The sequence below is a fragment of the Mesorhizobium sp. M0058 genome, from assembly GCF_040323095.1.
GTDB lineage: Bacteria > Pseudomonadota > Alphaproteobacteria > Rhizobiales > Rhizobiaceae > Mesorhizobium.
In genome coordinates, this window is sequence record NZ_JAMYUQ010000001.1 from 164,662 (window position 1) to 221,275 (window position 56,614).

Consider the following 56,614-nt stretch of genomic DNA (forward strand, 5'->3'; position numbering starts at 1 on the left):
GTGCGAAAAACATGCCGGATGCGATCCTGCTCGCCATCGGCACCGGTATCGGTTCGGCGGTGCTGGCCAATGGCCGCATCGTTGCCGGCGCGCATGGCGGCGCCTGCTCGTTCGGCTGGGCCTGCGCCGACGTGAGGGATCATGGTGAAGAGCGCAGCGGCTGGCTGGAGCGCGTTGCGTCGGGCCGGGCGCTCGATGCCCTTGCCGGCCAGATCGGCCTTGCCGACGGCCGCCAACTGATCGCCGCTGCCCAGGCCGGCGAGCTGGCTGCACTCACCTTGCTTGAACTGCCGGCGCGACAGCTCGGCACCGCGCTGGCAGGCGCTGTCGCGCTGCTCGATCCGCAAGCGGTGCTGATTTCGGGTGGTTTGGCGGAGGCGCTGGATGTGATCCGGCCGCCGCTGCTTGCGGCGCTGCGACGTCAACTGCCGCCACATCTGCGCGGCATCGACGTCAAGGCTGGAAAGTTCGGTCCCCGCGCCGGTCTGGTCGGCGCGGCGCTGGCCGGCGCCGTTGGGCAAGGGTGGAGGCAGGTGCGATGAGCGAAGCAAGCTTTCAGCAACCGGACCGCAGACGGCCGGAGCCGCTCTGGTACCAGGTCGAAGAGGCGATCCGAGCCATCGTCAAGAGCGGCGAATGGGCAACGGGCGACCAGATCCCGGCGGAGGACAGGCTGTGCGCCCTGTTCGGCGTCAGCCGCATCACGCTGCGCCACGCCTTGCGCAATCTCGAGGAGGCAGGACTGCTCAGGCGCGAACATGGCCGCGGCACGTTCGTGCGCTCGACCACGCTGGTCGCCGGCACGCGCGAGCTGACCAGCTTTACCCAGGAGATGGGCAATATGGGCGTGGTCGCGGGCTCGCGCCTGCTCGACTGCAGCCTGACCACCGCCAATGCGGCGGCTGCCGGCGCGCTGGAGATCGAGGAGGGCGATCCGGTGGTGCGCATTCGCAGGCTGCGGCTCGGCAACAACGAGCCGATCGGCATCCAGACGGCGCAGCTGTCGGCGGTGCGCGTGCCGGGCTTCCTCGATGCCGGCCTGCTGCAGGGCTCGCTCTACGAGGCGCTGGAGCGCCATTACGGCATCGTGCCGGTGGCCGCGCGGGAGAACTACCGGGTCGGCGCGGTCGGCGCGGCGGACGCCGAACTGCTCGACCTCGCTGTCGGCAGCCCGGCCTTCGTCGTCGAACGCATCACCACCGACGAGCGCGGCCCGTTCGAATTCACCGTCTCGATCATGCGCGGCGACCGCTACGAAATCCGCTCGACGCTGCGCGCCGGACGCGTGCCGCTGAACCCGAGAAGCTGATCCATTCCAGACCGACACAGCAAACAGGAGTACCCACGTGTCCGATCTCTACATCCACCGTCTCGCCGCCCTCATCGACCAGGCTGCGAAAGCCAATGAAGAGGCCTTTGGCCAGGCCGCCAGCCGCTTTGCCGACTCCCTCGAGGGCGGCGGGCTGGTGCATCTCTATGGCTCCGGCCATTCGGTGCTGCCGGTGCAGGAAGTGTTTCCGCGCTATGGCAGCTATGTCGGTTTCAACCCGCTGACCGACCCGCGCGTGATGTGGCACAATGTGCTCGGCGCCGGCGGCGTGCGCGAGCTTTTGTGGCTGGAGCGAACTGAAAAATACGCCGAAAAATTCCTCGACCACCAGCCGCTCAACAAGGGCGATTCGATCATCATCTTCGGCCATAGCGGCCGCAACTCGTCGGGCATCGACACCGCGCTCTACGCCAGGAAGCGCGGCATCTTCGTCGTCGCTGTCACCAGCAAGAACAATCTGGACAAACCGGCGACGCACTCGTCCGGCAAGCGGCTGGCGGATGCCGCCGACCTCGTCATCGACACCTGCTCGCCGATCGAGGACGCCATCGTGCCGGTCGAGGGCTGGAGCCGGCCGGTGTCGGGCTCATCGACGGTGCTTGCCATGATCCTGGCGCATGAGCTGATCGCGCGCACGGCCGAGCAGCTCGCCAAGCGCGGCATCGAACTGCCGGTCTTCGCCTCGCCGACCATTGCCGGCGTGACGCTGCACGACACCGACGTCATCTACGGCGTCTACCGCGAGCGCATGCTGGAGGCGCAGCAGAAGCACCTGCCGACCTTCCAGGCGACGATGCGGGGAGAGTGAAAGCACGGAGGCCCGGCACATGGCCAGGCCTCCAATTTCTCTCGCTGGAATTTTCCGGATGTTCAACGCCGCTTCGGGCGGCTCGCGGGAGATTTGTTGCCGCGCGGGCCGCTCTGAACCGGCGTGTTGCCCTGGTTTTCCTCCGACAGCTTGCGCCAGCGGGCAAGGCGCTCAGGGTCGAGCGTACCCGCCTTCAACGCAGCCTGCACCGCGCAGCCCGGTTCGTGGACATGGGTGCAGTCGCGGAATTTGCACAGCGGTGCGAGCTCGGTGATTTCGGCAAACAGCGTGTCGATGCCGGAGGCGACGTCGCTGACATGCAGCGTGCGCATGCCCGGCGTGTCGATTACCCAGCCGCCACCGGCAATGGGGTGCAGCGACCGCGCCGTGGTGGTGTGGCGACCCTTGGCATCGTGTTCGCGGATGCCCGCCGTCTGTTGCGGCGATTGCTGCGCCGATCCGGCCAGCGTGTTGACCAGCGTCGATTTGCCGACCCCGGAGGAGCCGACCAGCGCCACCGTCTGCCCTGCGCCACACCAGGGAGCAAGCGCCGCTGCGGCATCGGCGACGCGCGGGTTCAGCATCACCACGGCCAGTCCACGCTGCAGGGCGGCGGCCTGGCTTTGGTAAGCCTCGGCATCGTCAGCGGTGTCGGCCTTGGTCAGCAGGATCACCGGCGTCGTTCCGGCCTCGTTGGCCAGCGCCAGATAGCGCTCGAGCCGGGCGATGTTGAAATCGGCATTGCAGGACGTCACGATAAACAGCGTGTCGACATTGGCCGCGGCCAGCTGCGGCACCCTGCCGCCCTGTGTGCGGCGCTCCAGCACCGTCTTGCGGGTCAGGCGGCGGCGCAGCAGATGCGTATGCGGCTCGACCAGCACCCAGTCGCCGACGGCATAGTCGCCGGTGTTGGCATTGGCCGGCAGCGTCAGATCCACTGGCCCTGCCCGGGACAGGCCGGCCAGGCGGTCGCGGTGCACCGAGGCGATGCGCGTCGGCACGAGGTCTGCCTCATCGGCTTCAAGCTGGTCGCCGAAGAAATCCGTCCAGCCCAGGCTTGCGAGGGAGGCCGTCACGGCTTTGACCAGGGGGACGGCGTCACAGACATCGGAGAGTATCCTTTGGCAAAATGGGCGCGGACCCTCGGGGCGGTTGTTCAAGCCGTGTATGGGCGGCATGGCGGCATTTGACAAGCCGAACCGCGCCGATGGCCGAGCCGTTTCGCGCACCACGTTGGAACGCATCGCGGCGGTGGTTCGCTGATGCGCTTACGCGTCGTTACTCTCAATGTCTGCAACACGGAAGGCGAACCGGAGCGCCTGGCGGCCATCAACCGGGAGCTGAGGCGGCTCGACCCCGATCTGTCGCTCTCCAGGACGTCGTCCAGACAGCCGATGTGAAATCCCTCGATACGCTGCCGATGGTCTTGATTTGCATGCCACGCATCAGGCCTCGTCGTCGACCTCGAAGTTGGCAGCGACGGCTGAGGATGGCAGGTCGAGAAGCCTGCCAAAAGGGGGAGGGGGATGGCCGGTACCGCAGGGGGCGGGGGGTTGGGATGGGGTTGCCTGAAGCACCGGCCAAAGCGGGACAAGTCCCACGCCCACAAGCTAGCAGAGCTTGGATCGGTTCATATGGTGTGATCGCGGAACTGGCGCAAAAGCGCTTTCACATCCCCGCGCAGGCGTCGGCAACGAGCCCGCAACCGGGGGTTTCCGGTCGGTTGGTGGATTGCGCAAGCGTCGGTTGAAGGCGCTGCGTGAGGCTGTCGTTTTTAGTGCGGTTCGAGTGCTATGCGCTCAGCGACAGGTGCTCAAGGCAGGGCAATCGCGTGGCGCCACCACATGCGATTGTCCTGCTTACGCCACCGGCAGCGTTCGCCCCGCAATCAGATCCGCAGCCTTCTCCGCAATCATGACCACGGCGGCGTTGGTGTTCGACGACACGATGCTTGGCATGACCGAGCTGTCGCAGACACGCAGGCCTTGCAGACCGCGCACGCGCAGCTCGGGATCGACGACGCTGTCGGCATCGCCGCCCATCCGGCAGGTGCCGACTGGGTGATAGGCGCTGCGGCCATGTTCTCGGGCGAAGGCTTCGAGTGCTGAGCGCCCCTGCATCGCCTTGCCGGGCAGATGCTCGCGGCTGATGTATCTGGCGAAGGCTGGCTGCGACAGGATTTCGCGGCTGATCTCGATGCCGTCGATGGCGCGTTCGAGATCATAGCGCTCGGCGAACGGGTTGGGGTCGATGATGGGCGCATCGCGCAGGTCCGCGGACTTGAGCGTGACGCTGCCGCGCGAACGCGGGCGCACATGGTAGGAGTTCAGCGTGCAGCCATTGCCGCCGGGAACCGAGCCGATGCCTTCCTCGACGCCGGCGCCGGGCAGGAAATGGAACTGGATGTCCGGCGTCTTCTCCGCGCGGTCGCCCCACCAGAAGCCGCCGGCCTCGACGATGTTGGAGGCCACCGGCCCCTTGCCGAACAGCGCATATTCAAGACCGGCGACCGCTTGCCAGCGCTTCTTCTTGTAACGGTCGATGCCGTGCGGTCCGTTGAGCTCGGCGACGACATCGACGTCCATGTGATCGTGCAGATTCTGGCCGACGTTTTTGGAATCGTGGACCACCTCGATGCCGTGATGGCCGAGATGCACGGCCGGGCCGATGCCGGACAGCATCAGCAATTTCGGCGAGCCGATGGCGCCGGCGGCGACGATGACTTCGCGCTCGGCGCGGAGCAGTTCGGTGCGGCCATTGACGATGATCTCGACACCGATGGCGCGGCCGTTCTCGACCACGATGCGGCTGACGGAGGCGTCGGTGCGTAGCGTCAGATTCTTGCGGCCGAGCGCCGGCTTCAGATAGGCGACCGCCGTGCTCGAGCGTTTCCCCCGACGCGTCGTCGTCTGGTAGAAGCCGGCGCCCGCCTGCTCACCGGCGTTGAAGTCGGCGCGGAAAGGAAGGCCCGCCTGCTGCGCCGCCTTGACGAAGATGCGGGTCAGCGGATGCGGCGCGCCGCTGGAGACGCCGAGCGGGCCGTCAATGCCATGCTGCGCATCGGCAAAAGTGTCGTTGCCCTCGGAGCGGACGAAGTAGGGCAGCACGTCGGCATAGCTCCAGCCGGCACAGCCGGCGTCAGCCGCCCAGCCGTCATAATCCTGCGGGCAACCGCGGGTGAACACCTGGGCGTTGATCGAGGAGCCCCCGCCCAGCACGCGGGCCTGCGGATAGACCATGGTGCGGCCGTCGATTTCCTTGCCGGGCGCGGTGTCATAGCCCCAGATCAGCGGCCCCGACGTCATCTTGAAGAAGCCGACCGGCAGATGGATGTAGCGATCGGTGTCGGGCGGACCGGCCTCGAGCAGCACGACGGACACGTCCGGGTCCTCGCTCAGCCGGGCGGCCAGAATGCAGCCAGCCGAACCGCCGCCGACAATGATGTAATCCGTCATTTCCACTCCCGGGTTCTCTTTGTTGGAGCATGATCTCCCGGACAAAACGGTTTCCCGATTTGTCCGAGAAAACCGGTTCCCACTTCTAGGGATCATGCTCCGGCGGGCGATGAAAATCACCGCCCTCCTCTTGCGCGCGACGATCTCAAGTCGCTTGTGCCGCGTCAAGAGAAAGGGTATGGTTATCGTGTTGAAGGGTTGTCGTACAAGTGGAGGAGCTCGACGATCCTCACCAGGAGGTCCCGGCCGCGCTCCCTGCGCAAGATGCCGGGCGGAACAGAATTCAATCGGGAGGTTTCGAGGTATGAACGACACGAAGAATTTTGCGGTCAACCGGCGCACGCTGATGATGGGCGCCACCGCCGGCGTGGCGGCACTCGCCATGCCGAGCGTGCTGCGCGCGCAGGACAAGCCGACTCTGGTGACGTCGATCCGCTCGCTGTCCAACCCCTATCACGCGGTGTGGAAGACCGGCGCCGAAGCGTATGCCAAATGGGCCGGGCTGGAACACGTCACGCTGGTTTCGGAAGGCAACAGCGAGAAGGGCATTGCCGACATCAAGGCGATGCTGGCCAAGACCGGCGGCAACATGGTGCTGAATTCCGATCCCAACGACACGCCCGATGCGCGCCCGATCGTCGAGGCCTGCGCCAAGGCCGGCGCCTATGTGGTGACGCAGTGGAACAAGCCTGGGGATCTGCACCCGAAGGATTTCAACCCGAACTATGTCTCGCATATCGAGTTCGACGGCATCGACAGCGGCAAGACCATCGCCGAGATCCTGTTCAAGACCATTGGCGGCAAGGGCGGCATCGTCGCACTCGGCGGCCTGATCTCGACCACGGCGGCGATCGAACGCAAGAAGGGCCTCGATGCGGCGCTCGCCGCCAACCCGGACATCAAGCTGCTCGACTTTCAGGTCGCCAACTGGAAGTCGACCGAAGCCTTCGACCTGATGGGCAATCTGCTCACCCGCTTCGGCGACGACATCAAGGGCATCTGGGCGGCCAATGACGATATGGGCTCCGGCGCACTGGAAGCGCTGCGTGCCGAAAATCTCGCCGGCAAGGTGCCGATCGTCGGCGTCGACGGCATCAAGACGGCGGTCGATGCGGTGCGCACCGGCGAGTTCGCCTGCACGGTCACTTCGGATCCGTTCTGGCAGGGCGGCATGGGTCTAGCCATCGGCTACAACGCCAAGATCGGCAAGTTCGACCCGACCAAGGAGCCCCCGGAGCACCGCGAGTTCTACGGCAAGGCGGTGCTGATCTCGCACGACAATGTCGAGGAATATTACAAGACCAATGTCGATGCGAAGCCCGAGATCGACTGGAACGATCTGTGGGGCCGGGTCACCGGAGCAATCCGCACCTGATCCATCGGAGTGGGCTGCAACTCCCTGGCGGCCCGCTTCCTCCCGCAGCCGTCGCGATCCCCTTGTCGCGACGGCTGTCACCAGCAGACGGGAAGCGGTTTCTTGACAATCCATACAGAACCCCTGAAGTCCGTTTCGGACATCGAGCGGACGACGCCCATGACACCGTTCCCCGGCCGCATCGCGACATTCCTGGGCGGCAGGCGCTGGCGCAGCCTGGCGCCGCTGGCGGTGCTGATTGTACTCTGCGTACTCATCGCCATTGCCAATCCCAATTTCATCGAGCTGCGCAATCTGGTGCGGCTTGCGAATTCCGCCGCCGTGCCGCTGACGCTGGCCATGGGGCTGACCTTCATCATCCTGATGGGCAGCATCGACCTCGCAGTCGAAGGCACGCTTTCGGTGGCGGCGATGGTGCTTGTGCTGCTCGCCGCCAATGACGGCAACGGCAACGACTATGGCTGGTGGGCGGTGCTCGCTGCCATCGCCGCCGGCACCGCCATGGGCTTCGTCAGCGGTCTCGTCCAGACCATGCTGCGCATCCCGTCCTTCATGGGCACGCTCGGCATGTGGTTCATCGGCCTCGGCCTGTCGGTCTATATGCTGGGCGGCACGGCCATCAAGCTGAACGACGCCTCGATCCGCGACCTGGCCTTGCACCGTTTCCTCGGCCTGCCGGTGGCGGTCTGGGTCGCGTTCGGCGCCTTCCTGCTCGCCACTGTCATCCAGTATCACACCAAGCTCGGCCGCCACATATTGGCGATCGGCGGCGACGAGGATGTCGCCAAGCTCTCCGGCGTCAATGTCGTGCGCGTGCGCATCACCGCTTTTGCGCTGGCAGGGTTCTTCTTCGGCATTGCCGGCGTGCTGGCCGCGGCACAGCTCGGCCAGTCGCACGCCGTCATCGGCGACGGCAGGCTGTTTGCAGCGGTCACCGCAGTGGTCGTCGGCGGCACCGCTTTGACCGGCGGCGAGGGCGGCGTCGTCAACACGCTGATCGGTGTGCTGATCGTCACCGTGCTTGCCAATGGCATGATCCTGCTCGGCATCTCGCCCTACATCCAGCAGACGGTGCAGGGTCTGATGATCATCGCCGCGGTGGCGCTGTCGCTCGACCGTGTCCGCCTGAAAATCGTCAAGTGAACGCCATGCTGCAGGCGTCCAACATCATCAAGAATTTCCCCGGCGTCCAGGCGCTGCGCGACGTCTCCATCGAGGTGCGGCCCAATGAAGTTGTCGGGCTGATCGGCGAGAACGGCGCCGGCAAGTCGACGCTGATGCGGGTGCTGGCCGGCGGCTACCGGCCGGATGGCGGCTCGCTCACGCTGGATGGCGAACAGCTGCGCATGCGCAACGCCCGTGATGCGGCCAGGCATGGCATCGGCATGGTGTTCCAGGAGCAGTCGCTGGTGCTGAACCTGACGGTTGCCGAAAACATCTATCTCGGCGAAGAGGACCGCTTCACCCGCTTCGGCCTCGTCAATTGGCGCGCCATGAACGCGGCGGCGCGGCGGCAACTGGCCAAGATCGGCATCGACATCGACGTCACCGCGCGCACCTCCGAACTCACCTTCGCCGCGCGCCAGATGGTCGAGCTCGCCAAGGCGCTGACCCTGGAAGAAGTGGTCGAGCGGCAGTTGCTCATCCTGCTCGACGAGCCGACCTCGGTGCTCAACGCCGCCGACATCGAGGTGCTGTTCGCGCGGGTGCGCTCGCTTAAATCCCGCGCCAGTTTTGTGTTCGTCTCGCACCGGCTCGACGAGGTGCTCAATATTTCCGATCGCGTCTACACGATGAAGGACGGCGCCGTCGTTGCCGAACATCGTGCAGCCGAAGTCACCGCGCCGGAGCTGCACGAGATCATGGTCGGGCGCGGCCTGCAGGCCGAATATTTCCGCGAGGCCCGCCAGCTGGCGCCGCGCGATATCGTGATGGTCGAGGCCAAGGGGCTTGGCGCCAACGGTTTCTATCACGGCGTCGATCTCTCGATCCGGGCGGGCGAGATCGTCGGCATTGCCGGCGTCGTCGGCTCCGGCCGCGAGGAGGTGACGCGCACCGTTGGCGGCTTCGTCCAGCATGATGCGGGCGAGATGAAAATCGCCGGCGATGTCGTGCGCTTCTCCTCGCCGGAACCGGCGGTGCGCAAGGGCATCGGCTATGTCCCGCGCGAGCGCCGGCTCGAAGGGCTGGTGATGTTCCTGTCGATCGCGGAGAACATTTCGCTGGCCGATCTCTCCAGCGTCATGCGCCATGGCGCCATCGACTATGGCAAGGAGCGCCGGCTTGCCGCCGACTGGATCAAGCGGCTGCGCATCAAGGCGCCCGGCCCCGATGCCGCCTGCCGCAAACTCAGCGGCGGCAACCAGCAGAAGGTGGTGCTGGCGCGCTGGATGACGGCGGGCTCGCGCATCCTGGTGCTCGACCATCCCACACGCGGGCTCGATGTCGGCGCCAAGGAAGAGGTCTACGAGCTGGTGCGCGATCTCTCCGCGCAAGGCGTGGCGATTCTTTTGATTTCCGACACGCTGGAGGAAACGATCGGCCTGTCGCACCAGGTGCTGGTGATGCGCGATGGCGAGATCACCGCGCGCTTCGATGCCAGCCCGGGCAACAAGCCGAACCAGGTCGATCTTCTCAGGGCAATGGTGTGAGCCGATGAATGAAGCGTTCTCCATCAGGCGGGTTTTCGAGGGCAAGTGGACGCAAGGCGCCATTCCGCTGGTGCTGCTGGTCGGCCTGCTTTTGATCATCGAGATCGCCGCGCCCGGCTTCCTGACCGGCGAGACCGTGGCGCTTTTGTTTGCCAACACTGCCGTGCTGTTCATCCTGGCGACCGGCGTCACCTTCGCCATCCTGCTTGGCGGCATCGATTTGTCGATCCAGGCGGTGGCATCGCTGGCCAGCGTCATCCTGGCGCAATTGCTGCCTTCGCTCGGCCTTGCCGCCTTTCCGGTGGCGATCCTGTCGGGGCTTGCCTTCGGCATCCTGAGCGGCGTCGTCCACGTCAAGCTGCGCGTGCCGTCCTTCGTCGCGACACTCGCAACCGGCGGCGTCGTCACCGGCTTGGCGCTATGGGTCTCCAATGGCCGCGCCATCACCATCGAGGAGGCTGGTCGCGAAAACACCGCCTGGATCAACGCCACTGTCGCCGGCATTCCCGTGGTGGTGCTGATTTCGGCGGTGATCGGCATCGCCGCCTTTCTGGCGCTGCGCTACACACGCTTCGGCCGCCAGGCGATTGCGGTCGGCGCCGGCGAGCCGGCGGCGTGGGCGGCGGGCATCAATGTCGACCGCACCAAGATCATCGCCTTTGCCGCGTCGGGTATGCTCGCGGCCATCGCCGGCGTCGTGCTGGCGGCCAGGCTGTCGAGCGGCTCGCCGGTGCTGGCCAACCAGCTGCTGCTGCCGGCCATCGCCGCCGTCATTGTCGGCGGCACGGCGATCACCGGCGGGCTCGGCGGCGTTGCCCGCACGGCGGTCGGCGCGCTGATCATCTCGATCGTGCGCATCGGCATGACCTTTGTCGGCGTCAACATTTTCCTGGAAAATATGGTGTTCGGCGCGGTGCTGATCGCTGCCGTCGCCATTACCATCGACCGCAGCAAGATCGCGGTCATCAAGTGATCCCGCCTCCCAGGCAAGCGCGGACAGGACGGGACCGCATCGGCGCGAGGCCGATGCGGTCCGGCCCGATCGGATCACATTGTGTCGAGGCCGATCAGCTCGATCTTGTAGCCGTCGGGGTCTTCGACGAAAGCGATGTGGGTGGTGCCGTGCTGCATCGGGCCGGGCTTGCGCGGGATCTTGGCGCCGCGCTTTTCCAGTTCGGCGCAGACGGCGTAGATGTCGTTGACGCCGAGCGCCAGATGGCCGAAGCCGGTGCCGATCTCGTAGGGTTCCTCGCGGCCCCAGTTCAGCGTCAGCTCGACGACGGCTTCCTTGTCCTCGGGGCCATAGCCGACAAAGGCGTTGGTGAACTTGCCGCCGGGGTAGTCGTCGCGGCGCAGCAGGGTCATGCCGAGCACCTCGGTGTAGAAGGCGATCGACTTGTCGAGGTCGAGCACCCTGATCATGGTGTGCATATAGCGAAAGCCCGGGGCGTCGCTCATTGGGGAAGTCCTCCGAATTCTGTGATTTGCGAGTCTGATCATCCACATCGAACGCTTGGCGGCAAGATGGCCTCGCTTGATGTTCTCAATCAGGGTTGTATGATAACACGACAACGCCGGTATTTGTCCAACCGTTTTGCCGAGGGGCCCAGAGCCAATCCATGAATGCCGTGCCGCCACCCTCCGGATCGCAGATCGCAGCCCTGGCCGGCCTGCTGCCGAATGGCGGGCTGCTGACCGAGGAAGAGGATCTGGCGCGCTACAGCCGCGATTGGTCGGGCGATCATTTCGGCCGGCCGCTGGCCGTGGCGCGGCCCTCTTCGGTGGAGGAAATGTCGGCGCTGATGCGGTTCTGCCATGCCGAGCGCATTCCGGTCGTGCCGCAAGGCGGGTTGACCGGGCTCGTCGGCGCCGCAGTGGCGGCGGATGGCGGCGAGATCGTCATCTCGCTGGAGCGCATGAACCGTATCCGTTCGATCAGCCCGATCGACTTTGCCATGGTGGTCGAGGCTGGCTGCATCCTCGAGGATGCCAAGCGCGAGGCTGAAGCGAGCGACTGCCTGCTGCCGATCACCTTCGGCGCGCAGGGCAGCTGCCGCATCGGCGGCAATGTCGCCACCAATGCCGGCGGCTTCAACGTGCTGCGCTACGGCATGACGCGGGACCTGGTGCTTGGCCTCGAAGTGGTGCTGGCCGACGGCCGCATCTGGAACGGGCTGAAAGTGCTGCGCAAGGACAATCGCGGCTATGATCTGAAGCAGATCTTCATCGGCTCGGAGGGCACGCTGGGCATCGTCACCGCGGCGGCGCTGAAACTATTCCCCAAGCCGACGCAGATCGAAACCGCGCTGGTCGGCTTGCGCACCGTCGAGGACGCGATGGCACTCTATGCAAGGGCGCGGCGCGATTGCAGCGATTTGCTCACCGCCTTCGAGCTGATCCTGCGCGGCGGCATCGAGATCACCATGCGCGAGGGCAAGGATTTTCTCGATCCGCTCAGCCAGCCCTATCCCGTCTACGTGCTGATCGAGGTGTCGTCGGGCGGGCTGATCGACCTCTCCAATATGCTTCTGGATTTTCTCGGCAGCGTCGAGGACATCGTCGAGGACGGCGTCATCGCTTCGACCAGGGCGCAGGGCGAGCGGCTGTGGCTTTATCGCGAGATCATGGTCGAGCGGCAGGGCAGGGGAGGCCGCTACCTGCGCACCGATGTGTCGGTGCCGATCTCCAGGCTTGCCGATTTCGTCACCGATGCGCTGGCCGCCTTGGAGAAAGCCCGGCCCGACGCCCTGGCTGTCACCTACGGCCATGTCGGCGACGGCAACATCCACCTCAACGTCGTGCCGCCGGAAGGCATGGGCACCGAGGCGATGGAACATCTGTTCGAGCAGGCGGAAGCCGAGATCTTCACTGTCGTCGACCGCTATGGCGGCTCGATCAGCGCCGAGCACGGCATTGGCCGGGTCAAGCAGAAGGCATTCCTCGACCGCATCGATCCGGTGACGCTCGACCTCGCCGCCGGCATCAAGGACGCATTCGACCCGCGCCACATTCTCAGCAACGGCCGCATTCTGGCGCCGGCACCCGCCGTCGACTATAGGTGAGCGATGACGCTGAAACTCGACAAGGTCAATCGCGGCCCACACCTCTCCACTCTGGTGGCCAGTTCCATCTCGCGCGAGATCGCGCAAGGGCGGCTGAAGCCGGGTGACCAGCTGCCGACCGAGGCGGCGCTGGCAACCACTTTCGGGGTCAGCCGCAACGTGGTGCGCGAGGCGATCGCGCGGCTGCGCTCGGAAGGCCGAATCTGGTCGCAGCAGGGGCGCGGCGCCTTCGTGGTCGAGAGCAACAACCCGACGGTGCTGACCATCGACCATGAGACGCTGCAGCGCGCCGACTCGTTTCGCAATCTGTTCGAACTGCGTGGCATCCTCGAAGTGCAGGCGGCGGCCCTTGCCGCAAAACGGCGCAGCGACGCCGATCTCAAAGCCATGGGCGATGCGCTGTCCGGCATGCGCGCCGCCCCCTATGGCAGCGTCGCCTGGCTGCGCAGCGACCTCGAATTCCACCGCACCGTCGCCGAGGCGACGCGCAATTCCTACATGGGCCAATTCCTGGTCTTCGTGTCCGAGCGGGTGCGCGAAAGCATTCTCGCCGCCGGCAACCAGCAAAAGTCGGACGACATGGCCCGCATCACGCTCGGCGAACATGAGCGCATCCTGAGAGCGATCCGTGCCGGCGACGCCGAAGGGGCGCAAGCCGCGATGCGCGACCATCTGGCGGGCGCGGCGCTGCGGGTGGGGTTGCATGAGGGGGAAGCTGCGGAGATAGCGCCGGGGCCTGAGGCAGCGTCTCCGGTACGGCATTCGCGGTTGCGGAAGGCTGTGCGCGGGCAGGCTTAGGGATAGCCTTGCCTTGTCCGCGCGCTGGGCCAATCGCCTATGGCGGCGCTGACCCCCACTCCGTCTCGGCTTCGCCGAGCCACCTTGCCGGGGCGAGCCACGGGTCTCTCGGACCCCCCATTTCATGGGGGATGAGGAAATGCCAATCTCCGAGATCGCAGCCCTTCAAAAGCTTTGGTTTCCTCTCCCCCACGAATGTGGGGGTAGAGGTGGCTCGGCGAAGCCGAGACGGAGTGGGGGAGCGCCATATCAGATTTCACACGGTCGTCGGCTCAACCAGCTCAGGGCCGGAGATAGGCCGCCACCCCACCGCGCTATTTCAGCGGCAGAAACAGCTCAAGCACCACTTCGCGCACCGGTCCGTTCGACGAAAAGTGCCGCTGGCAATAGATCGGAAAGTCGCGCGCCTCCTCGCCGCTGGCCGGAAGCCATTCGCGGTAGAGGTAGAGCGCTGCGGGCTCGAGATTGTTGGTGTTGCCGGGATAGCGCAGCACCGCGCAGCGTCCGCCGGGGATCACGCCGGCCTTCATCTGCGCGGCCTCGATCGGCCCGCCTTCTACCGGCAGGTCGGTTCCGGCACAAATATCCATGCTGTAATCGGCCGGGTTCGCCGGCTCCCTTTCGGAACGGAAGATGTTGAAGGTCGGGCTTGTCTCGGGCGAGAGCCCGGCCGCCTTGCGCCAGGCGATGAAGCGCTGGATGGTGTCCTGGAGCGTCGCCCGGTCGCCGCGATGCTCCATGATCGCCACCGGCGTCGGCGGCACATCGCGGATCATCACGTCGGCGGGTTCGAAGATTATCTGCATGAGCGTGGTCCTTGCTTTGTCGAGCGGCCCGAAGGCCATGAGCCACGCCCCCCAGTCGGGAGACTTCCGGAACGACGAAGGCGATTGTCCGAACCGTTGCCGAAAGGCGCGGGCGAAGGCATCCGGTGCGTCGTAACCGGCATCCATCGCTATGTCGGTGACGCTTTGGGCGTCGCTCTCGGCAAGCCGGTACGAAGCGCGCTTCAGGCGGGCGAGCTGGACATAGCGATGCACGGACAAGCCGAAGGTTGACGTGAACTGCCGGTGGAAATGGTATTTCGAGAACGCCGCGACGCCGCTCAACGCTTCCAGGCCCAGATCGCCGTCCAGATGCTGGTCGATGTGGTCCAGCACCCGCTGCATCCGGGCATGGTAGTTTTCAAGTGCCGTCTTCATCGTCTCGTCCTGCGTGGCGACACCAGATAGGCGCTCTTGGAGATGTCGCGCTCGACCGATCTTGCGGTTTGGCATGGATGGAGGGGTGCGGCCAGCGGTGGCGAGAGGCGCGCCCGATCTGCCGAGGGGGCCGGCGCCGCCGGTGCCATGAAGGAGTCGGTGTACGGTCTCATTGAGCCGTTTCGTCGGAATCCTTGGCCGGTTTTCCACCGATCAGGCCCGTTATCCCCAGAAAGCCTTGAAACGAATCGGTTTTTCGGCCGGGACTCTTGTCACCGAGTCATGAAATCAGGATCAATTGACATTCCAGCGCGATGGAGGGGTGAGTCGGCCCGCAAAAGCGCTCACACCCCGCCCCACCGGGCGTCGCTGGATGGCGCACCCCTGCTACGGGTGCCTTCTTCCCCGAGCCATCCGGGGAAGTCGTATCAAAGCGGAAGAATCCGCTCAGCCACTATGAATATGCGCAAACGCATAATTTTCCAGCGCCAAATAGGCGTTTTCGCATTTTTCCACTTCCATTGAGAAAACTAGCCTGCTGGCGCGTCAGACTATCGCATCTCACGCATGGGCGCCTCCGCCAGCGACACCCCGTTCAACTCGCGGCAAAAACCGAAAACGCCAGCACAATTTCTCCGCTAGTCGCCGGCATGCTCTCACGGCAGAGTGTGGCCATTTGCAATCTCTACAATCTCACCACGTCTCAAGAGCCATCCGCCAGTGGACGCGGACGTTCGGGACATTCTGGGCAACCTTGAGCCATCAGTTGATATCCCAACATGCCTGGGCCCGTGGTCCGCAGTGCCTCGGACGGGCAGCGCGAGATGGCGAAGTTGCTCTGGGGTATGCCGACGCCGGCCGAGCGGGTGAAGGGCAAGGCGGACTATGGCACCACCAACATCCGCAACCCGCAATATGGCCATTGGCAGCAGTATGTCGGTGTCGAGAACCGCTGCGTGGTGCCGGTTACGACCTTCGCAGAACCCAGCCCAACGCCCGGCGACAAAGACCCCGAGACAGGCGTCCAGCGGAACTATTGGTTCGCGCTCAATGAGGAGCGCCCGCTGTTCTTCTTCGCTGGCCTCTGGACGGCGTGGCATGGGGTGCGAAAGGTCAAGGACGGCCCCAGCGACTTCGAGCTCTACGGATTCATGACCACCGAGCCCAATGCTCTCATCAAGCCGATCCACGAAAAGGCGATGCCGGTGATCCTGAGGACGCAAGAGGAGACGGAGACGTGGCTGACCGCGCCATGGTCCGAGGCCAAGCGGCTGCAGCGCACTGCGCCGGACGATGCCCTTGTGATTGTCGAGAAGCCTGCCACGCAGATCAAGTTTCCCACTCAAGCGCCGCCGGCGCCGGCTCAAGGTTCGCTGTTTTAGGCCTAAGCGGGATCAGGACCGAAAGCCAAATTGGCGCAGGGTGTCGTCCGAACAGGGTTTCACCGCGTCAACCGAATCTGCGATGGTGTTCGTCCCTGTAAAGTGGCGTGCCTTCGCGCCGTCACACATGAAATTGGTGCCGCCCGGTAAGGCGCAAATGGCATCGCTCTTTCGCACCATAATCAAGCCGCCACTCTCCTTTCCCCGCCAGACTAGGCATCCCGGGAAGCGTCTCGACAGTTCGTACGGTAGGTTAGGGCGGACGGTCTGGAGAGAGTCGACATCGCAGATCGTGAGCATGTCAGCGCCGTTGGTAAGCGGTGTGTTGGGGTCTGCGAACATCTTGCGGAGGTCAACCATCCTGCCTTGTGAGCAGGCGCGGGTGGCATTGAAGTCTATTTTGACTTCCTGCGATGGCGGGAAAAAGAAGTTGCGTCCCAGTTCTTTAAGGTAGTTTCCAAACTCCCCCAGGGGGCCGCCTGCAATCCCGAGGACGATAGCCGCCAAGATCCCTGTCCCTGCAATCCACGTAATCCACGAGCGAGGCTTCTTCGATGAATCAGCCATGTGGAGCGATCATAAAGACGAATTGGACCTCGCCTACCATGTACGAAAGCCGCAACCAGCCAGTCTCCTTCCCAACGCGGCAGGCAAAGGCGCCATCGACAATCTCGGTGCGCTCCTCTTTGTTTTCTGAGGGTTTAAGGAACCCATCGATACAGGTTGCCGTCAGTTTGTCGAAGCTCTTGATGACAGCGGGGAGTTCTGCTTTCGCTTTGGCAACTTCGCTTTGGTCCGCGTCTGGCGTTGTCGAGCTCGCCGCCAAATTCTGAAGGACGGCCACTAAGCTTTCCGGATCGCCGGCCCGAATAAATTCCCTGATGATGGCGTCGTGCTTCAGATCGCCCTCTAGTGCCTGCACTGTAATTTGGCACCACTGTCGTTGCACATCTACAGTAGACCAGCAGGCGGTGGCATTGTTCACCACGGCTCCATGTTCTTGGACGGGACCACGTTCGAGATCACAGGTGCATTTCTCTCGGGACGCATCTTCCCCGTGGGCCGACAAAGTCCAGCCCGCTAGAGCCAACGCGAAAGCGGCAGCCACAATAGCTTTCAACATTGAGCCCCTTCCTCAAAATCATCCTGAAGTAATCACGCTGTGTCCAAAAACACAAAGCGAAAGTAGAACGGCCTTGGGGTCCATCACGTCTCGTCACGCCAAATCACTCTGCGCACCATTCGGATTTCAACAAGCCGTCTCACGCGTATTTTCATGCTCTCCGACGCGCTGGGCAGCAGGATGTCGACGTCAAGCTCGCGGCGTTTGCACCGCTCGCAACGCATGTGCCGGTCAACGTCCCAAAACGGAATGTCTCCAACCAGCTTGGCAAGGTCGCCAGGCAGATAGTGGCGCGTGATGTTGCAGTTGAAGCAGCGGACACGGATCAGCTGCCCAACCTCATGTGCTTTGCTCAGGGTCTGCACAAGGCGGCGGGGTTTTCTGGGCTGCTCGGGCATATTAGAAAATAGGAATGAGTTCCTCGCCGAGTCAATTCGTCCTTGACATTTATGTTCTCTTTTTGTTCACTGTGACCATGCATCGCTTGGAGTAATCGCTATGGACCGCATCGTGACACTAAACAGTCGGCAGGAAGCCGCTCTCCAAGCTCACGCCGAAGATTTCATCGCCGTCCACAAGGGCGATGTGATGAAGGCACTGAAGGAAATGATCGTGCTCAATGGGCATCTTCAGGAACGGCTTGATGCGCTTACCGCACCACGTCGCGCGGCACGATAGGAGGACGGCAATGGGTATGATGCACTTTGACGAGGAAGCGAAAGCCGAGTTGCACTCAGAAGCCGTGAAGTTGATTGCCCGCTATGACAGCCCGCTTGAGACCGTAAAGGCGCTGATGGCCTATAACTGCGAGCTTGAGACCCAGATACTCGCCATAGCCCACCGGCATCCGGGGATCGTTTCAATCGGCTACGATCCTACTCCGCCTGTGCTGGGGTGACCGCTTGTGATTGGCGGCGATAATCGAGCCGCTCTTCACTCCGCCGGCTCCACCAGCGACACCCCATTCAACCCCGCCACAATATCCGACAGCGCCGGCACGAACTTCTCGCCGTGGCCTGTCGTGACGGCAGTGGCAAAGCCATTGCGCACCGCCGCGCCGATGGGATTGGCGATGCCGGCTGCTTGCGCGAAGGAGGCGAGGTAGGTCATGTCCTTCAGCGCGTTGGCGATGGCGAAGCGCTGGGCGTTTTCGTTGCGGTTGAGGACGAAATCGAAGAAGGCCTGGTAGAAGCCGCAATCCATGCGGCTGCCGGAGATGACGCTGTTGAAGACCTGCGGCGTTAGCCCGGCTTTGGTGCCGAGGCTCAGCGCTTCCGAGTAGATCGCGGAATAGCCCATCGAGACGAAATTGTTGAGCAGCTTCATGGTGTGGCCGCTGCCGGTCGGGCCGGTGTGGACGATTCGCGCGGCGAAGGCTTCGAGCACCGGTCGCGCGCGGGCGACGATTTCGGCCGGGCCGCCGACCATGACGTCGAGCTTGCCCTCGGTGGCTTCCTTGGGCGTGCGCGCCAGCGGCGAGTCGATCAGCGTTATGTCTTGCTGGGCGAGGTCGGCGGCAAGCGCTGTCGTCGATGACGGGTTGGAGGTCGAGCAGTCGATGATCAGCAGCGGCGTCTTGGCCGCAGCAAGCCCGTCCGCGCCCTTGACCAGCGCTTCGACCTCGCGCGAACCGGTGACGCACAGGATCACGATGTCGCAGGCGGCGGCGAGTTCGCGCGGGCTTGGCGCTTCGGTGGCGCCGGCGGCGATCAGCCGGTCTGCGGCGGTGCGGCTGCGGTGGACATGGACCGTCAGCGGCCAGCCCTTGCGCAACAGATTGTCGGCCATGCAGGCGCCCATGCTGCCCAGGCCGATGAAGCCGATGCGTTCTTTCATGCAATCCTCCCATGGCTCGTGCCAGCGGGCCGAACTTTCGTCACCTTGCGGCGGGCACCCGTCGATGCAATTCTTTGAATAAGATTCGGCCTTCGAACAAGAATCGAACCGGAGTGCCACCGATGGCGGAGCCCATGACTTTCGACGCCATACCGCAGGCGCCCAACCTGAGGACGGGTCTGGTCAACACGCTGATTGCGCAGATCGAATCCGGTGACCTTGCGCCGGGGCAGCGGCTGCCGACCGAGCAGGAGATTGTTGCTGCCACAGGCGTCAGCCGCACCGTGGTGCGCGAGGCGCTGGCGGCGCTGCGCGCGCGCGGGCTGATTACCACGCGCCAGGGGCTCGGCGCCTTCGTCGCCAAGGATCCGCCGCCGAAGACGTTTTCCGTGCTGCCCGACGATCTCGAATCGATCGACGAGGTGCTGCGCGTGCTCGAACTGCGCATGGGCATCGAGGTGGAGGCGACCGGCCTCGCTGCCCAACGGCGCAGCGAGGCGGCGCTTCAACAGATGAGCGCTCGGCTCGACGCGCTGGAGGCGGCGGTGCGTGCCGGCGGCTCCGGCTCGGAAGAGGATTTCGGCTTCCACCGCGCCATTCTCGCCGCGACGCAGAACCCGAATTTCACCCGGCTGTTCGACACGTTCGGCAGCGCCATGGTCCCGCGCCATTGGACGCGGCTCGACCGGATGACGGAGGCCGAGCGGGAAAAATATCTCGACCGCATGCAGCGCGAGCACCGCGCCATTCTCGGGGCCATCGAAGCCAGGGACGTCAACGCCGCGCGCCGCGCCATGCGCAGCCATCTGACCAAAAGTTATGCCAGGTTCGAGGATCTGCGCGACAAAGCTGTTCACGATTAGGGAGCCAACCACGGTTGACGGACTGCTCATCCGGCGACCCGCCGAGATAGAGTTCGCGCATCAGCGACATGTTCCTCCCGGCTCCCACTGTTGCAGTCTTACCCCGTTGTCATACAACCCTGTAATCTGGTAAATCCTAGGAAGAGGGATGTCAATCGCGTTGCCATGCGGTATGAGGCTCCCGAAATCAGAACCGTCATCCCAAAGCCGCAAGTCAGGAAGCAAAATGCAGTCACGGAAATTTGGCCGTACCGGCAGATCAGTCAGCGAGATCGGCTTCGGCGCCTGGGCGATCGGCGCCGCCTGGGGCGAGGTCAATGACGACGATGCGGTCGCCGCCCTGCATGCCGCGCTCGATGCCGGCGTCAGCTTCCTCGACACCGCCGACGTCTATGGCGACGGCCGTTCGGAAAAGCTGATCGCACGGGTGATGAAGGAACGCGGTGGCGCGCGCCCGTTCATCGCCACCAAGGCCGGACGACGGCTGCCGAAGCAGACGGTCGAGGGCTACAGCGTCGAGAACCTCACCGGCTGGATCGACCGCAGCCTGAAATACCTCGAGACCGACACGCTCGACCTGGTGCAGCTGCATTGCCCGCCGACCGATCTCTACTATCATCCGGAGGTGTTCGAGCGTCTCGACAAGCTCACCGAGCAGGGCAAGATCCGCAATTACGGCGTCAGCGTCGAGCGCGTCGAAGAGGCGCTGAAGGCGATGCAATATCCCGGTGTCGTCAGCGTGCAAATCATCTTCAACCCCTTTCGCCAGCGCCCGGCCGAGCTGTTCTTCGACCAGGCGAAGAAGAACGATGTCGCCGTCATCGCCCGCGTACCGCTGGCCAGCGGCCTGCTGTCCGGCAAGTTCAGGGCGGACACCAAGTTCGAGACCACCGACCATCGCCTGTTCAACAGGAATGGCGAAGCCTTCGATGTCGGCGAGACGTTTTCGGGCGTGCCCTATGAGGTCGGGCTGGCGGCGGTCGAGAAGGTGCGGCCGCTGGTGTCAGGCGACACCACCATGGCGAAATTCGCTCTGCGCTGGATCCTGATGTTCGACGCTGTGACGGTTGTCATTCCCGGCGCCCGCAATCCGGCGCAGGCGGTTTCCAATGCGGAAGCGGCGGAGCTTGCGCCGTTTTCCTCCGAGTTGATGGCCAAGGTGAAGGCGGTCTATGATGAGAACATCAAGCCCTACGTGCATCAGCGCTGGTAACCAGCGCCTGCCGGCCTCGACCGGCTGACTGACAAGAGGTCGGCCGGGCGCAAATTGCGCTCGTCGTTACAAGCTGTGCAGCGGATCCTGTGATCCACCGGGTCATTTAATCGGTCGCGCCGCTTGTTATTGTGCAGTGCAGCAACGATATTGCTGCGTGTGCGTTGTGTGCACGAGTCTGCCCATTCCGGCGCGCAAGGATAGCGATTTGCGAGACATATCCGATACGATCGCCCGGCTGAGCGCGATGCGCGGCCGGCCAGCCGGTGCAGGGCTGAGCAAGGACGACCACCTGTCCGAGATGACAGGGTTCGGGTCCAATCCCGGCGCCTTGCGCGCGCGGTTTTATCTCCCTGAAAACCTGCCGAAGGAGGCAGCGCTGGTCGTGGTGCTGCATGGCTGTACCCAGACTGCCGCCGCGTACGATCATGGCTCCGGCTGGACCGAACTTGCCGACGAGCAGGGTTTTGCCGTGCTTTTCCCCGAGCAGCAGCGCGCCAACAACGCCAATCTTTGCTTCAACTGGTTCGTGCCGGGCGATATAAGCCGCGACAGCGGCGAGGCGCTGTCCATCCGCCAGATGATCGAGGCGGCGGTGGTCACCCACGGTCTCGACCGCAAGCGGATCTTCGTCACCGGTCTTTCCGCCGGCGGCGCCATGGCGGCGGTGATGCTGGCGACCTACCCGGACGTGTTTGCCGGCGGCGCGATCATTGCCGGGCTTGCCTATGGCAGCGCCTCGACCATCCCCGAAGCCTTCGACCGCATGCGTGGCCATGGCGGCCCGTCCAGAACCGACCTGCAGCGTCTTTTGCGGGAGGCCTCGCCGCACAAGGGGCCGTGGCCGAGGATTTCGGTCTGGCAGGGCTCGGCCGATACGACCGTGGTGCCTTCCAATGCCGACGCGGTGCTGGCGCAATGGCAGGGCGTGCACGGCCTCGCTCAAGCGCCGACACGCACGGAAAAGGTCGACGGTCAGAGCCGAAAAGTCTGGTCCGACGGCAAAGGCCGCGACGTGGTCGAGGCATACAGCATTGCCGGCATGGGCCATGGCACACCATTGCAGGCGAGCGGCGACAATGCTCTCGGCAAAGCAGGGCCGTTCATGTTGGATGTCGGGATTTCCTCGACGCGCCACATCGCCCGTTTCTGGGGGCTGACGAAGCCAGAGGTACGACGCACGGCGAAAGCCGAGGCCGCTTCAGGCACTGCATTGCAGCCTTTCTCGCCGAAGGAAAAACCGCGAGCTGTCCGTGTCGATCCGGCCCCGGAGCCTGTCAATCCGCCAGGCGGTCCGGCGGGCGGGATTACCAAGGTCATCGAGGACGCGCTGCGGGCAGCGGGATTGATGCGCTGAGGCGGAGGCTCGCCCCGCACGAAGGACAAGGGCAAGCACCAGCATCATTATCGCAGCAGGCCTTCGTCCTCGAACGCATCCCAGCCCTTCAGTCCGGGCGGCGGGCCCTCCGTGTCCCGGGCGTTCCTCGCAGTGCGCGCTTGGCCGGTGCCCTTTCCCGCGCGCGTCAACGCGGCCTTGCCCGCGCCGCGCCGCCTATTCTCGGCGACTTCCTGGACATCCTGCTCTCTCCACACGGTTGCCAGATCGCGGTCCAGGACGTCCTCGATGTGGCGCGGGTCGAAAACGTGGAAGGTGACAGGCTTTGATCGCCCACGCATCTTGACGGTGCGTGTGCCGGTGCTTTGCAGCCGACCGTCCTTGAGCCATTTGTGGCGCTCGCGCGAAGAGATCGTAAGGATATCCTCGACCTCGCGTGGAAGCACAGGCAGCGCCTCCACTCCCTCCAGTGTTTTGGAGATACTGGCAGAGGCGGCCTTGAACGCTTCCGCTTCGGATCTCGACATTCGCAATGCGATGCGCCCCGTCTCGGCCTTGACGTGCTTCCTGACTGCCCATGGCAGGCGGGCTCTGACTTCACGTTCGATCCCCTTGGAGCGCACGGCGGACCCGAGTGTCGCTGACGGCGACAACGGCCATTCGGCAATCAGTTGCGGGGACGGGCACATGCTTTCCTGGGCTGGTTTCGTTGGTTCGATGCTAACACGGCAAGAGCCGGTCAAGCCAAGGCAACAGCGAAAAGGGGCAGGTCCGAATAGAACCCGCCCCTTATGGCCGAATCTGAACGTCGCTTGCAGTGCGCCGACAGCACCTTCGGCCCCGCCGCCGTACGGCGACGGGGCTCGATGATCAGAGTGGGCTGGCGTTGCGCGTTCTGTCGCGCTCGGCCTCGATGTCGGTGTAGGGGTCGGCATTGGCATCGAAGCCGGTCCAGCCACCGGCTTCATAGGCGCGTCGGCGGTCTTGCAGATCGACCGAGTTGGACTCGCCAAGAATACGCTCGGCCTCGTCGGCGAGTTCGTCACTGACCCTGGCGGTCACCATCGTGCCACCGCGGCGAACGCCCTCCGCATAGACATGCGCATCCCTTTCGGGGACGCCTGACTCGGTCAGCGCCCCGACGATGCCGCCGGCAGCGCCCCCGACGACCGCGCCGCCAACGGCGCCGACCGCGGTGGCGGCCAGCCATCCTGCGGCCACGACCGGACCGACGCCCGGAATGGCCATGATGCCGAGCCCTGTCAGAAGCCCGCCGGCGCCGCCAATGACGGCTCCGAGACCGGCGCCGCCGGCTGCATCCTCGGCGGCGTTGGAGGTGTCGCCATCGTCGTACCAGTCGTCCGAATTGTTGGCGACGATGCTGATGTCGGCCTGCGGCACGCCGATTGCCTCCAGTTCGCCGACGGCATCGGAGGCATCATCGTAGTTGTCGAAAAGTCCGGTTACGGTTTTCATGGTCTTGATCTCCTCGATCTGGTTCAGAGGTTCAGTTGGCGCCGGCAACGACGTTGCCCTGATAATCGAGCGCCACGGTCGTGGTCTTGCCATCCTTGGTGGCCTGACCGCGCCAGATGCCCTGGTCGTCTTTGGTCAGCTTGGACACGCCGGAGAAGCCGGCATCCTGAATGCGGCTCTTCGCCTGATCCTCGGTGAAGCTGTTGGCACCCGGGATCGGGGCGGCCGGATTGGTGGTGTCGGTCGTGCTCACGGCCGGGGTGGTGGAGCTGGTGGTCGACGATGCATTGTCGGCGGAAGCGATCTTCTCGACCATTTCCTGATGCATTTTGAGCGTCGGCAAGGTCTCGGAGGCGAAGGTCTTCAACTGCGCGTTGTCGCCGTCCTTGGCGTAGCTCTCGAACAGCGTGACCGCCTCCGAATGCGCATCGCGCTGCATCTGGACATAGGGCTTGTCGACGGCATCGTTGGCATTCTGCAGAGCCTCCAGATCGGCCTTGTGCTTGGCGTCCAGCTCCGTCGGCACTTTCAGCTTCTGTTCGCCGGCGATGGTCGCAAGCTTGGCGTTGGCGGCGCCGTGATCGTCGATCATCTTCTTGGCGAAATCCTTGACGCCTTGATCCTGGGCCTTGCCTTCTGCGATCTTGCTGGAGTCCACTTCGAACAGGCCGCCGATGGCAGCCTTGTCGACAAAGTCCTGAGCACTGTCGGCGGCGAAGGCGGGCAGGGCGAAGACCATGGCTGTGGCGGTGGCCAGCGAAGCTAGAAGAACACGTGTTTTCATGGACAGAAATCCTCGTTGGGGCACACATCGTGCTGTGAGCCTAACCAGTGCGGCCAAGCTTTGTTCCGCCGCCCAAGCGTTATAACAGGGAGGGTCGATGCCGCGATGATGGTCCCTCATCCTCGGCTTCTGCGCCTTTGCAATGTCGACGCGTGGCGCGGACGGCGACCTGCTCGATGGGCGCCTTGCAAGTCCATCGCAAAGGGAAACGAGGCCTTCGCCGCCCGCAATGAATAGCGCCCGCGGTGGCCTATCGAGGTTCAGCGATCGTTGCGTTCGAGGCGGCGCGCAACCTCTGTCTGGGCGACCTGCAGCAGCGTATCTATTTCGAACATCGCCGCCGCATGGCCGCCGTCGCGGATGACACGGCGGGCGCGGTGGAGCAGGTCGGAGACCGTCCGCAGCGTTTCAGCATGGCTCGACCGATTCGACAAATGCGTGCCCTCCATCAACCACAACCGTTGGATCGGGAGAGTGTTCCCAAAGTTGGCGGCCGGCCGGGCGAATGACTGTGAGCGCAGGCAGCGGAACCATCCTTGTCCGTTGGCCGTTCCCCCTGCCTCAACGAAAGGAACAGCCATGGCCGACAACGACACCCCGAAGGACACCGCGAAGGACACCCCCAAGGACACCCCGAAGATGTCCGCCCGAGAGGCCCAGGAGGCCCTGGAGAAGCAGGTCGCATCGCTGAAGCGCGAGATCAGCAAGATCAACCGGACGCTTGCCGACCGCGCAGAAGATGCCGTCGGCGAAGCCGGCGGCTGGTACGGCAGCGCGACCGAGCGCGCGGCACGGGCAACGCAGCAGCTGAGATCGCAGGCGCAGACGGTGTCCGAAGCCGTCCAGCAAAATCCCGGCACCATCAGCAGCGCTTTCGTGCTTGGCGGCATTGCCGGGTTGTTGATCGGCATGCTGCTCGGGCAAAGCCAGGAACGCGACCGAAGCTGGTTCTAGTGGCGTATCTTATGACTATTGCGCCCGCCGGCTTTGCTGGCGGGCTTTGTATGGACGCCAGATCACTGTGGCTTTGAGTGAAAAACTCCCCGCTCGGGTAAACGGGATTTGTGGTCGGCGCCGCCCGCGCGGCGCCCCCCGCGCGGCGCCCTCGACAGGTGAGTTGAGTTTCCCTGCCGCGGTCGTATGTTGTTGACCGCAGTGGAGGATCACAAATGCCCATTCGACGCAAAGCCACCGAGGCCGGCGTTTTGCAGCCATCCGAACTCGAGCTGTTGGGCCGTGTATTCGAGCAGCTTAAGCGCGACGGTCAGTCGCCCGAAGCACGCGACGCCATCGCATCCCGGATTATCGCGAACTATATGGCCGGCGTGGTCGACGAAGCCGAGCTCGTCAGTCTTTCGAGGCAACCGCTGGGCCGGTAGTGCGCTTTCCATTCCGGGTTCAGAAGAGTTTCAGGTCGTCAAATCAGAGGGATAAGGCAATGCCGGCTGACCCACCGATAGAGCGACGGTCACATATCCGTGATCTTGTTCTGAAGGAAGCGACAATCCGCGTTGGCGACGCCAGTATCAATTGTCTGGTTTGCAACCAGCACGCTCACGGTGCGGAGCTGCGGGTGAAGGCCGATATCGCAATCCCCGACCGTTTCGTCCTTCACGTGCCTGTCGATCATACCAGCTATCGCGCCGTGGTGCGGTGGAGACGGAACGAGCGACTTGGGGTGCAGCTTGATTCGGGAAGGCAGGCGTAGAGGGCGATAGCCGGGACGGATGCAGGGTTGATGGGACAAGGCAGAGCTCGTTTGCGGCACGAACGCTTCCTTCCATGCTGCTTGCGATTTGCAATCAGTTGCTATAGTGTCTGACTGCTTGCAAATTACAAGCGGTTAATCCGTGAACCGACCATGTGAAGGCGCTGCTTTTGGGCAAACTTATCTTGGGAATGAACGTTTCCATCGATGGCTATGTCGATGACCTTGCCGGAAATCTGGTCATGGGCGCACCAAGCCAGAAGCACTTCGAGTACTGGATCGAGACGATTCGCAACCATGCCGGCGCTGTGTATGGCCGCCGGATGTACGAGGTCATGCGCTATTGGGACGATGATCACGCGGAATGGGATGCTTCGCTTCGCCAGTTCGCGACACTCTGGCGCAAGCTGCCCAAATGGGTCGTTTCGCGCACACTTTCACGGGTCGGCCCGAACGCCACCCTCATCTCCGGCGATATTGAAGCGCAGATTCGCGAGATCGCGGCCCGCACGGAGGGTATCCTGAGCGTTTCCGGTCCGGAACTGGCCGGTCTTATGACCGGGCTGGGCCTGATTGAGGAATATCACCTGCACGTGAGGCCGTTCGTGCTCGGCAAGGGCAAGCCTTTCTTCCACGAGGCAAGGCCTCCGCTGCAACTGGTGTCGAGCACATTGATCGATGACGATACGGTTCATATGATCTATGTGCCGCGAGGCTGAACGATAAGGCGCTTCAGCGCCAACATGCGAACCAACACGTACGTTCGCAGTGGGTCTGGTCCCTGCCTTCGCACCGAGGTCTCACATGTCAGCTTGCGTGCTGGGTACCCAAGCAGCAGAGGGTCTGCTGTCGGCCGAAAATCTGCCGGTCAGCAATGCGCCCCATGCCGGTCAAAGAGGCCTTGCCGCCGTTCCTCGCCCGAAGCGCCGCTTCGGTTGGTCCTTCAGTGACCTGGCGGCCCAAGGGCGTCGTCCTCCACCGCCCGACCTCGTCCGCAACTCATCGTTGCCGCCAGCGGCTCTGCTCCTGGCCTTCCCGCGATGACCGAGCGGGTAGTGAAACATCATGGTCAAGCCTGAAAAGCAAGGTCCAACCTAGCCGCCTTTCCAGGCCTGCGTCATCATCGTCCAGCAGTTCAGGATCCTGCGTGCGCCAGCCGGGTCCGTCGGGTCGGCCGGCCGCACAGTTTTTTTCATCCCGCTGGAACATTGGCGAAGGAATGCAGTTGGGGTCGCTGCAGATGCCGCCGCGTGGTGCCTGTGGGCGATTGGTGGCAACACCTGATCGGCCGCCGCTCCTTTACGAGGCGGCTTAGCGTGTGAGCCAATCCTGCAGCAAAGGCCTTGGGATTGGAACGACCAACAGGAGGCAGTCATGAAGCACCAGACACTCGATCAACTCCAGTCAGTCGCGGACATCAGTCCACTATCGCCGGCTCTGCTGGCTACAAGGACGCAACGGATAGAGCGGTGGGCGGAACTGCTCTATCGAAATCCGACGCGCTCCCTTGTGGCTCTCACCGGGACTGAGCATCTGCATCCCTCTGTCCGCGGAGAAGCGCGCGCGGTCGGATCGGCGATCAGTGTCGCCTTTGACGATCCACTGCTGCGTGCATCGGGCATGCAATCGGATACCTACGGGGAAGCCAGACGCTTCTTCGAACTCTCCGATTGGCAGTTGCATGAGATCGTCTGCAGTTGCCACACCGGCGCCACCATGCAGGCTGGCTGGGCCGCCGGACGTGTCCGCAGGGTCCTCAATGGGAGCAAGATATTGGCTTGGCTGAGAAAAGGATTCATGCCGCACTGAGACACAGCGCTTGCGCCTGAAGAAGCATGCAGGCTCCAGCAGAGATTGCGTCGGCTCCGCGAAGGCATGGCTGACCTCAATGGAGTAGGGCGGCCGAGTTGCTTGCGACTTCAGAAATGACGTTCACCATTGCTTAGTGGACCTCGTCAGGGTGATCGGCAATTTCGTGAATAGCGAGTACCAGCGCCAGTTTCGACCAACCGGTCGGCAGCGCCCTCGTGACCAAGCGGGGTTACTTATCCTCGGTGCGTCACATGTGCGCTTCGTCAGCGGTATAGCCTGCCAATCCCTCCACAGCCGTTTTGACGCTGCGAAAAGCTCGAGGCGTGAGGGGGCAATTTAACCCAGGAATCCCGAAAACGGCACTTCCGCTTTCGGCCCCGAAATTGAAATTCGAGGCCCGCCCCATCACCCCGGAAAAATCGTAAACCCGCCATCCACCCGCAGCACCTGCCCGTTGATAAACCGCGCCCGCGGGCCAGCCAGAAACGCCACCGCCTCGGCGATCTCCTCCGGCTCGGCATAGCGGTTCAGCGACTTCTTGCTGGAATCCATGCGCTCCGGATCGACCACGCGGGTCGCCTGGAAGCGTGCCGTCTTGGTGGCGCCGGGGCTGACCGCGTTGATGCGCACGCCGTCGTCGATCAGTTCCTTGGCGAGACAGCGCGTGTAATGCACGACCGCGGCCTTCAAGGTGGAGTAAACGACCTCGGGCGAGCAGCCGAGATGTGCCGCCGCGGAGGCGATGTTGATGACGGAGCCGCCGCCGCGCTGCTTCATCGGCGGCACGAAGGCCTGGCAGACCAGCATCGTGCCGATCAGATTGTTCTCGGTGAGCACGCGGATGTCGTCGAGTTCGATGTCGAGGGCGTTGTTCGGGTTCGGCTTGCCGCCCCTGGCGCCGATGTCGCCGCCGGCACAATTGACCAGCACATGGACGTCGCCGAGATCGGCCTCGATCTTGCGCTTCATCGCGGCCACCGCCTTCTGGTCGCCAATGTTGCCGGTCACCGACGTCACCTTCGTGCCGTGCCGCTTCAGGCGCTCGACCACTTCGCTCAGATTGGCGAACTCGCCATATTTGGCCGGCGCTTCCTCGTCCATGTCGTGAATCGCGACATTGGCGCCGAGTTCGGCCAGGCGCTCGGCCATCACGCGGCCGAGGCCGCGGCCGGAGCCGGTTACGAAGGCGGTCAATCCATCGAGTTCACGTGCCGTCATCGGATATTCTCCATCAAACCAAATTTGCGCATGTTGGCGGCGCTGCGCCGGATCATGTCGAGCTCATAGGAAACCAGTGAGACGTCGGCTTCGCGCTCCCAAGGCGTGCGGTAGTCGGCATCGTCGGGCAGCCGGTTGCGCTGCGCGGCCGCCAGGCAGGCGGCAAATTCGCGTGCCGTCTTCGGGGGATAGCCGCGCCACCAGTCGTCGCTGAGATAGCGGACATGCCGCGCCTCCAATGCGCCCGGTTCGAGGACGGCGGTCAGGCGATCATGGTGCTGGGCAAGAATTGCAAACAGCTCGGCGAACGGCACAGCACCGTCACCGATGGCGCAGCGGATTAGCCGGTAACCTTCGGTCGTGAACTGCACGCGGTAATCCTTGAGGTGGACATGGCGGACATGGGGGGCGATCGCGCGCGTGAAATCGAGCGGCGCTTCGCCGACCGGGAACGTGTTGCCGGTGTCGAAGGTGACGCCCACACTGTCACCACCGAGGGCGCAGAAATCGACGAGTTCCCGGCTGGTAAAGTCCTGGTGGTTTTCGATCGCAAGGACATACCCGTCGGCATTCGCGCGGGGACCCCACTCCACCAATCGCCCCCGAATGATGCCGGCGTACTCGCTCCATTTTTCGCCGGCGGCGTTGCGGTCGCCGCAGAGAATGGGCGTCAGCGCCGTGCGGATGATTTTGGCCTTGAGCAGGCGCGCGGCCCGAAAGGCATCGTCGAGCGGTTCGCCCACCAGCAGGCCGCCGCTGACGACCGGCGTGATGCCAAGGCCGGCGAGCCGTTCGCGTAGCGCGATCACCGCGTCGTCGGAAAGCTCGCTCAGCCATGGCACCCAGATCTCCAGCACGCGCGCGCCGAGTTCGGTCGCCAGCGCGATGAAACCTTCGAGCCCCGCAGGCCTAGGATTGGCGCGTGGCGTGCCGCGACCCTGCAGGCCGAGATGATAGGTCAGGCCGTAGGGGTTCAGGCCGACCTCGAGCATGAAACGATCCTTTGAGTCAGGTGGGGTCATCGCAGGCCGGCGTCCACGGTGATCGACTGCTTGGTGATCATGCGGCTGTCGTCGGCGGCGAGGAACAGTACCGTGCGCGCGATCTCCTCGCCGAGCAGAATCTTGCGGATCACCTGGCGCTGCACGACCTGATCGACCGAACCTTGGGTCTTGTACCAAAGCTCCCGCTGCCGGTCGGTGATGACGGCGCCCGGCTCGATGGCGTTGACGCGGATGTTGTCGGGGCCAAACGCCCGCGCCAGCGCGAAGGTCAGCCCGACCACCGCAGCCTTGGCCGCCGCATAGGGGGCCATCTCTGATGCGCCGAAACGCCAGGCGATCGAGGAAAAATTGACGATCGAACCAAAGCCCAATTCCTGCATGTGCGGATGCACGGCCTGGGCGGCAAAGAAATGGTGCCTGAGGTTCACATCCTGGGCGTGGTCCCAGTATTCCTGCGTCACGTCGGCGACCGAGAGGCGATTGTCGTCGGCGGCGTTGTTGACCAGCACTGCGACAGGCCCGAGGCGGTCGCGCACCGTGCCGATCGCGGCCTGGAGGGCGGGGATATCGGTCACATCGCAGCGCAGGAACAGGGGCGCGTGCGCTGCCGCGGCGGCGAGTTCCCGCGCGAGCGCCTCGCCGGCCTCCTGCTGCAGATCAAGAAACGCCACTCGTGCGCCATTGGCGGCGAAGGCGCGGACCGTGTCGGCGCCGATGCCCGACGCACCGCCGGTGATCAGCACGACGCGCTCGGACAGGCTCGGATAGGTGGCGAAGGACAAGGCGGAACTCTTTTCAAATCAAGCTTTGGTCAGATCGGGTCAGATCAGGCGTTGGGTCGTCGGGTCGAACAGGCACGCACGCGCCATGTCGATGCCGAGCGTCACCGTCTCACCCATAAGCGGCGTGCCGTCGGGGTCGAAACGACCGGTGATCTCCTTGCCGCCCAGGCGCAGGACGGCCATGGTCTCCGCGCCTGTCGGCTCGACCAACTCGACCACGGCATCGATCTGCGCGATGCCCGGCTTGCGGCGCGCAAGATCGGGATCGAAGCGGTAGATGTGCTCGGGACGGATGCCGAGCACGAGCTGTTGCGGCGTGTCGGATGGGAGCGCCTGGACGATCGGCAGGCTGGCCGTCTTGCCGTCGGCGGTCTGCAGGACAACAGTGCGGCGACCGCCTTCCTGGCTCAGTTCGGCGGCCAAAAAATTCATCGCCGGCGACCCCATGAAGCCGGCGACGAACATGTTGGCCGGACGGTTGTAGATCGTGGCGGGATCGTCGAATTGCTGGACCTCGCCCTGATGCATCACGGCGATGCGCGACGCCAGCGTCATCGCCTCGACCTGGTCGTGGGTGACGTAGACGGTGGTCTTGCCGACGCGGTGATGCAGCTTCTTGATTTCGGTGCGCATGTCGACGCGCAGCTTGGCATCGAGATTGGAGAGCGGCTCGTCGAACAGGAACAGTTTGGGATCGCGCACCAGCGCCCGGCCCATGGCGACGCGCTGGCGCTGGCCGCCCGAAAGCTGTCCGGGCTTGCGCCCTAGCAGCGGTTCGATCTGCAGGAAGGCGGCAACCCGCTTGACGGCCTCGTCCTGCTGCGGCTTCGGGACGCGGCGGCTTTCCATGCCGAAGGTGATGTTCTCGCGCACCGTCATCGTCGGGTACAGGGCATAGGACTGGAACACCATGGCGATGTCGCGGTCCTTCGGCGCCACCGAATTGACCAGCCGCCCGTCGATGCGGATCTCGCCGGAGGTAACGGATTCGAGCCCGGCGATCATCGCCAGCAGAGTGGACTTGCCGCAGCCGGACGGTCCGACCAGCGCGATGAACTCGCCGTTCCGCGCTTCGAGATCGATGCCCTTCAGCACCTCGACCGCGCCGAAGTTCTTGCGCAGCGATCGGATGATCAATGTCGACATGCAATGCCCTTCACTTGATCGCGCCTCATTTGATGGCACCTTGCGTCAGGCCGCGCACAAAATACTTGCCGCCGAAGAGATAGATCAGCAGCGGCGGCAGCGCGCCGATCAGCACGGCGGCGCTCATGACATCGTAGGCGCGCACATTGGTGCCGCTTGCCGTCAGCGCGACGAGCGCTGCCGTGATCGGCTGTTGCTGCCCGGAGGTGAAGACGACGCCGAACAGATATTCGTTCCAGATGCCGGTGAACTGCCAGATCACCGTGACGATCAGGATCGGTGAGGAGAGCGGCAGAATGATCTTGCGGAAGATGCGCCAGAAGCCGGCGCCGTCGATGCGCGCCGCCTTGATCAGGTCGTCGGGGATGCTGACGTAGTAGTTGCGGCAAAACAAAGTGGTGAACGAAATGCCCTGGATGACGTGGATGAGGACGAGCCCGTAGACCGAATTGCTAAGGCCGAGATTGCCGAGGATGAACGCCCACGGCATCAATGAAATCTGGCCCGGAATGAAGACGCCGAGCAGCATGCAGGTGAACAAAGCTTCCGAACCTCTGAAGCGCCATTTCGACAGGATGTAACCGTTCATCGCGCCGACCGCCGTCGAGATGATCGTGGCCGGGATCGTCATCTTCAGGGAGTTGTAGAAGTTGCGCTGCATGCCCTCGCAGGTGCCGCCGATGCAATAGGTGCTCCAGGCCTGGCCCCAGGCATCGAGGCGGAAGCTGCGCGGCAGCGAGATCAACCCGTTGCGTGCGATCTCCTGCTGGTCGCGGAATGAATTCAGCACCACGACCAGCAACGGGACCAGGTAGATCGCCGCGAAGACGACCAGCAGCCCATAGATGGCGAAGCGGGTGAGAAAATGCCGGCGCGACGCGACTGCGGCAGCGCGACGGTCGAGCGACTGGTCCAGGGAGACGTCAGCCACGGCCGGCTTCCTTGCGCCGGCGCCAGACCACCCAGAATGAATAGGGCACCAGCACCACGGCAACAGCGGCAAGCATCATGATGGCGGCGGCCGCACCTTCGCCGATCTGGCCGCGTTGGAACATCAGGTCATAGACGTAGATGGCGGGGAAGGTGGTCGAGATCCCCGGGCCGCCTTTGGTCAGGGCCGCCACGAGGTCGAAGGTCTTGATGGCGAACTGGATCTGGATGACGGCGACCGCCAGGAAGATCGGCGCAATGGTTGGCAGAAGCACCTTGCGATAGATGCGGAACGTCGATGCGCCGTCGATCTGCGCGGCCTTGACGAGGTCCTGATCCACCGAGCGCAGGCCGGCCAGGAACAGCGCCATGGCAAAGCCCGAGGCCTGCCAGACACCGGTGATGATCACCGCGTAGATCGCATAGTGCCGGTCGCTGGCGAGTGCGAAACTGAAGCTCGCCCAGCCGAAACCGCGCACCATGGCCTGGATGCCGTCGGTCGGATTGTAGAGCCAGCTCCAGACCGTGCCGGTGACGATGAAGGAGACGGCCAGCGGATAGAGAAAGATCGTGCGCCAGGCCGCTTCGCCGCGCACGCGCTGGTCGATCAGGATCGCCAGCAGCAGTCCCACCGCCACCGAGCCGACGATGTAGAAAGCGCTGAAGAAAAACAGGTTGTTGTAGGCGATGTTCCAGCGCCGGTTCGCCCACAGCGACGCGTAGTTCTCCAGGCCGACGAAGCCGTAGGTCGGCAGCAGCGAGGAGTTGGACAGGGAGATATAGAGCGTCCAGCCGGTGAACACGAAGACGTAGACGAAGCTCGCCACAAGCGAGGGGCCGAGCACCAGCAAGGGCATCGCGGAGCCCAGCCGCTCGCGCAAGGGGCGGGCGGGCGTCGGTACCGACAGGATCAGGTCGTGATTTGACATTCAGAGCACAGCATTGGCAGAGCACGGGACTGAAAGGGAGGACGGCCGGGCGGATAGGCATCGCGCCCGGCCATTCCCGTCTATTTCTGTGCTTCCGCCGCGTCGGCCATCGCATTGGCGCCATCCTCCGGCGACATGTCCGGCGTCGCCACGAACTCGGTAACGGAGTCCATGATCGCGCCGCGCATCTTCTGCGGGATGGTCATGTTGTGCGCCATCGAGCGGACCAGCGTGCCGTCCTTGATCGAAGCCTGCAGATCATTCTGCGAGAGCTGCTGGCACGGATTGAAGCCCTTCGACAGATCGATATCCAGGCGCGCGGGGATCGAGCCCTTGGCCTGGTTGAAGACCGTCTGGAAGTCGGGCGACAGGATCAGGCTGGCCAGCAGCTTCTGGCCGTCGATGAAATCCTGGTCCTTCTGCTTGAAGAACACGACCGAGTCCGAGTTGAGGATGAAGCCGGGTTTGCCCCAATCGGTCGGCGCCTGGGCGCAGACATAGTCGGTGCCTTCCTTGAAGCCAGCGGCGGTCAAAAGGCCGATCGTCCAGTCGCCCATGATGTGGAACGCCGCGTCGCCCTTGCCGACGAGCGCCGACATCGAATCCCAGTCGCGGCCGACCATGCCCGGATCCATGTACCTGCTCGTCATCAGGCGCATCTGCGTGAAGGCCTTGACCATCCCCGGGCTGCGCATGGACTCGACATCGCCTTCGACGAAGGCCTTGCGGTAGAGATCGATGTCCTGGCCGTAGAGCACGACCTCGAACACCGTCGAATCCGTCCAGTCGGCGGTCGAATGCGAGATGCAGATCTTGCCTGTGGCGACGATCTTGTCGCAGGCGGCATTGAACTCGGCCCAGGTCTTCGGCATTTCCGCCACGCCGGCCGCCTGCATGACCTTGGGCGAGGCCCAGAGCCAGTTGATGCGGTGGATGTTCATGGGCGCGGCGACCCATTTGCCGGTCGGCTTCATCACCGGAAGCAATTCCGGCGCCACCACTTTCTCCCACCCTTCCGAGGCCGCCAACTCGTCGAGATCGGCGGTCATGCCGGTCTCGTTCCATTCGGCGATCTCAGGGCCTTTGAGCTGCACGGCAGGCGGGGCGTTGCCGGCGATCACGTCGGCGCGCAGCTTGGCCAGCGTATTGGCGGTGTGGCCGGCAATCGAGGTCTGTTCCCATTTGCCGCCCTTGGCGGTGAACATCTCGCCGAGCTTGGCGATCGCCTGGGCGTCCGATCCGGTCGCCCATTGGTGCAAAAGGTTGGTCTTGGGCTCGGCGAAGGCTGTTCCGGCGAAAAATGTGCACGCAGCAGCGGCCGCAAACGCGGTCATGACGGACTTCATCGTTTCACTCCCATATCGTGTTGCACGGTTCGTCTCGACCGCTTATGGCCGCGGTTTGAAGCCGCCGCCGGCGAGATGCGTCAATCTCGAGTTCTTTCCAAGATGACATATTGGAGCTATCAGTCAACGATGTTTATGTTGAGCCATGACAAAACCTTCGCTTAGAACCTGGCTGATCGACAGACCCTCCGCGTCGCCGGAGAGCATGATCGTGCGCTGCCTGAGCGAGCGCGGCGCACTCTCGGCGTTGCAGATCGCACGCGCCACCGGTCTGGCGCGCTCGACGGTGTCAACCGCGCTTAACGGCTTGAAAAAGTCTGGAATGGTGATCGAAGCCCCGACCAGCCGCGACGGCATCAGAGGCATCGGCAGGCCAGCCGCGGCGGTGACGCTCAATCCGACAGCGGGCACCTGCGTCGGCATTCACCTGGCTCTTCAGCAGATACGGCTCATCGTCGCCGATGTCTCGCATTCCGTCATTGCCGAACAAAATATTCCAATGGCGCTGGACTACCAGCCGCAACAGGCGGCCCAGGCGGTCAAATCGGCGATTGCCCAATCCTACAGGGAAAATGGTCTGCCGATGGCGGGGCTCCTGGGGGTTGGTGTCTCCGTCTCCGGCCCTGTCAGCCGCGATGGAGTGGTGCTGCGCGCAAGCATGGTTCCAACATGGGCCGGCGTCAACATACGAGATGTGTTCGGACCCGTCCTGGAACAGCCGATCTTCGCCGACAATGAGAGCAACTGCGCGGCCATTGCCGAGCTGATGTGGGGTGCGGCCGTCGGCCAGGACGATTTCGTGCTGTTCAAGATCGATCTGGGTGTCGGCGGCGCCATTGTCCAGCATGGCCGGCTGGTGACGGGCGTCGCCGGCGGCGCCGGCGAATTCGGGCACATCAGCATCGATCCCGGCGGCGACCTTTGCCGCTGCGGCAATCGCGGATGCCTGGAGCTCTACGCGAGTTTTACCCGGCCGCTGGAACAGATTTCGCGTGTCGTTGGGCGGCAAGTCACCATGGACGATGTCATCGCCATGGCCGAGCAGGGCGACGTCAGGGCGTTGCGGATGATCGAGGATACCGCCGAGATCGCCGGCCGGGGTCTCGGCCTGATCGGCTCGGTGCTCAATCCGCCGCTTATCATCATCGGCGGCCACATGGCTTTGGCAGGGGACATTCTGTTGACGCCGCTGATCGCGTCCTATGAACGCCATACGCTGATCAAGTCCCGCGATATCGCTCCCGCCCTGCGCACGCGCATCATCGTTGGCAAGCACACCGAGAACGATGCCTTGCTGGGCGCGGTCGGCCTCGTTTTGAGACACCAGACGAAGGAACTGTCGCTGGGGTGATCGTCAGGACCTGCCTGTGCTTGTTCAAGTCAATTGCACGTGTCGGCAGCCTTGAGCGCTTCGGCGCGGGACGATTTGGGCAAATCCGCGATCCGCCGGACAGAAGCGTAAAACCTTGGATAGTTGCCCGAACACAGGTCGAACAAGCGAAGAAAGGCCGGAACCTGTTCACCGTAGACAGAAGTTGCCGCGAGCTTGGCGTTGTTTATCGGGGCAGCGAACCAGGCGTCGTATCCCCGGTATCCCGCCCAGTGCCTGTCGCGCATCTGCCGGTAGCGCGCCCGCATCCTCTCGATCGCGGCTTTCTTTGCAGTCGCCATCTTTTCCGGGGTGCGGGGACTACCATAGACCTGCCTTAGCTCGTCGCGCGTCTTCGCCACCAGTCCAAGAAAATCGGCGCTGCGCTTGCGATCGGCTTCGTAGCGGCGCAATCCGGCCCGGTCGCCGGCGGCGCGGAGCCATTTCCTGACGCCGCTGGTTTCGACGGCAACGGCGAACGCCTCGTTGAATGCGGAATCGCCATCCACATAGAGGCGCTGATGCGCCAGCTCATGAAAAACAAGGCTGGCGAGATAGGTGTCGTCCTGACGCAGCATGGTGCTCAGTAGCGGGTCACTCGACCAGCCAAGCGTGGAATAGGCGGTGACGCCCGAGACATAGACGTCCAGCCCCTGTCTTTGAAGTTCGACTGCGTTCTCAGTCGCGGATTTCCGGGAGAAATAACCCCGGTATGGAACGCAGCCGAAGACCGGAAAGCACCATGTTCGTGGCGCAAGCGAGAATTGCGGCGCGGCAAAAACGGCCCAGGTCACGGCATCGCGATGGATGTCGACATAGCTGCGGTAGCTGTTGTTTTCGGGCAGTGCCAGCTCATCTGTCCCAAACCGTCTTATGGCGCTGGCCGACGTCAATTTGGCGCGCAATGCTTCAGGCGTCGAAGGATCACGGATGAGTTTTGCAATATTTTTGCGGGCGGCCATGATCTGCGCGTGACCCTGCAACGACTGCGCGTAGTAGGAAATGCTCGTGCAGCCGGTCGCCCCGGACGCGATGATCGCCGCGGCAAGCATCCGAAGAACGCGCTTCACTGTTTGCCCACCCTTGCCCATCTCCCCATGCAGCAAACGTCCTGGTCACCCTCAAACAGGAGGCACCGGTTTCCGTCAAGAGCTGCAGGGGTAGGGGGCGACACCGACCTGGGCAGGGCGATGCGGCCATTCGCCTACGATTGACGAAAGTCCGCCGCAGGGCGGAGCGAGCGAGATACGGACCGTCCGTCGAGGCGCGGTTCCCCCAAGCTGCCGCGCGCTACTGGTCCGAAAACCTCACGCTCACGCCGCGCTGGCGAAAATAAGCCTGCATCAACTTACGGCCCGAGCGGTTGTTCTGCGCCAATTTTGCCGGATCGAACACCGCCTGTTTTGCGCCCTCTCGTGTCAGCGCTGCCTTGAGCGTCGCGATATGGGCGTCGATGTCGGCATTGTCCGCCCGCAGCGAGGCATAGATACTTTCGGTCGCTTCGGCCACAGTCGGTTCGCTCACAGATGTCGTCCTTTGGTTAGTTGGGCGGCGGCTTTACCACAGATTTGCGGCTCCGACGATATCGACTGAACCGTCAGAGCACAGCGCCCAGGGCGCAAAACCGCAAAACGTATGTATTCGGCCCTGCTAAACATTGCCCGGCAGGCGAATGGGTCTAACTATCGTTACGAAACGGGGGGAATCAGGTGGCTGCCAATCGTCGAAACGAGATCTCATCGTCCGAGCGAGGGCTAGGACGGATTCTTGCGGCAGGCAATGCCCATCCGCGCACAGCTCTGCCTACCGTGGCAACCATCGTCACGACAGTAGCTGCGCTGTATTTCGGTCGTGAGGTGTTCCTTCCCATTGCCATCGCGCTGCTTTTGACCTTTGCGCTGGTGCCGATGGTCTCCGCACTGAAGCGTGTCGGCTTGCCTCGGCTGCCCGCAGTGCTTCTGAGCGTGATTGGCGCATTCGCGGCCCTGGGCCTGTTCAGCTTCATTGTTGCGACCCAGGTAAGCGAGCTTGCTCAGAACATTTCCGTCTACCAGACAAACATTCTGACCAAGGTGCGTTCCCTCAAGGAGACGGGCGTTGGTGGCGGCATAATTGCCAGGCTGAGTGGGGTGATCGAGCGCGTCGGTCAGGAGATCGACAAGCAGGATGTGGCGCCGCCTGCGGCCGACAAGCCCCGGCGCGAGCCTGTTCCCGTCGAGATCGTCGCCCGCGAGAGACCTCTGGAGGTATTGCAGAACATCATCGGACCGTTGATCAGCCCGCTGGCATCAGCTGGCCTGATCATCATCGTCGTCATCTTCATGTTGCTTGAGCGCGAGGATCTGCGCGACCGGTTTATCCGCCTCGTCGGCTATGGCGACCTCCATCGCACAACGCAGGCATTGCAGGATGCCGGCAAACGGGTTGGCCGCTATCTGATCATGCAATTGGTGGTGAACATCGTCTACGCCATACCAATCGCAATTGGCCTTTGGGTGCTCGGCATTCCCAACGCGCTGCTGTGGGGGTTGCTGGCACTGGCGCTGCGCTTCGTTCCCTATATCGGCCCTGTTATCGGCATGCTGCTGCCCTTGTTTCTGGCCTTGGCGGTTGCGCCCGGCTGGTCGCTGGTGCTGTGGACCGCCGCACTGTTTGTCGTCATGGAATTGGTAACCGGCAACGTCATCGAACCGTGGCTCTATGGCTCGCGCACGGGACTTTCTCCTTTGGCAATCATCGTTGCGGCAATTTTCTGGACATGGTTGTGGGGGCCGCTCGGCCTGGTCCTTTCGACGCCGCTGACAGTTTGCCTCGTCGTCCTCGGGCGACATGTTCCGCAGTTCGAATTTCTCGACGTCCTGTTTGGCAACGAGCCCGTCCTTGAAGCTCATGCCCGGCTCTATCAACGGCTCCTGGCCGGCGATCCCGACGAGGCAACTGACCATGCCGAGGAGATCCTCGAGGAGAAGTACCTGATCGATTTCTACGACACGGTCGCCATTCCTGCTCTCCTGTTGGGCGAGCAGGACCGCATGCGAGGCGTGATGGGCGATCAACAGCGAAGGCAGGTGGCGGCGAGCGCCCAAATTCTTGTGGCAAATCTTGCCGACGATGCACAGGAAGAGGCAAGCGAGGAAGATGCGCCGACAACCACCGCCGAAGGGACCGCGAGCAAGGAAACAGATGGCATCGAAGAGGAAGAGATCGAACTGCCCGACGGCAAGGACATGTCGGTGCTTTGTGCCGGCGGTCGCGGTGAACTCGACGATGCCGCTGCCGCCATGCTCGCTCAGGTGCTGGAGGTGCAAGGTGCTACGGTGGCGAAGGCCAGTTTTGCCGATATGGAGCCGGCAGGTATTCGTCGTCTCGAACTAGAGGCGATCGACACCGTCGTGGTCGGTTTCCTGAACCGGGATTCGCTCAAGCATGCCCGCTTTCTGGTCCGCAGACTGAAGCGCGCCAAGGCAGGTTTGAGAATTGGGATTGTGTTCTGGTCAGACGCGGAGCAGGGCGATGTCGGGCAAGAAAGGCAAGCTTTGGCCGCCGACATCAGCGCCGATTTCGTAGCCCACGGCATGGTCAACGCTGTGCTTGGCGCACTTTCTCCAGCGCCGGCCGTTCCCCTCAAAGTCGTTTCGAAACGCCGCGATCGACGGCGTCCGGCCCCTCGAAAACGGATCCCGGCCCAGGCAACGGCCGCAACAGCCTAGCAGCACCGCCATGTCTCAGATTGCCGCGCCGGCGCTGGAATCTCTGGTGCGACGGCAAGATCGTCCCCACTCGCAAGCCATGGAACAATCTCGCGGCCTTGCGGTTCCTAACATCGAAGGAGAACCCCCATGCTTAGATTCCTTATCCGCCTCGGCGCGATCTACGCGGCGTTCCAGATCGGCCGAGAGTTCGGCCGCAAGGAGACCGAAATCATGCTCCTGCCGCCGCCCGTTGACTACGAGCGGCACCCCACGTCAAGAAACGAAACCGATTTCGGAGAGGCATAGGACCGCTCAATCTGTCTGGTCGATTTGGCCCATGCTGGCGCCGTCCCTGCGCGGGGCGCATTATCCTGCGAACGAACCGGCCTCTTGGCTGTGCCAGGATGGATCCGGGTAATGCAAATTGAGCCGCTATCTCCGCCGCTCAAACGCGGCATAACGAGGTTGACCGTGCGTCGAGGAATGAGTCTCTCGCAGATCTTGGCGTTGAGCCGATGGAGAAGGCATGACCAGCACGGGCAAGGCACGACCCTAAGAAAGTGGAAGGGAAGAAGCACTGGTGCTGTCAATTGCCAGGGGGACCGGCATCACCGAGGATCAAGCGCGCGATCTTGTTCGCCTGATCGGCACCGGCCGCAATTCGCTGTTTCCGTGAGGCGCGGCAGCTGCTCCGGCAGCGCCTGAGCTACTTTAGACCGAAGGTGCTCAGAGCACGGCTATCCCGTCGCCTTATGTTGCCCGGCGGTCATCGCTTTGAGAGCCCGGACCACCTCTGCAGGTCCGGCGGGTTTCATCACTCTTACGCCAGACGAGAACGCTTCGGGGGTTTCCTCGAGCCCCAAGCCGGAATAGACGATGAAAGGAACCGCCCGCCCTGCCAAGGTTTTTGCCGCGTCAACAGCCTCGCCGTCCGACAGCCTGACGTCCAGGATCGCTGCGGCGGGGGTATGGTCCGCAAGAAAACGTTTCGCCTGGGAACATGTCGCCGCCAATGCCACGGCAAAGCCCGCCTCCGAAAGAGTGGACTCCATATCCAGTGCTATCAAGGCTTCGTCGTCGACGACAAGGACCAAGGGTTTGCCCATGCGCGGATGATCGCACGTTTGTAGATGGAAGACGAGTCGAGGCTACGACCCTTTTAGGGTCCGGTTCCCGTACGCAGCGGGTCGAGACCGCGAGCAATGGGAACCAACTGATCCAAGCCGCATTATATTTGGTTGGACTGGACAAGGTGTTTGGGATGCATGAAGCAACACAGGCGAATGTTGTCGCCTTCGAAAACCGGGGGGTGTCCAGCAATGACGGTCTGGATTTCGATTACAAGGATTTCTTCGAAAACGGCGCCGTTGCCCTCCATCTGGTGAACGCAGACGGCGTAATCGTGCATGCCAACCAGGCTGAGCTCGACCTTCTCGGCTATCCCGCAGAGGACTACCTCGGTTGCCACATCGCCGAGTTCTATCCCGACCGGGACGTCATAGAGGACATTTTGGGTCGCCTTGCCAATGGCGAGAAGATCGTAAGATATCCGGCGCGATTGAGGGCCAGCGATGGATCGATCAAGCACGTCGAAGTCACCTCAAGCGGACATTTCCGGGACGGCAAGCTGATCAACACCCGGTGCTTCACGGTCGATGTAACCGACTTGGTGCACACCCGCTCGGAGCTCAGGCAGCATGACAGTACCTATCACCAGATACTCGACGGCCTACCCGTCGCCATCTACACGACCGATCAGGATGGGACGATCACCTACTACAACCGCGCCGCGGCCGATCTGGCAGGCAGGGAGCCTGAAATCGGCAAGGATAAATGGTGCGTGACGTTCAAGCTGTTCACTGCCGACGGCAAGGAATTGCCGCACGATGAATGCCCGATGGCCATTGCGCTCAAGGAGAACAGGCCGGTCCGCAATCAGCAAGCTGTTGCGCAACGTCCCGACGGATCGTTTTTTCCGTTCCTGCCCTACCCGACACCGCTGCGGGACGAGCACGGCGCTCTGATCGGCGCCGTAAACATGCTGCTGGACCTGACGGACCGCCAACGTGCCGAAGAAACCAGGCAGCACCTCTCAGCGATCGTGGAATCCTCATTTGACGCGATCGTCAGCAAGGATCTCAACACCATCATAAAAAGCTGGAACCAGGGCGCCGAACGGCTTTTCGGCTATACCGCCGACGAAGCGATTGGCCGGTCGGTGACCATGCTGATCCCCGAAGACCATCAGGACGAGGAACCCCGCATTCTCCAACGCATTCGCCGCGGCGAGCGCGTCGAACCATTCGAAACGACCCGCCAGCGCAAGGATGGCAGCCTGGTTCCGGTTTCACTGACGATATCGCCCGTGCGTAACGCAACCGGGCAGATCACCGGCGCATCGAAGATAGCGCGAGACATCACGTCGACGAAGGAGAATGAATATCGCATCCGCATGCTGATGCGCGAGGTCAACCACCGGGTGAAAAACCAGTATTCGGTCATCCTGTCGATGATCCGGGAGACCAACAAGCGATCGGAGACGCCAAAACAATTTGAAACCCAGGTGCGCGAGCGCATCATGGCGTTGTCACGATCTCACGACCTGCTTGTATCGGCGGATTGGAAGGGTGCCACGATCAGCGACCTCTTGGCGGCCCAGGTCGAGCCTTTCCCGCGGGGGGATTTGATCGAAATGTCGGGCCCATCATTGGTGCTCAGTCCCAACGCAGTTCAGTATCTCGGGATTGCCTTCCACGAACTGGCGACCAACTCGGCCAAATACGGGGTTCTCTCAGGGGACAAGGGCCGGATCTCGGTCACATGGGGCATCACCGGTTCCGGTGCTTCGAGGCTCTTTCACCTCACCTGGGTCGAAACCGATGGGCCGCAGGTTCAGACTGTCGGACAAGGTGGCTTTGGAACCGTGGTGCTGAAGCGGGTCGCGCCCGCAGCGGTTAGTGGGCAGGGAATTCTCGAACACGGTCCGCATGGCATAACATGGAGCTTGGAAGCGCCTTTGGCTTCCGTAGCAGCTTCTGCCGTCCATGAAGCTTAGAAGCAGGAAGCAGCCCTGCAACGAGCATTCGTCAATTGGAAGCCCTTGATGCGGCCTTTGCCGAGCGAAAACCCCGTTTCCGCTAAAGATCGCCAGAGCCATTGCTAAAGTCGACAGAGCAAATCACCGGCAGAGGGCGCATTTCGTTGCACGGAACGGGACAGGACCGGCGTAGCCAGAGGCGAGGTAACTATGGACATCGACGAGTTCCGTGCGACCCTTCAGGGTGTAGAGCCCCCGGCGAATCTTGGGATGGCGCTCCACGCTCTATGGTGGGATAGACAGGGCGATTGGGAGCGGGCGCATGAGTGTGTGCAGGCCAACGAATCTGATCCGGCCTCTGTATGGGTTCATGCCTATCTGCACCGCAAAGAAGGCGACCTTTCTAATGCAGCCTACTGGTACCGCCGCGCCGGGCAGCCTGTGGCAACTGGCAAGCTAGACGCAGAGTGGGAGTCGATTACAGAATCACTTCTTGCAGGATAGTGAGGGTCGCCCAAGGGGCAGCCTAGCGCCTCATCGCCCCCGTAGAGGCGAAACTCACCTCCGCCCGATGGGATCGGCTGGGCCCAGGAGGTCCGAACGTTTCCGCATAAATTCATGCAGCGAGATTGTTCTCGCGATTCCGTAAGGTCTCTGTTTAATAAGCTATATCTAATATTGACTATTTTCTGTCGCTCAAAAGTCGCAGACTTCATTTTACTGATCACCGTTAGCTTCTTGGTAGCTCTCACGACTATAAACTTCTTGCGGGCGAATAGCTTTCATGCTGCCTTCGCGCACTCAGGAATCAGGGAGCTTAGGCATGGCGGAGCGGATTGCGCGTGATGGGTTTTGGGTTTTGCATCTCGCGCGCTTGCCGCAAGTCGTGTCGCTTCGCTCCGGCACTTCCGCCTTGACGATCCTAACTGTTGCCCTTGCGCTGAGCGCCGCGCCAGCTCGGGCCGATGGCGGCAATGGCAGCAGCGCAGGCGCTGGACAAGGTGGCGTTGACGGCGCGCTCGCGAGTGCCACGGGTCAGAATGCCGCCAATGGCGCGACCGCTGGTGGCGGTGGTGGCGGCATTGACCTCACGACGGGTGACGGGGCGCCAGGAGGATCGGGAGCGGTAAGTGGGACAGCCAACAACCCAAATGGCGTTGCCGGTGCCACTGGTGCTACGGGTCTGGTCATCTCGACAGACGGGACCATTGCAACCAGCATCAGCGGCGGGGCCGGCGCTTTGGGCTCCCCTGGCACGAATGGCGTCGTCAGGAGCGGCGGCGGTGGCGGTGGCGGTGTGGGCGTCAGTGCCACGGCCGACGTTACAGTCACTGGCACAGGATCGGTGAGTGGTGGCACTGGCGGCCGAGGTGGGACCAATGGCAACAGCGGCAGCGGTGGCGGCGGCGTCGGCATATTCTCGTCCGCAAACGTGTTTGTAGAGGCGGGCGGCAGCGTTACCGGCGGCACGAGTCTTTCCACAATTGGGGTCCAAGCAGGTGCTGGCGGCGGCGCAGCTGCCATCGTCCTGATGGGCGGCGGGACAATCCAGAACAGCGGGAATCTGCTCGGGGGTGCCGGTGGAAGAACAGTTCTCGGCGGCGGTGGGGACGGTGGCGCCGCTGTTCTGCTGCTTTCAGGTGGAACCGTCATCAACAAGCTAGGTGCGACGATCGTTGGCGGCAGTGGCGGTCAGGGCTCCTTGGCAGGCGGCGATGGCGCCGCAGGGATCAAGGGCGCCAACATCGCGGTCATCAATGCGGGTACGATCAGCGGCGGTGCCGTCGGCACCGGTGGCGGAACGCCGGCAGCCGGCAAAGCCATCCAGTTCACCGGCGGTGTCAATTCGCTGGAGATTCAGGCCGGCTCCACCATCACAGGCAATGTGGTCGCTTTCAGCGCCGCGGATACATTCAAGCTGGGTGGCGATATCAGCGCCAGTTTCGGTGTGTCGCAGATCGGCGCTGGCGCCAAATATGACGGGTTTGGGTTCTACGAGAAAACCGGAAACAGCACCTGGACCCTAACGGGGACGACAACTGCCGTCACGCCTTGGACCTTGTCCGGCGGGACCCTGCAAATTTCGAGTGACAACAATCTGGGCGCCCTCTCGGGCGGCTTGACCTTCGACGGCGGCACGTTGCGCACGACCACCAGCTTCGCCACCAATCGCAATGTCCTGATCAATTCGACCGGCGGGTTTGACACGGTGGCAGGCACGCAGTTGGACGTGTCAGGCCAGGTGACCGGCACCGGCACACTGGTCAAGAGCGGCGCCGGCACGCTCAACGTCAGCAATTTGTCCAACAACTATACGGGTGGCAACATCGTCAATGCAGGAACGCTTGCCGGCAACACCGTGGCGATCCGTGGCGACATCCTGGACAACGGCGCTGTCTCGTTTCTCGACCTCGGCCCCCACACCTTCGGCGGAAATATCTCCGGCTCGGGCAGCGTCGACATCGAAGGCTTCGGCACGCTGACGCTGACCGGTGCCAACACCCACAGCGGCGGCACCAAGGTCGGGACCGGCAAAAGCATCTCGGTCGCGTCGGACCAGAATCTGGGTGCCGCGACGGGCCTGCTGACACTCGACGGCGGCGAACTCGGCACGACAGCAAGCTTCGCCATGAGCCGCGATGTCAACCTCACTTCCGCCTATGGCTACTTCCGCGCGGCGGCGGGTACGACGCTGACCGCCAATGGCGAGCTGAGCGGCGTGGGCGGCGTCTACAAGGAGGGCGCCGGCACCCTGGTGCTCAAGGGCGACAGTACCTATTCCGGCCGCACCACCGTCGACAGCGGCAAGCTTATCGTCGAGGGCTCGCTCGGCAGCACCGAAACGACGGTAAACAGCGGCGGCACGCTGGGCGGCTCCGGCTCGATCGGCGGCGCGGTGATCGTCGCCGATGGCGGTGTGCTGGCGCCGGGGTCCAGCCCTGGCACGCTTACGGTCGGATCGCTCAGCCTGAGCTCCGGTTCTATGCTCGACTACGAGCTCGGCCAGGCGGGCATTGTCGGCGGCGGTGTCAACGACCTGATCGAGGTGACCGGCGCGCTGACGCTGGACGGCAGCCTCAACATCACCGATGTCGGCGGCTTCGGGCCTGGCGTCTACCGGCTCATCAATTATGGCGGCGCCCTCACCGACAATGGTCTCGAGCTCGGCAATCTGCCGGCCGGTGTCACGGCCGCCGACCTGACGGTGCAGACCTCCGTCGCCAACCAGGTCAATCTCGTCAGCAGCGTCGGCACCGACTTGCTCTTCTGGGATGGTGACGCGGCCGGCAACGCCAACAATGATCTGGTCGACGGCGGCAACGGCACGTGGACGGCGACAAGCCTGAACTGGACGATGAGCACCGGCCTGGTAACTGGCGCGATGAAGCCGCAGCCCGGCTTCGCCATCTTCCAGACGCTCGGCGGCACCGTCATCGCCGACGGCAGCGCCGGCGCGCTTGCGATTACGGGAATGCAATTCGCCGCCGATGGCTACCGCATCGAAGGCGACGCCATCACGCTTGATGGCGCTGGCGGCGAGAGCATCATTCGGGTCGGCGACGGCACGGTGGCCGGAGCAGGTTACACCGCCACCATCGCCTCCGTGCTAACCGGGACCAGCAGCCTGACCAAGACCGATGCGGGCACGCTGGTGCTGTCCGGCGCCAACACCTACACGGGCGGCACCTCCGTCCTGGGCGGCGTGCTATCTGTTTCAGCCGACAACAATCTTGGCGTTGCCGCTGGCGGCCTGACGCTCTCCGGCGGGACGCTGCGCAACACAGCGGCGTTCAGCTCGGCGCGCGACGTCACGCTTTCGTCGGCCGGCGGCACCTTCGACACTGTGGCCGACCTGACCTTGTCCGGTGCGATCTCTGGCGCTGGCAGCCTTGCCAAGACCGGCGCCGGCACGCTGACGCTTACGGGAACGAACAGCTATGGCGGCAACACGTTGGTCAGCGCTGGCACGCTGGTCGGCGATGCAACCTCGATTCGTGGCGACATCGGCAATTCCGGCACTGTCGTGTTCGACCAGGCGGCGGACGCCAGCTTCGCCGGCGATATCTCCGGCACCGGCGCAATGATGAAGGATGGCGCCGGCGTGCTGACGCTGTCAGGCACGTCGCTGCTGGACTGGACCGTCAATCAAGGCGGCCTCGTCTCGGCAGCCGAGCGCTTCGGTGGCGATGTCGCGATCGGCGCCGGCGCCTCCTTCACATTCGACCAAGTCGCCTCCGCCAGCTATGCCGGCGTGCTCTCGGGCGCCGGTACGTTCATCAAGGACGGCCAAGGCACGCTGCTGCTCGCGTTGGACAACTCAGGCTTTACCGGCGCCACTACGGTCAGCGGCGGCACCCTTGCCGCGGGCGCTGCGAACGCGTTCAGTTCCTCCTCGCAGTTTTCCGTCGCCTCGGGCGCCACGCTCGATCTTGCCGGCACGTCCCAGACGATTGCGGGGCTGAGCAACGCCGGAACGGTGCGCATCGCGGGTGGCGACCCAGGCGACACACTTACCGTCAGCGGCGACTATATCGGCAATGGCGGCGCCGTCATCCTCAACACGGCGCTCGGTGGTGACGGTTCGCCGACCAATATGCTGGTGATCGCCGGCAACACGTCAGGGACTGGTACCCTTCAGGTCGTCAATTTCGGCGGGTCGGGCGCCCAAACGGTCGGAGGCATCAAGATCGTCGACGTCGGCGGCGCCTCGAACGGCAGCTTCTCGCTCGACGGCAATTATACCTTCGAAGGCGATGCAGCGGTCGTCGCGGGCGCCTACGCATACAGGCTCTACAAGAACGGCGTCAGCACACCGGCCGATGGCGATTGGTATCTGCGCTCGGCCCTGGTCAACGGCGATCCCGATCCGCAGCCGCTCTATTCGCCCGGCGTGCCGCTGTACGAGGCCTATGAAGGGGTGCTGCAGGCGTTCAATGAACTGGGCACCATGCAGCAACGCATTGGCAATCGGTCGTGGGGCGAGGGTGCTACGCCGCAAGGTGCGGACCTGCCAGGCCAGGGCTCGGTCGACGGCAAGGCGATATGGGCGCGCATCGAAGCTGCCCATGCCGAGATCAAGCCGGAGACGTCGACCTCCGGCACGAACTATGACGTGACCACCTGGAAGCTGCAGGCCGGCGTCGATGGCCTGCTGCACGAAAGCGACGCCGGTACCCTGATCGGAGGGATTACGGCCCACTACGGAACCGCGTCGTCGGACGTCTCCTCGATCTTCGGGGCAGGGTCGATCGCTGCCACCGGCTACGGCGTCGGCAGCACGCTCACCTGGTTCGGCAGCGGTGGCTTCTACGTCGACGCGCAGGCCGAGGCGACATGGTATGACAGTGACATCCGGTCGGCCACGCTGGGCACCACGCTTGCGGACGGCAACAACGGTTTCGGCTACGGGCTGAGCGTGGAGACCGGACAGACGATCGCCCTCAACGGCAACTGGTCGCTGACGCCGCAGGCCCAGCTTGCCTATTCCTCGGTCGACTTCGACGCGTTCACCGACCCGTTTGGCGCCGTCGTGTCGCCCGGCAGCAGCAACAGTCTCGTCGGCCGCCTCGGCCTCTCCGCGGACTATGAAGACCAGTGGGTGGACGATGCGGGGCAAGTCAGCCGCACGCACATTTACGGGCTCGGCAACCTTTACTACGACTTCCTCGACGGAAATGATGTCGATGTGTCTGGCACGAAACTGGTCAGCGAAAATCAGGCGCTGTGGGGCGGTGTCGGCCTTGGTGGCTCGCTGAGCTGGGCGGACGGTCGCTACGCCGTCTTCGGAGAAGGGACAGCGCGGACAAGCCTCAAGGATTTTGGCGATAGCCACGCCCTGGGCGCCAAGCTCGGGTTCGCTGTGAAATGGTAGCGGCGATCAAGCTGGACATGTCGACCTTGGCTTGAGGGTCGTGTCCGGCACGGCTATGGAATCCGGACTTGCGGGCCACCCGGCTCGTCGGCCCTCGGACGTTTCCTTACCGGCTGCCGGCATCAAGTACCAGGCTCGAATCCGAAGCACCCTGGCGCTCGATCACAGGGATGCCAGCGCGCTGGACATGCGCTCCAGCCCTTGGCGCAACAGGGGACGCGGGCAGCCGACATTCAGGCGAATGAAGCCTTCGCCGCCAGGCCCATAGACGCGGCCGTCATAGAGATTAACCCCGGCCCGATCGACAAAGAATTTCTGAATTCCACCCACTCGGCCATCGAGCGCGCACGCGTCCAACCACACCAGAAACGATGCGTCGGGCCGCATGGGCGTGATGCCTGGAAGGTGTTCACCGGCGAACTCGCAAACCAGATCGATGTTGCCGGCGATGTAGCGCGTGAGTTGGTCGAGCCACGGCGCGCCGCTGCTGTAAGCAACCTCCAGGGCCAGGCGGCCGAAAAAGTTCGCATTCACCATGAATGACGCCTGCATTGCGGCAAGAAGCGCCTCGCGGCGCTTTTTGCTGGCTACCGAAATCGTTGCCGAAGGAACCCCGGCAAGATTGAAAGTCTTCGTTGGAGCGGTGCAGATGAACGATTTCTCCGCAGCATCTTCCGAGATGGAGGAGAAGACGATGTGGGGGCGATCCGACAACCTTATGTCGCAGTGAATGTCGTCCGATATGACCAGGATGCCATGGCGCTCGCAGACGTCGTTGAGCGCCGCCAATTCTTCGCGTGTCCAGGCCATTCCGGCAGGGTTGTGAGGATTGCACAGCAGGAATGCCTTGGCACCGCCGGCCGCCAGTTTCTCGAAATCCTCCAGATCAAGTTCATATCTGTTGTTCTGCAGCCTCAGCCGGTTCGTAAGCAGAACCCGCCCGTTTCCCTGAACAACTTCGAAATAGGGCGAGTACACGGGCGACTGCACAATGACGCCGTCACCGGGCTTGGTGAAGGTTCGCAGTATCGCAGCCACGGACGGCATGATCGCCGGCGCGGGAAGCAAGGTCTCCAGTTTCGGCGACCAGTTGTGCCGGTGCGCGAACCACGATTGCACGATCTCATAGTGGCGCGGATCGCGGCGTGTGTAGCCGTAAATGCCATGCTCCGCGGCCTCGCGCAGTCGCGCGATGACGGTTTCCGGAGCGCGGAAGTCCATATCCGCCGTCCACAGCGACAGCAGGTCCTGGCCCTCGACCTGGGGAGAGAACTCGTCCCACTGGTTGGCCCATTTGACAGATCCGAACTGCTGACGGTCGTGGATCTGGTCGAAATCTATTCCCGCGATATGTCGTTGCCCAAGCGCCGATGCGGGCGTGTCTGCACAAGCCATTTGATGGTCACCTTGCCGCGGGCATTGCTTGTGGCATCATCAGCGCCTCCTAGGATTTGTGGCCACGCGCCAATTGGCGCTCCATAGATTGCGAGTAACGCGACATGCCGAAGCAAAAGCTCCAGTAGACCAACCCCGCAAAGAGGTAGCCGGTTGATGAGATCGTCGGGCCTGCCCAGTTCGGATCGACGCGCGCCGTTTCAACGGCCTTCAGGAAATCCGCGATGCCGACGATGGCGACCAGAGTCGTGTCTTTGAACAGACCGATGAAGGTCGAGACGATGCTCGGTATGACGATCGTCAACGCCTGAGGGAGGACGATCAGGCGCATCATGTCGAAGTAGCCGATCCCGAGCGCCTTGGCCGCTTCGTGTTGGCCCTTCGGGATCGCCTGAAGGCCGGCTCTCACGACCTCGGCCATATAGACGGACGAGAACAACGCTATCGCGATGAGCGGGCGCAACAGTCGATCAGGCGTCAGATAATCCGGGACGAAGAGCGGCATCATGAAGTTCGCCATGAACAACACTGTGATAAACGGCACGCCGCGGACGACTTCGATGAACGTGACGCAAACCGTCTTGACGAAAGGGAGTTCCGACCTGCGTCCAAGCGCCAGGATAACCCCGATCGGAAGCGAGAAGACGATACCCACGATCGACATCAGCAACGTGATCAAGAGACCGCCCCAGAGCGTCGTATCGATGACAGGCAAATGAAGCCAGGCAACGCCGCGCACGAGAACGAACGCGGCCACGGGGTAGACGAGGAAGAACAGCAACGCCGCCACTTTGCGCCGCGGAGCCTTCGTCCACAGGAGCCAAACGATGAGGATGGCGCCGATCGCCTGCGCAAGGTCCACCCGCCACCGCTCGGAAACCGGATACGCGCCGTATCGCAGGTAGTCGAACTTCTCGGCGATGAAAGGCCAGCAAGCCCCCTGGCTGTTCGCACGGCAAGCTTCATGGCCGCCGCTCCAGACCGCGTTGAAGATCGCAAAGCTCAGGAAGTGATGCAGCAGCCACGTGGCGAGGAGGACAAAGCATATTGTCAGCGCGCCTGAAGACGGCGTCGAAAACAGGTTCTTTTTCATCCAGCTCACTGGACCCGGTCGAACGTCCGCGGGAGGCGCCATGGCTGGTATGAGCGCGCTGATCACAATTGGCGAACGCATGGACTGATCGCTCATCCGTCACCTTTCAACATTGCAAAATGTTGGTTGCACGCGTTCATGACCAACGACGTGGCAAGGGAGGTGACGAGATAGACCGACAGAGTAATCGCCATGACCTGGACGGCGGCTCCGGTCTGATTGAGCACCGTGCCGGCAAAGATCTGAACGAGGTCGGGATAGCCGATGAACACGGCAAGCGACGAGTTCTTGATGAGGTTGAGATACTGGCTTGTCAAAGGGGGAATGATGATTCGCAGCGCCTGGGGAACGACGACCAGACGAAGCGTCTTGCCCGGCGCCAGCCCCAACGCATGCGCAGCCTCGGTCTGGCCCTTTGGCACTGCCTGAATTCCACCTCGCACGATCTCGGCGATGTATGAACCGGTGTAGACCGACAGACCGATCAGGAGAGCGGCAAACTCCGGATAGAGCTGATGCCCGCCTTGAAAATTGAAACCCCGTAGCTGCGGGGCGACGAACGAGACCGGCTCGCCAGCCGCCAGGAACACGACCAGCGGAAATCCTATCAAGGTCGCCAGACTGACCAGAAGCACCGGCAGCTGCCTGCCCGTCCGTCTCTGGATGCTCCTGGCGCGAAACCAGAACGCAACGCAGCAGGAAATGGCCGCAACGAATGCCAGGCCCACCAGACCCGCTCCCGGATGCAAATGAATCTCCGGAACGATGAGGCCGCGATTGTTGAGGTAGATGCCGCCGGGAATGGCGATGGACGCCTTCGGCGAGGGCAACGGCTTGAGGACGGCGTTGTACCAGAACAGCAGCTGCAGCAATAACGGAACATTGCGCACAAGCTCGACATAGGCGGTCGCCACCTTCGAAACGATCCAGTTCGGCGACAGGCGGGCAACGCCGATGACGAAGCCAAGCAACGTCGCAAACAGGATTGCGAGGAGACTGACGTAGAGGGTGTTGACCACTCCCACCCAGAACGCCTGACCGTAGCTGGACAATGCATCGTACGGTATCAGGGTTTGATTGATGTCGAAGCCGGCAGACTCATTCCAAAAGTCGAATGAGAGCGGAATCCCCCGGACCCGCATATTCGATGCAGTCTGCATGCCGATGCCCAGCGCCAAGGCCAGCAGGCAGCCGGCGAGCAAGAGCTGGTAGAGGATGCCCCGCACCTTCGTATCGTGCAGCGACAACCTCCTGCGCGACGGCGCGGGAAGCGACAAATGGGACATGGGCTGTTCCTATCGGGTCCGTGCAAGGCGCTGACGGTAACACGCCAGCGCCTTGCAACCATGCCTTTGCCTAAAGCGCGTCGGGTTTGAACGGACTCAGGCGACGCGCTTTAGGGTCTTCGTTATGCATGTCGTTGTCTCAAAACCGGGGCCATTTTTGAGCGACATGCATTAGCGGATCGGCGGAGCGTACTGAACGCCGCCTTGGTTCCAGAGCGCGTTCATGCCACGCTCCATTTTCAGCGGCGAATCCTTGCCGACATTGCGTTCGAACACTTCGCCGTAATTGCCGACCTGCTTGATCACCTCGACCGGCCAGTTATCGCCGAGCCCGATGTCCTTGCCTATGCTGCCTTCCACGCCAAGCAGGCGGCGGATGCTGGGATTGTCAGACGATTTCATGGCATCGACGTTCTTGGAGGTGACCCCGTATTCCTCCGCGGCCACCATGACGTAGAGCGTCCACTTCGCCACATTGAACCACTGGTCGTCACCCTGCCGCACCGCCGGGCCAAGCGGCTCCTTGGAGATCAGCTCGGGAAGAACAATGCTGTCGTCCGGCTTGGCCATGCGAAGCCGCGACGCGTTCAAGGTGGAGGTGTCTGCGGACAAGACGTCGCAACGTCCCTCCTCATAAGCCTTCACGACAGCTTCCTCGTCTGCGAAACCAACCGTCGTGTACTTGATCGACTGCGAGCGAAAATAGTCGGCAAGGTTCAACTCGGTCGTGGTGCCCTGGGTGACGCATATCGATGCGCCGTCAAGTCCCTTGGCTGACGTGATATTGTCCGCCTTGCGCACCATGAACCCCTGGCCGTCATAGAAATACGTGCCGGCAAACAGTATGCCTAGCGACGTATCGCGGGACGATGTCCAGGTTGCGTTGTGGGCGAGAATGTCGATCTCTCCCGACTGCAAGGCGGTGAAGCGATCCTTTGGCGTCAATGGGATGAACTTGACCTTTTGCGCGTCCCCGAGCACGGCAGCGGCCACGGCGCGACAATAATCGACGACAAATCCGGTCCATTTGCCTTCATTGTCGGGAAGGCTGAAGCCAGCCGTGGCCGAATTCGTGCCACAGGTCAGCACGCCATTTTTCTTGACATTGTCGAGGGTTGCGGACCACGCCGAGGAGGCGGTGCACGCGATGGCGAGGGCAAGTAGGCCCTTGAACGTTGATCTCATTTCGGCATTCCCCTGTTATTGTTGAAGGGAATGTGCTCTCCAGCCCAAGTATTCGTCAAATCGATTGTTCTCATTGTGAAAATGAGCGCTGCTCATAGTTGCGAAGCACTCCCAGCTGAAAAGCGGTTGAGTGGTGAAGCAGCGCCCGCGACCTATTTTACGGCCGACCCCGGTGCTCCGAGGGTGCCTTGGTGTCTCTTGCTCCGCGATTCGTTGTAGATTCCCACGATGATTTCCCGGAGCCACCTGGTTCCCGGGTCATTCGCCATCTGGCGGTGAACAATAAGCCAGGCATTCACATTCGCTATCGGAAGGGGTGGCGGGACCAACGTCACCTCACTCCTCTCATCCAGCATTTGCAGGATGGCATCACCGCAATGGGTAATCAGTTCAGTGCCGCGAAGCGCCCAGGGCAGCACCGGATAGTTCGAGATGGTCGCAACGACATTGCGGCGAAGACCCATCTGTTTGAGGGCGGCATCCGCGAGGCCTTCCGCCAGGCCATCTGCGGAAATCTGGAGGTGGGAACTGGCCAGATAGGTTTCCAGCGTCATTGCGCTTCTGGCGATCTTGCTTCCGCTCCACACTGCGCAAAACAATCGGTCCTGGCCAAGCTCCACCTTCAAGAGACCTGGGTCGTCGCGTATCGCTGCTCCCCTCAGCGCGCAGTCAACTTGTCTCAGATAGACCGATGAACCGATTTCGGGTCCGTTTGCGGGAATGACGTTCAGCGTCGCGCCAGGAGCTTGCCTGGAAAATTCTCGAATGAGGCCCGGGATGAAAACCATGGCATGATAATCTGTAAGTCCAACGCGAAAGTTGCGCCGCGTCGTTGCTGGATTGAAGATCTGATGCCGGTCGATCGATGCGCGGATCGTTGCGAGTGCGGCGGAAATATTCGACAGCAGCTCAACTGCCCGGGGAGTCGGCCGCATCTCGCCGCCATCTCTGGTGAACAATTCATCCCGCAATAGATACCGAAGCTTCGACAGGGAGTGGCTTACAGCTGATTGTGTTCTGCCCAATTCGGTAGCCGCCCGCGTCACGCTCCTTTCCCGCATCATCACGTCAAAGACCCGCAATAGATTGAGGTCGATATCGTTATAATTCATGGAATTACCTCATCTGCGACCTGAGACCGCACCAGGCGGCACTAACGCGTTGGTTGCGACGGTGACAGATGGGGCACGAAGAGTGAAGACAGAGGTCCGGCTACGCCTTTGAAACTCTGGCGGTTGAACAGGTGACGGCGACCGCCGGATCGCTCCGCGGCATTTCTGCGCCTGGCTTGGCGAGCAAGCCGGCAATCCGCCATGAACCCAGGGCGAGCATGTGAAGTAAAGTCAGCCGCACCCGCTGGGATGGGAAATCGCAGCGGTTTCAATGGCTTGATAATGGCGGAGAGAGCGGGATTCGAACCCGCGTTACGGTCTCCCGTAAACACACTTTCCAGGCGTGCGCCTTCAACCACTCGGCCACCTCTCCGTCCTTGCATTCGCGCCCGGCCGGTTTTGCCACGCGGGTTGGGGAGATGCATCCCTTTGGGATTTGCGGGAAGACCCGCTTGATGGACACCGCCAACCAGCGGATGCCCTTCCCGGCGCCCGTCAATCAAACAGGCGCGGGGCTCATCTAGTCGATCCGGCGCCGAATGCCAAGCCATAACGGCAGTCTATTCGCTTTGCCGGCCATGCATCGTTTCGCGGGGCGTTGAACGGCTCCGCTTCTAAGGCGCTTCGGTTCTGAATGGTGTGCACGGGCAAGGCGGCAGGGCCGGCCGCGCTTGACTTCGCCCCTCGCCACCTGTCGAGTGCGGCGGAGGCTTTGCGGGGGCAACGTCCAGACATGACATCGAGCAATGAACAGCCGGCCAGCGGAACGCCGGCCGGAGGCATGCCAGGCGGGCTGACGCCCGCAGGGCGTCCGGACAGCGGGCTGTCCTTCGTGCCCGTGGTCTGGCTCCTCTTCGTCATGGCATGGTCGGTCTACTGGCTGGTCTCGGCGCGGTGGCTGTTCGAGAGTTCCGGCCTGCCGGACAGGGTCTTCTATTTCGTGCTTGGCGGACTGGCCTTCGACATCGTCACCATCGTGTGGGGGCTTTATCTGCTCGGCCTCG

Annotated in this window: 53 protein-coding genes, 1 tRNA gene and 1 pseudogene (2 of these 55 running past the window's edge); 28 read left to right on the forward strand and 27 right to left on the reverse strand. The window is 63.0% G+C overall.

All coding sequences use genetic code 11. From position 1 onward, the window contains the following. The 3 genes in view from NKJ75_RS00880 to NKJ75_RS00890 are tightly spaced (at most 37 nt apart) and all read left to right on the forward strand, a layout consistent with a single transcriptional unit that may run on beyond the window. Positions 1 to 542, forward strand: the 3' portion of a protein-coding gene (locus NKJ75_RS00880) for an ROK family protein (protein ID WP_023691907.1). 334 nt of this gene lie to the left of the window's left edge; 542 of the gene's 876 nt are visible here — the last part of the coding sequence; its start codon lies off the left edge, out of view; it ends in the stop codon at positions 540 to 542. Further along, the gene (locus tag NKJ75_RS00885) at positions 539 to 1,309 is read left to right on the forward strand and encodes a GntR family transcriptional regulator (RefSeq protein WP_023683130.1); all 771 of its coding nucleotides are present in this window, start codon (positions 539 to 541) and stop codon (positions 1,307 to 1,309) included. Before NKJ75_RS00880 ends, NKJ75_RS00885 begins: the two co-directional genes overlap by 4 nt. A gap of 37 nt (positions 1,310 to 1,346) precedes the next feature. Beyond that, positions 1,347 to 2,138: a sugar isomerase domain-containing protein gene (locus NKJ75_RS00890; RefSeq protein WP_023700933.1), complete on the forward strand. Its 792-nt coding sequence runs from the start codon at positions 1,347 to 1,349 to the stop codon at positions 2,136 to 2,138. 62 nt (positions 2,139 to 2,200) lie between these two features. Here the strand turns inward: NKJ75_RS00890 and rsgA are convergent, their stop codons facing one another. Continuing rightward, positions 2,201 to 3,214, reverse strand: a complete 1,014-nt coding sequence (gene rsgA / locus NKJ75_RS00895; protein WP_245274118.1) for a ribosome small subunit-dependent GTPase A — start codon at positions 3,212 to 3,214, stop codon at positions 2,201 to 2,203. Between the two features lie 186 nt (positions 3,215 to 3,400). On the opposite strand from rsgA, the gene NKJ75_RS00900 reads away from it, so the two are divergent. Further along, positions 3,401 to 3,538, forward strand: coding sequence for an endonuclease/exonuclease/phosphatase family protein (locus NKJ75_RS00900; protein WP_023691904.1), 138 nt, complete (start codon positions 3,401 to 3,403; stop codon positions 3,536 to 3,538). A 459-nt stretch (positions 3,539 to 3,997) separates the two neighbouring features. On the opposite strand, the gene NKJ75_RS00905 is transcribed toward NKJ75_RS00900, so the two are convergent. Continuing rightward, positions 3,998 to 5,593: a GMC family oxidoreductase gene (locus NKJ75_RS00905; RefSeq protein WP_023740876.1), complete on the reverse strand. Its 1,596-nt coding sequence runs from the start codon at positions 5,591 to 5,593 to the stop codon at positions 3,998 to 4,000. Between the two features lie 304 nt (positions 5,594 to 5,897). Between NKJ75_RS00905 and NKJ75_RS00910 the strand changes: the two genes are divergently transcribed. The 4 genes from NKJ75_RS00910 to NKJ75_RS00925 all read left to right on the forward strand — a co-directional run bounded on the left by NKJ75_RS00910 (position 5,898) and on the right by NKJ75_RS00925 (position 10,592). Further along, on the forward strand, positions 5,898 to 6,968 hold the full coding sequence (locus NKJ75_RS00910) for a sugar ABC transporter substrate-binding protein (RefSeq protein ID WP_023683136.1): 1,071 nt from the start codon (positions 5,898 to 5,900) through the stop codon (positions 6,966 to 6,968). A 102-nt stretch (positions 6,969 to 7,070) separates the two neighbouring features. Next, on the forward strand, positions 7,071 to 8,111 hold the full coding sequence (locus NKJ75_RS00915) for an ABC transporter permease (RefSeq protein WP_245262508.1): 1,041 nt from the start codon (positions 7,071 to 7,073) through the stop codon (positions 8,109 to 8,111). Between the two features lie 5 nt (positions 8,112 to 8,116). Continuing rightward, on the forward strand, positions 8,117 to 9,619 hold the full coding sequence (locus tag NKJ75_RS00920; protein ID WP_023740877.1) for a sugar ABC transporter ATP-binding protein: 1,503 nt from the start codon (positions 8,117 to 8,119) through the stop codon (positions 9,617 to 9,619). A 4-nt stretch (positions 9,620 to 9,623) separates the two neighbouring features. Then, positions 9,624 to 10,592 (forward strand): ABC transporter permease, encoded by a 969-nt coding sequence (locus NKJ75_RS00925; RefSeq protein ID WP_352498329.1) that lies wholly within the window; start codon positions 9,624 to 9,626, stop codon positions 10,590 to 10,592. A gap of 74 nt (positions 10,593 to 10,666) precedes the next feature. Here the strand turns inward: NKJ75_RS00925 and gloA are convergent, their stop codons facing one another. After that, on the reverse strand, positions 10,667 to 11,077 hold the full coding sequence (gloA, locus tag NKJ75_RS00930; protein ID WP_019856614.1) for a lactoylglutathione lyase: 411 nt from the start codon (positions 11,075 to 11,077) through the stop codon (positions 10,667 to 10,669). Positions 11,078 to 11,238: 161 nt separating this feature from the next. On the opposite strand from gloA, the gene NKJ75_RS00935 reads away from it, so the two are divergent. Continuing rightward, on the forward strand, positions 11,239 to 12,681 hold the full coding sequence (locus tag NKJ75_RS00935; RefSeq protein ID WP_352499044.1) for an FAD-binding oxidoreductase: 1,443 nt from the start codon (positions 11,239 to 11,241) through the stop codon (positions 12,679 to 12,681). A gap of 3 nt (positions 12,682 to 12,684) precedes the next feature. Next, positions 12,685 to 13,479 carry a FadR/GntR family transcriptional regulator gene (locus NKJ75_RS00940; RefSeq protein WP_023671079.1) on the forward strand — a complete coding sequence of 265 codons (795 nt, stop codon included), beginning with the start codon at positions 12,685 to 12,687 and terminating at the stop codon, positions 13,477 to 13,479. A gap of 314 nt (positions 13,480 to 13,793) precedes the next feature. On the opposite strand, the gene NKJ75_RS00945 is transcribed toward NKJ75_RS00940, so the two are convergent. After that, a complete protein-coding gene (locus tag NKJ75_RS00945; protein ID WP_352498331.1) occupies positions 13,794 to 14,681 on the reverse strand; it encodes an AraC family transcriptional regulator in 888 nt (295 codons plus the stop codon). 674 nt (positions 14,682 to 15,355) lie between these two features. Between NKJ75_RS00945 and NKJ75_RS00950 the strand changes: the two are divergent. Beyond that, positions 15,356 to 16,063: pseudogene (locus tag NKJ75_RS00950) on the forward strand (SOS response-associated peptidase). 12 nt (positions 16,064 to 16,075) lie between these two features. Here NKJ75_RS00950 and NKJ75_RS00955 read toward each other — a convergent pair. After that, positions 16,076 to 16,570 carry a hypothetical protein gene (locus NKJ75_RS00955; RefSeq protein WP_155923739.1) on the reverse strand — a complete coding sequence of 165 codons (495 nt, stop codon included), beginning with the start codon at positions 16,568 to 16,570 and terminating at the stop codon, positions 16,076 to 16,078. Positions 16,571 to 16,622: 52 nt separating this feature from the next. Beyond that, positions 16,623 to 17,186 (reverse strand): hypothetical protein, encoded by a 564-nt coding sequence (locus NKJ75_RS00960; RefSeq protein WP_023828277.1) that lies wholly within the window; start codon positions 17,184 to 17,186, stop codon positions 16,623 to 16,625. Between the two features lie 498 nt (positions 17,187 to 17,684). Between NKJ75_RS00960 and NKJ75_RS00965 the strand changes: the two genes are divergently transcribed. After that, positions 17,685 to 17,864, forward strand: a complete 180-nt coding sequence (locus NKJ75_RS00965; protein WP_027042769.1) for a hypothetical protein — start codon at positions 17,685 to 17,687, stop codon at positions 17,862 to 17,864. Positions 17,865 to 17,874: 10 nt separating this feature from the next. Beyond that, entirely contained in the window at positions 17,875 to 18,084 is a 210-nt protein-coding gene (locus tag NKJ75_RS00970) for a hypothetical protein (protein WP_023828275.1), read from the forward strand. Positions 18,085 to 18,119: 35 nt separating this feature from the next. Here the strand turns inward: NKJ75_RS00970 and NKJ75_RS00975 are convergent, their stop codons facing one another. Then, complete coding sequence (locus NKJ75_RS00975) at positions 18,120 to 19,142, reverse strand: NAD(P)-dependent oxidoreductase (protein ID WP_352499045.1); 1,023 nt, start codon at positions 19,140 to 19,142, stop codon at positions 18,120 to 18,122. Between the two features lie 2 nt (positions 19,143 to 19,144). Here NKJ75_RS00975 and NKJ75_RS00980 point away from each other — a divergent pair, with 2 nt between their 5' ends. From NKJ75_RS00980 to NKJ75_RS00990, 3 genes are all read left to right on the forward strand, one after another. Beyond that, entirely contained in the window at positions 19,145 to 19,885 is a 741-nt protein-coding gene (locus tag NKJ75_RS00980) for a FadR/GntR family transcriptional regulator (protein WP_023828273.1), read from the forward strand. A gap of 226 nt (positions 19,886 to 20,111) precedes the next feature. Then, a complete protein-coding gene (locus NKJ75_RS00985; protein WP_023686498.1) occupies positions 20,112 to 21,098 on the forward strand; it encodes an aldo/keto reductase in 987 nt (328 codons plus the stop codon). A gap of 208 nt (positions 21,099 to 21,306) precedes the next feature. Next, the gene (locus NKJ75_RS00990) at positions 21,307 to 22,455 is read left to right on the forward strand and encodes an extracellular catalytic domain type 1 short-chain-length polyhydroxyalkanoate depolymerase (protein ID WP_352499046.1); all 1,149 of its coding nucleotides are present in this window, start codon (positions 21,307 to 21,309) and stop codon (positions 22,453 to 22,455) included. 47 nt (positions 22,456 to 22,502) lie between these two features. Here NKJ75_RS00990 and NKJ75_RS00995 read toward each other — a convergent pair whose 3' ends face one another. The 4 genes from NKJ75_RS00995 to NKJ75_RS01010 form a co-directional block, all read right to left on the reverse strand. Beyond that, on the reverse strand, positions 22,503 to 23,123 hold the full coding sequence (locus tag NKJ75_RS00995; RefSeq protein ID WP_352499047.1) for a hypothetical protein: 621 nt from the start codon (positions 23,121 to 23,123) through the stop codon (positions 22,503 to 22,505). A gap of 181 nt (positions 23,124 to 23,304) precedes the next feature. After that, positions 23,305 to 23,910 carry a general stress protein gene (locus NKJ75_RS01000; protein WP_023704148.1) on the reverse strand — a complete coding sequence of 202 codons (606 nt, stop codon included), beginning with the start codon at positions 23,908 to 23,910 and terminating at the stop codon, positions 23,305 to 23,307. A 31-nt stretch (positions 23,911 to 23,941) separates the two neighbouring features. Continuing rightward, positions 23,942 to 24,694 carry a DUF4142 domain-containing protein gene (locus NKJ75_RS01005; RefSeq protein ID WP_023704147.1) on the reverse strand — a complete coding sequence of 251 codons (753 nt, stop codon included), beginning with the start codon at positions 24,692 to 24,694 and terminating at the stop codon, positions 23,942 to 23,944. Positions 24,695 to 24,954: 260 nt separating this feature from the next. After that, complete coding sequence (locus NKJ75_RS01010; RefSeq protein WP_155923304.1) at positions 24,955 to 25,128, reverse strand: hypothetical protein; 174 nt, start codon at positions 25,126 to 25,128, stop codon at positions 24,955 to 24,957. Positions 25,129 to 25,273: 145 nt separating this feature from the next. Here NKJ75_RS01010 and NKJ75_RS01015 point away from each other — a divergent pair, with 145 nt between their 5' ends. From NKJ75_RS01015 to NKJ75_RS01035, 5 genes are all read left to right on the forward strand, one after another. Beyond that, the gene (locus NKJ75_RS01015) at positions 25,274 to 25,648 is read left to right on the forward strand and encodes a hypothetical protein (protein WP_023833641.1); all 375 of its coding nucleotides are present in this window, start codon (positions 25,274 to 25,276) and stop codon (positions 25,646 to 25,648) included. Between the two features lie 215 nt (positions 25,649 to 25,863). Next, complete coding sequence (locus tag NKJ75_RS01020) at positions 25,864 to 26,073, forward strand: hypothetical protein (RefSeq protein WP_023671091.1); 210 nt, start codon at positions 25,864 to 25,866, stop codon at positions 26,071 to 26,073. 59 nt (positions 26,074 to 26,132) lie between these two features. Continuing rightward, the gene (locus NKJ75_RS01025; RefSeq protein WP_023726509.1) at positions 26,133 to 26,402 is read left to right on the forward strand and encodes a PilZ domain-containing protein; all 270 of its coding nucleotides are present in this window, start codon (positions 26,133 to 26,135) and stop codon (positions 26,400 to 26,402) included. A 170-nt stretch (positions 26,403 to 26,572) separates the two neighbouring features. Then, positions 26,573 to 27,121, forward strand: coding sequence for a dihydrofolate reductase family protein (locus NKJ75_RS01030; RefSeq protein ID WP_023744134.1), 549 nt, complete (start codon positions 26,573 to 26,575; stop codon positions 27,119 to 27,121). A gap of 655 nt (positions 27,122 to 27,776) precedes the next feature. Next, complete coding sequence (locus NKJ75_RS01035) at positions 27,777 to 28,211, forward strand: hypothetical protein (RefSeq protein WP_023671095.1); 435 nt, start codon at positions 27,777 to 27,779, stop codon at positions 28,209 to 28,211. Positions 28,212 to 28,619: 408 nt separating this feature from the next. Here NKJ75_RS01035 and NKJ75_RS01040 read toward each other — a convergent pair whose 3' ends face one another. From NKJ75_RS01040 to NKJ75_RS01070, 7 genes are all read right to left on the reverse strand, one after another. After that, a complete protein-coding gene (locus NKJ75_RS01040; protein ID WP_023744135.1) occupies positions 28,620 to 29,432 on the reverse strand; it encodes an SDR family NAD(P)-dependent oxidoreductase in 813 nt (270 codons plus the stop codon). Continuing rightward, positions 29,429 to 30,424, reverse strand: a complete 996-nt coding sequence (locus NKJ75_RS01045) for a sugar phosphate isomerase/epimerase family protein (RefSeq protein WP_023744136.1) — start codon at positions 30,422 to 30,424, stop codon at positions 29,429 to 29,431. The genes NKJ75_RS01040 and NKJ75_RS01045 overlap by 4 nt, the downstream gene beginning before the upstream one ends. 26 nt (positions 30,425 to 30,450) lie before the next feature. After that, positions 30,451 to 31,218 (reverse strand): SDR family NAD(P)-dependent oxidoreductase, encoded by a 768-nt coding sequence (locus tag NKJ75_RS01050; protein ID WP_023744137.1) that lies wholly within the window; start codon positions 31,216 to 31,218, stop codon positions 30,451 to 30,453. 39 nt (positions 31,219 to 31,257) lie between these two features. Next, positions 31,258 to 32,364, reverse strand: coding sequence for an ABC transporter ATP-binding protein (locus NKJ75_RS01055; protein ID WP_023744138.1), 1,107 nt, complete (start codon positions 32,362 to 32,364; stop codon positions 31,258 to 31,260). A 25-nt stretch (positions 32,365 to 32,389) separates the two neighbouring features. Further along, positions 32,390 to 33,295 carry a carbohydrate ABC transporter permease gene (locus NKJ75_RS01060; RefSeq protein ID WP_023671100.1) on the reverse strand — a complete coding sequence of 302 codons (906 nt, stop codon included), beginning with the start codon at positions 33,293 to 33,295 and terminating at the stop codon, positions 32,390 to 32,392. Further along, a complete protein-coding gene (locus NKJ75_RS01065) occupies positions 33,288 to 34,223 on the reverse strand; it encodes a carbohydrate ABC transporter permease (protein WP_023833640.1) in 936 nt (311 codons plus the stop codon). The genes NKJ75_RS01060 and NKJ75_RS01065 overlap by 8 nt, the downstream gene beginning before the upstream one ends. Before the next feature lie 80 nt (positions 34,224 to 34,303). Beyond that, positions 34,304 to 35,569 carry an ABC transporter substrate-binding protein gene (locus NKJ75_RS01070; protein ID WP_023833639.1) on the reverse strand — a complete coding sequence of 422 codons (1,266 nt, stop codon included), beginning with the start codon at positions 35,567 to 35,569 and terminating at the stop codon, positions 34,304 to 34,306. A 145-nt stretch (positions 35,570 to 35,714) separates the two neighbouring features. Between NKJ75_RS01070 and NKJ75_RS01075 the strand changes: the two genes are divergently transcribed. Then, positions 35,715 to 36,920 (forward strand): ROK family transcriptional regulator, encoded by a 1,206-nt coding sequence (locus NKJ75_RS01075; RefSeq protein WP_023683166.1) that lies wholly within the window; start codon positions 35,715 to 35,717, stop codon positions 36,918 to 36,920. Positions 36,921 to 36,949: 29 nt separating this feature from the next. On the opposite strand, the gene NKJ75_RS01080 is transcribed toward NKJ75_RS01075, so the two are convergent. Then, positions 36,950 to 37,990, reverse strand: a complete 1,041-nt coding sequence (locus tag NKJ75_RS01080) for an aminopeptidase (RefSeq protein WP_031197615.1) — start codon at positions 37,988 to 37,990, stop codon at positions 36,950 to 36,952. A 238-nt stretch (positions 37,991 to 38,228) separates the two neighbouring features. Next, a complete protein-coding gene (locus tag NKJ75_RS01085) occupies positions 38,229 to 38,462 on the reverse strand; it encodes a hypothetical protein (RefSeq protein WP_023671105.1) in 234 nt (77 codons plus the stop codon). A 185-nt stretch (positions 38,463 to 38,647) separates the two neighbouring features. Between NKJ75_RS01085 and NKJ75_RS01090 the strand changes: the two genes are divergently transcribed. Then, on the forward strand, positions 38,648 to 40,648 hold the full coding sequence (locus NKJ75_RS01090; protein ID WP_023833638.1) for an AI-2E family transporter: 2,001 nt from the start codon (positions 38,648 to 38,650) through the stop codon (positions 40,646 to 40,648). Positions 40,649 to 40,777: 129 nt separating this feature from the next. Continuing rightward, the gene (locus NKJ75_RS01095) at positions 40,778 to 40,936 is read left to right on the forward strand and encodes a hypothetical protein (RefSeq protein ID WP_023744144.1); all 159 of its coding nucleotides are present in this window, start codon (positions 40,778 to 40,780) and stop codon (positions 40,934 to 40,936) included. A 431-nt stretch (positions 40,937 to 41,367) separates the two neighbouring features. On the opposite strand, the gene NKJ75_RS01100 is transcribed toward NKJ75_RS01095, so the two are convergent. Next, the gene (locus NKJ75_RS01100; protein ID WP_023747091.1) at positions 41,368 to 41,736 is read right to left on the reverse strand and encodes a response regulator; all 369 of its coding nucleotides are present in this window, start codon (positions 41,734 to 41,736) and stop codon (positions 41,368 to 41,370) included. 155 nt (positions 41,737 to 41,891) lie between these two features. Between NKJ75_RS01100 and NKJ75_RS01105 the strand changes: the two genes are divergently transcribed. From NKJ75_RS01105 to NKJ75_RS01115, 3 genes are all read left to right on the forward strand, one after another. Then, complete coding sequence (locus NKJ75_RS01105) at positions 41,892 to 43,685, forward strand: PAS domain S-box protein (RefSeq protein ID WP_031203896.1); 1,794 nt, start codon at positions 41,892 to 41,894, stop codon at positions 43,683 to 43,685. A gap of 192 nt (positions 43,686 to 43,877) precedes the next feature. Beyond that, complete coding sequence (locus NKJ75_RS01110) at positions 43,878 to 44,171, forward strand: hypothetical protein (RefSeq protein WP_023704064.1); 294 nt, start codon at positions 43,878 to 43,880, stop codon at positions 44,169 to 44,171. Between the two features lie 319 nt (positions 44,172 to 44,490). Next, positions 44,491 to 49,539 carry an autotransporter outer membrane beta-barrel domain-containing protein gene (locus tag NKJ75_RS01115; protein ID WP_352499048.1) on the forward strand — a complete coding sequence of 1,683 codons (5,049 nt, stop codon included), beginning with the start codon at positions 44,491 to 44,493 and terminating at the stop codon, positions 49,537 to 49,539. A 162-nt stretch (positions 49,540 to 49,701) separates the two neighbouring features. On the opposite strand, the gene NKJ75_RS01120 is transcribed toward NKJ75_RS01115, so the two are convergent. The 6 genes from NKJ75_RS01120 to NKJ75_RS01145 form a co-directional block, all read right to left on the reverse strand. Further along, positions 49,702 to 50,934 (reverse strand): MalY/PatB family protein, encoded by a 1,233-nt coding sequence (locus tag NKJ75_RS01120; RefSeq protein WP_352499049.1) that lies wholly within the window; start codon positions 50,932 to 50,934, stop codon positions 49,702 to 49,704. Between the two features lie 49 nt (positions 50,935 to 50,983). Next, positions 50,984 to 52,108: an amino acid ABC transporter permease gene (locus NKJ75_RS01125; protein ID WP_502903824.1), complete on the reverse strand. Its 1,125-nt coding sequence runs from the start codon at positions 52,106 to 52,108 to the stop codon at positions 50,984 to 50,986. Between the two features lie 11 nt (positions 52,109 to 52,119). Then, the gene (locus NKJ75_RS01130; protein WP_352499051.1) at positions 52,120 to 53,313 is read right to left on the reverse strand and encodes an amino acid ABC transporter permease; all 1,194 of its coding nucleotides are present in this window, start codon (positions 53,311 to 53,313) and stop codon (positions 52,120 to 52,122) included. Positions 53,314 to 53,484: 171 nt separating this feature from the next. Then, on the reverse strand, positions 53,485 to 54,498 hold the full coding sequence (locus NKJ75_RS01135) for an amino acid ABC transporter substrate-binding protein (RefSeq protein WP_023735055.1): 1,014 nt from the start codon (positions 54,496 to 54,498) through the stop codon (positions 53,485 to 53,487). A 152-nt stretch (positions 54,499 to 54,650) separates the two neighbouring features. Continuing rightward, on the reverse strand, positions 54,651 to 55,610 hold the full coding sequence (locus NKJ75_RS01140) for a LysR family transcriptional regulator (RefSeq protein ID WP_352499052.1): 960 nt from the start codon (positions 55,608 to 55,610) through the stop codon (positions 54,651 to 54,653). A gap of 283 nt (positions 55,611 to 55,893) precedes the next feature. Next, a tRNA-Ser gene (locus NKJ75_RS01145) sits at positions 55,894 to 55,983 on the reverse strand. Positions 55,984 to 56,343: 360 nt separating this feature from the next. Here NKJ75_RS01145 and NKJ75_RS01150 point away from each other — a divergent pair. Beyond that, positions 56,344 to 56,614, forward strand: partial view of a hypothetical protein gene (locus NKJ75_RS01150; RefSeq protein ID WP_352499053.1) — the 5' end (the start) only. It continues 476 nt past the right edge of the window; the window shows 271 of its 747 coding nt (coding positions 1-271); it begins with the start codon at positions 56,344 to 56,346; its stop codon lies beyond the right edge, outside the window.

Coding starts and splice junctions, on each gene's coding strand:
- NKJ75_RS00885 (WP_023683130.1), top strand. CDS start 539: ATGAGCGAAGCAAGCTTTCAGCAACCGGACCGCAGACGGCCGGAGCCG.
- NKJ75_RS00900 (WP_023691904.1), top strand. CDS start 3,401: ATGCGCTTACGCGTCGTTACTCTCAATGTCTGCAACACGGAAGGCGAA.
- NKJ75_RS00905 (WP_023740876.1), bottom strand. CDS start 5,593: ATGACGGATTACATCATTGTCGGCGGCGGTTCGGCTGGCTGCATTCTG.
- NKJ75_RS00910 (WP_023683136.1), top strand. CDS start 5,898: ATGAACGACACGAAGAATTTTGCGGTCAACCGGCGCACGCTGATGATG.
- NKJ75_RS00920 (WP_023740877.1), top strand. CDS start 8,117: ATGCTGCAGGCGTCCAACATCATCAAGAATTTCCCCGGCGTCCAGGCG.
- NKJ75_RS00925 (WP_352498329.1), top strand. CDS start 9,624: ATGAATGAAGCGTTCTCCATCAGGCGGGTTTTCGAGGGCAAGTGGACG.
- gloA (WP_019856614.1), bottom strand. CDS start 11,077: ATGAGCGACGCCCCGGGCTTTCGCTATATGCACACCATGATCAGGGTG.
- NKJ75_RS00935 (WP_352499044.1), top strand. CDS start 11,239: ATGAATGCCGTGCCGCCACCCTCCGGATCGCAGATCGCAGCCCTGGCC.
- NKJ75_RS00940 (WP_023671079.1), top strand. CDS start 12,685: ATGACGCTGAAACTCGACAAGGTCAATCGCGGCCCACACCTCTCCACT.
- NKJ75_RS00945 (WP_352498331.1), bottom strand. CDS start 14,681: ATGAAGACGGCACTTGAAAACTACCATGCCCGGATGCAGCGGGTGCTG.
- NKJ75_RS00960 (WP_023828277.1), bottom strand. CDS start 17,186: ATGTTGAAAGCTATTGTGGCTGCCGCTTTCGCGTTGGCTCTAGCGGGC.
- NKJ75_RS00965 (WP_027042769.1), top strand. CDS start 17,685: ATGGACCGCATCGTGACACTAAACAGTCGGCAGGAAGCCGCTCTCCAA.
- NKJ75_RS00970 (WP_023828275.1), top strand. CDS start 17,875: ATGGGTATGATGCACTTTGACGAGGAAGCGAAAGCCGAGTTGCACTCA.
- NKJ75_RS00980 (WP_023828273.1), top strand. CDS start 19,145: ATGGCGGAGCCCATGACTTTCGACGCCATACCGCAGGCGCCCAACCTG.
- NKJ75_RS00985 (WP_023686498.1), top strand. CDS start 20,112: ATGCAGTCACGGAAATTTGGCCGTACCGGCAGATCAGTCAGCGAGATC.
- NKJ75_RS00995 (WP_352499047.1), bottom strand. CDS start 23,123: ATGTGCCCGTCCCCGCAACTGATTGCCGAATGGCCGTTGTCGCCGTCA.
- NKJ75_RS01000 (WP_023704148.1), bottom strand. CDS start 23,910: ATGAAAACCGTAACCGGACTTTTCGACAACTACGATGATGCCTCCGAT.
- NKJ75_RS01005 (WP_023704147.1), bottom strand. CDS start 24,694: ATGAAAACACGTGTTCTTCTAGCTTCGCTGGCCACCGCCACAGCCATG.
- NKJ75_RS01015 (WP_023833641.1), top strand. CDS start 25,274: ATGGCCGACAACGACACCCCGAAGGACACCGCGAAGGACACCCCCAAG.
- NKJ75_RS01020 (WP_023671091.1), top strand. CDS start 25,864: ATGCCCATTCGACGCAAAGCCACCGAGGCCGGCGTTTTGCAGCCATCC.
- NKJ75_RS01025 (WP_023726509.1), top strand. CDS start 26,133: ATGCCGGCTGACCCACCGATAGAGCGACGGTCACATATCCGTGATCTT.
- NKJ75_RS01035 (WP_023671095.1), top strand. CDS start 27,777: ATGAAGCACCAGACACTCGATCAACTCCAGTCAGTCGCGGACATCAGT.
- NKJ75_RS01040 (WP_023744135.1), bottom strand. CDS start 29,432: ATGACGGCACGTGAACTCGATGGATTGACCGCCTTCGTAACCGGCTCC.
- NKJ75_RS01045 (WP_023744136.1), bottom strand. CDS start 30,424: ATGCTCGAGGTCGGCCTGAACCCCTACGGCCTGACCTATCATCTCGGC.
- NKJ75_RS01055 (WP_023744138.1), bottom strand. CDS start 32,364: ATGTCGACATTGATCATCCGATCGCTGCGCAAGAACTTCGGCGCGGTC.
- NKJ75_RS01065 (WP_023833640.1), bottom strand. CDS start 34,223: ATGTCAAATCACGACCTGATCCTGTCGGTACCGACGCCCGCCCGCCCC.
- NKJ75_RS01070 (WP_023833639.1), bottom strand. CDS start 35,569: ATGAAGTCCGTCATGACCGCGTTTGCGGCCGCTGCTGCGTGCACATTT.
- NKJ75_RS01075 (WP_023683166.1), top strand. CDS start 35,715: ATGACAAAACCTTCGCTTAGAACCTGGCTGATCGACAGACCCTCCGCG.
- NKJ75_RS01080 (WP_031197615.1), bottom strand. CDS start 37,990: ATGCTTGCCGCGGCGATCATCGCGTCCGGGGCGACCGGCTGCACGAGC.
- NKJ75_RS01095 (WP_023744144.1), top strand. CDS start 40,778: ATGCTTAGATTCCTTATCCGCCTCGGCGCGATCTACGCGGCGTTCCAG.
- NKJ75_RS01100 (WP_023747091.1), bottom strand. CDS start 41,736: ATGGGCAAACCCTTGGTCCTTGTCGTCGACGACGAAGCCTTGATAGCA.
- NKJ75_RS01105 (WP_031203896.1), top strand. CDS start 41,892: ATGCATGAAGCAACACAGGCGAATGTTGTCGCCTTCGAAAACCGGGGG.
- NKJ75_RS01110 (WP_023704064.1), top strand. CDS start 43,878: ATGGACATCGACGAGTTCCGTGCGACCCTTCAGGGTGTAGAGCCCCCG.
- NKJ75_RS01115 (WP_352499048.1), top strand. CDS start 44,491: ATGGCGGAGCGGATTGCGCGTGATGGGTTTTGGGTTTTGCATCTCGCG.
- NKJ75_RS01120 (WP_352499049.1), bottom strand. CDS start 50,934: ATGGCTTGTGCAGACACGCCCGCATCGGCGCTTGGGCAACGACATATC.
- NKJ75_RS01125 (WP_502903824.1), bottom strand. CDS start 52,108: ATGCGTTCGCCAATTGTGATCAGCGCGCTCATACCAGCCATGGCGCCT.
- NKJ75_RS01130 (WP_352499051.1), bottom strand. CDS start 53,313: ATGTCCCATTTGTCGCTTCCCGCGCCGTCGCGCAGGAGGTTGTCGCTG.
- NKJ75_RS01135 (WP_023735055.1), bottom strand. CDS start 54,498: ATGAGATCAACGTTCAAGGGCCTACTTGCCCTCGCCATCGCGTGCACC.
- NKJ75_RS01140 (WP_352499052.1), bottom strand. CDS start 55,610: ATGAATTATAACGATATCGACCTCAATCTATTGCGGGTCTTTGACGTG.